General features: G+C 64.1%; 54 protein-coding genes, 1 tRNA gene and 1 riboswitch (1 of these 56 only partly in view). Of the genes, 29 read left to right on the top strand and 26 right to left on the bottom strand.

The window, feature by feature from the left end:
* Positions 1-19 precede the first annotated feature (19 nt).
* Positions 20-1,198 carry a porin gene (locus L0V05_RS10010; protein ID WP_234870014.1) on the top strand — a complete coding sequence of 393 codons (1,179 nt, stop codon included), beginning with the start codon at positions 20-22 and terminating at the stop codon, positions 1,196-1,198.
* 12 nt (positions 1,199-1,210) lie between these two features.
* Here L0V05_RS10010 and L0V05_RS10005 read toward each other — a convergent pair whose 3' ends face one another.
* From L0V05_RS10005 to cobU, 3 genes are all read right to left on the bottom strand, one after another.
* Positions 1,211-2,086, bottom strand: a complete 876-nt coding sequence (locus L0V05_RS10005) for a glutathione S-transferase (protein ID WP_234870012.1) — start codon at positions 2,084-2,086, stop codon at positions 1,211-1,213.
* Between the two features lie 84 nt (positions 2,087-2,170).
* On the bottom strand, positions 2,171-2,749 hold the full coding sequence (locus L0V05_RS10000) for a histidine phosphatase family protein (protein WP_234870010.1): 579 nt from the start codon (positions 2,747-2,749) through the stop codon (positions 2,171-2,173).
* Positions 2,746-3,303 carry a bifunctional adenosylcobinamide kinase/adenosylcobinamide-phosphate guanylyltransferase gene (gene cobU, locus L0V05_RS09995; RefSeq protein ID WP_234870008.1) on the bottom strand — a complete coding sequence of 186 codons (558 nt, stop codon included), beginning with the start codon at positions 3,301-3,303 and terminating at the stop codon, positions 2,746-2,748. The genes L0V05_RS10000 and cobU overlap by 4 nt, the downstream gene beginning before the upstream one ends.
* A gap of 52 nt (positions 3,304-3,355) precedes the next feature.
* Between cobU and L0V05_RS09990 the strand changes: the two genes are divergently transcribed.
* The 7 genes from L0V05_RS09990 (at position 3,356) to L0V05_RS09960 (ending at position 10,884) form a co-directional block, all read left to right on the top strand.
* On the top strand, positions 3,356-4,234 hold the full coding sequence (locus L0V05_RS09990; RefSeq protein ID WP_234870006.1) for an RNA polymerase factor sigma-32: 879 nt from the start codon (positions 3,356-3,358) through the stop codon (positions 4,232-4,234).
* Positions 4,235-4,306: 72 nt separating this feature from the next.
* Positions 4,307-5,500: a bifunctional phosphopantothenoylcysteine decarboxylase/phosphopantothenate--cysteine ligase CoaBC gene (gene coaBC / locus L0V05_RS09985; RefSeq protein WP_234870004.1), complete on the top strand. Its 1,194-nt coding sequence runs from the start codon at positions 4,307-4,309 to the stop codon at positions 5,498-5,500.
* A 79-nt stretch (positions 5,501-5,579) separates the two neighbouring features.
* Entirely contained in the window at positions 5,580-6,047 is a 468-nt protein-coding gene (gene dut, locus L0V05_RS09980) for a dUTP diphosphatase (protein ID WP_234870002.1), read from the top strand.
* 3 nt (positions 6,048-6,050) lie between these two features.
* Complete coding sequence (locus L0V05_RS09975) at positions 6,051-7,133, top strand: HesA/MoeB/ThiF family protein (RefSeq protein ID WP_234870000.1); 1,083 nt, start codon at positions 6,051-6,053, stop codon at positions 7,131-7,133.
* 41 nt (positions 7,134-7,174) lie between these two features.
* Positions 7,175-7,966 (top strand): transporter substrate-binding domain-containing protein, encoded by a 792-nt coding sequence (locus L0V05_RS09970; RefSeq protein WP_234869998.1) that lies wholly within the window; start codon positions 7,175-7,177, stop codon positions 7,964-7,966.
* 44 nt (positions 7,967-8,010) lie between these two features.
* A complete protein-coding gene (locus tag L0V05_RS09965) occupies positions 8,011-8,811 on the top strand; it encodes an amino acid ABC transporter permease (protein WP_234869996.1) in 801 nt (266 codons plus the stop codon).
* A gap of 54 nt (positions 8,812-8,865) precedes the next feature.
* Entirely contained in the window at positions 8,866-10,884 is a 2,019-nt protein-coding gene (locus L0V05_RS09960; RefSeq protein ID WP_234869994.1) for a M3 family metallopeptidase, read from the top strand.
* A 15-nt stretch (positions 10,885-10,899) separates the two neighbouring features.
* Here L0V05_RS09960 and L0V05_RS09955 read toward each other — a convergent pair whose 3' ends face one another.
* Positions 10,900-11,553 carry an SH3 domain-containing protein gene (locus L0V05_RS09955; protein WP_234869992.1) on the bottom strand — a complete coding sequence of 218 codons (654 nt, stop codon included), beginning with the start codon at positions 11,551-11,553 and terminating at the stop codon, positions 10,900-10,902.
* A 139-nt stretch (positions 11,554-11,692) separates the two neighbouring features.
* On the opposite strand from L0V05_RS09955, the gene L0V05_RS09950 reads away from it, so the two are divergent.
* Positions 11,693-12,679 carry a 2-hydroxyacid dehydrogenase gene (locus tag L0V05_RS09950; RefSeq protein WP_234869990.1) on the top strand — a complete coding sequence of 329 codons (987 nt, stop codon included), beginning with the start codon at positions 11,693-11,695 and terminating at the stop codon, positions 12,677-12,679.
* Between the two features lie 4 nt (positions 12,680-12,683).
* Here L0V05_RS09950 and L0V05_RS09945 read toward each other — a convergent pair whose 3' ends face one another.
* Complete coding sequence (locus L0V05_RS09945) at positions 12,684-13,271, bottom strand: hypothetical protein (RefSeq protein WP_234869988.1); 588 nt, start codon at positions 13,269-13,271, stop codon at positions 12,684-12,686.
* 114 nt (positions 13,272-13,385) lie between these two features.
* Entirely contained in the window at positions 13,386-13,952 is a 567-nt protein-coding gene (gene efp / locus L0V05_RS09940) for an elongation factor P (protein ID WP_234869986.1), read from the bottom strand.
* Positions 13,953-14,060: 108 nt separating this feature from the next.
* Here efp and epmA point away from each other — a divergent pair, with 108 nt between their 5' ends.
* On the top strand, positions 14,061-15,116 hold the full coding sequence (gene epmA / locus L0V05_RS09935; RefSeq protein ID WP_234869984.1) for an EF-P lysine aminoacylase EpmA: 1,056 nt from the start codon (positions 14,061-14,063) through the stop codon (positions 15,114-15,116).
* Between the two features lie 64 nt (positions 15,117-15,180).
* Here epmA and L0V05_RS09930 read toward each other — a convergent pair whose 3' ends face one another.
* Complete coding sequence (locus L0V05_RS09930) at positions 15,181-16,212, bottom strand: aromatic ring-hydroxylating oxygenase subunit alpha (protein WP_234869982.1); 1,032 nt, start codon at positions 16,210-16,212, stop codon at positions 15,181-15,183.
* A gap of 189 nt (positions 16,213-16,401) precedes the next feature.
* Between L0V05_RS09930 and L0V05_RS09925 the strand changes: the two genes are divergently transcribed.
* The gene (locus L0V05_RS09925; protein ID WP_234869980.1) at positions 16,402-17,517 is read left to right on the top strand and encodes an aminotransferase; all 1,116 of its coding nucleotides are present in this window, start codon (positions 16,402-16,404) and stop codon (positions 17,515-17,517) included.
* Between the two features lie 25 nt (positions 17,518-17,542).
* Complete coding sequence (locus L0V05_RS09920) at positions 17,543-18,244, top strand: creatininase family protein (protein WP_234869978.1); 702 nt, start codon at positions 17,543-17,545, stop codon at positions 18,242-18,244.
* Between the two features lie 6 nt (positions 18,245-18,250).
* Here L0V05_RS09920 and L0V05_RS09915 read toward each other — a convergent pair whose 3' ends face one another.
* From L0V05_RS09915 to L0V05_RS09865, 11 genes are all read right to left on the bottom strand, one after another.
* On the bottom strand, positions 18,251-19,255 hold the full coding sequence (locus tag L0V05_RS09915) for an NAD-dependent epimerase/dehydratase family protein (protein WP_234869976.1): 1,005 nt from the start codon (positions 19,253-19,255) through the stop codon (positions 18,251-18,253).
* Between the two features lie 85 nt (positions 19,256-19,340).
* Positions 19,341-20,486: an iron-containing alcohol dehydrogenase gene (locus L0V05_RS09910; RefSeq protein ID WP_234869974.1), complete on the bottom strand. Its 1,146-nt coding sequence runs from the start codon at positions 20,484-20,486 to the stop codon at positions 19,341-19,343.
* Entirely contained in the window at positions 20,483-21,871 is a 1,389-nt protein-coding gene (locus L0V05_RS09905; protein ID WP_234869972.1) for an aldehyde dehydrogenase family protein, read from the bottom strand. Before L0V05_RS09905 ends, L0V05_RS09910 begins: the two co-directional genes overlap by 4 nt.
* Positions 21,872-21,949: 78 nt before the next feature.
* Entirely contained in the window at positions 21,950-23,317 is a 1,368-nt protein-coding gene (locus L0V05_RS09900; protein WP_234869970.1) for a glutamine synthetase family protein, read from the bottom strand.
* 280 nt (positions 23,318-23,597) lie between these two features.
* Positions 23,598-24,479, bottom strand: a complete 882-nt coding sequence (locus L0V05_RS09895) for a DMT family transporter (RefSeq protein ID WP_234869968.1) — start codon at positions 24,477-24,479, stop codon at positions 23,598-23,600.
* Positions 24,480-24,563: 84 nt separating this feature from the next.
* Positions 24,564-25,502: a 2-hydroxyacid dehydrogenase gene (locus L0V05_RS09890; RefSeq protein WP_234869966.1), complete on the bottom strand. Its 939-nt coding sequence runs from the start codon at positions 25,500-25,502 to the stop codon at positions 24,564-24,566.
* A 5-nt stretch (positions 25,503-25,507) separates the two neighbouring features.
* Entirely contained in the window at positions 25,508-26,647 is a 1,140-nt protein-coding gene (gene rodA, locus L0V05_RS09885) for a rod shape-determining protein RodA (RefSeq protein ID WP_234869964.1), read from the bottom strand.
* 6 nt (positions 26,648-26,653) lie between these two features.
* Positions 26,654-28,597 (bottom strand): penicillin-binding protein 2, encoded by a 1,944-nt coding sequence (gene mrdA, locus L0V05_RS09880; RefSeq protein ID WP_234869963.1) that lies wholly within the window; start codon positions 28,595-28,597, stop codon positions 26,654-26,656.
* The gene (locus tag L0V05_RS09875) at positions 28,594-29,133 is read right to left on the bottom strand and encodes a rod shape-determining protein MreD (protein WP_234869961.1); all 540 of its coding nucleotides are present in this window, start codon (positions 29,131-29,133) and stop codon (positions 28,594-28,596) included. Before L0V05_RS09875 ends, mrdA begins: the two co-directional genes overlap by 4 nt.
* On the bottom strand, positions 29,126-30,058 hold the full coding sequence (mreC, locus tag L0V05_RS09870; RefSeq protein WP_234869959.1) for a rod shape-determining protein MreC: 933 nt from the start codon (positions 30,056-30,058) through the stop codon (positions 29,126-29,128). The genes L0V05_RS09875 and mreC overlap by 8 nt, the downstream gene beginning before the upstream one ends.
* Positions 30,059-30,111: 53 nt before the next feature.
* Positions 30,112-31,146 (bottom strand): rod shape-determining protein, encoded by a 1,035-nt coding sequence (locus L0V05_RS09865; protein WP_234869957.1) that lies wholly within the window; start codon positions 31,144-31,146, stop codon positions 30,112-30,114.
* Positions 31,147-31,347: 201 nt separating this feature from the next.
* Here L0V05_RS09865 and L0V05_RS09860 point away from each other — a divergent pair, with 201 nt between their 5' ends.
* Together L0V05_RS09860 and L0V05_RS09855 are read left to right on the top strand one after the other, a co-directional pair.
* Entirely contained in the window at positions 31,348-32,043 is a 696-nt protein-coding gene (locus L0V05_RS09860; RefSeq protein ID WP_234869955.1) for a YoaK family protein, read from the top strand.
* A 79-nt stretch (positions 32,044-32,122) separates the two neighbouring features.
* Positions 32,123-33,118, top strand: coding sequence for an acyltransferase (locus L0V05_RS09855; RefSeq protein ID WP_234869954.1), 996 nt, complete (start codon positions 32,123-32,125; stop codon positions 33,116-33,118).
* A 5-nt stretch (positions 33,119-33,123) separates the two neighbouring features.
* Here L0V05_RS09855 and L0V05_RS09850 read toward each other — a convergent pair whose 3' ends face one another.
* On the bottom strand, positions 33,124-34,698 hold the full coding sequence (locus L0V05_RS09850) for a 2-isopropylmalate synthase (RefSeq protein WP_234869952.1): 1,575 nt from the start codon (positions 34,696-34,698) through the stop codon (positions 33,124-33,126).
* 282 nt (positions 34,699-34,980) lie between these two features.
* Here L0V05_RS09850 and L0V05_RS09845 point away from each other — a divergent pair, with 282 nt between their 5' ends.
* Together L0V05_RS09845 and L0V05_RS09840 are read left to right on the top strand one after the other, a co-directional pair.
* Positions 34,981-35,646 (top strand): SDR family NAD(P)-dependent oxidoreductase, encoded by a 666-nt coding sequence (locus L0V05_RS09845; RefSeq protein ID WP_234869950.1) that lies wholly within the window; start codon positions 34,981-34,983, stop codon positions 35,644-35,646.
* Positions 35,643-37,172, top strand: a complete 1,530-nt coding sequence (locus L0V05_RS09840) for a cryptochrome/photolyase family protein (RefSeq protein WP_234869948.1) — start codon at positions 35,643-35,645, stop codon at positions 37,170-37,172. Before L0V05_RS09845 ends, L0V05_RS09840 begins: the two co-directional genes overlap by 4 nt.
* Positions 37,173-37,176: 4 nt before the next feature.
* On the opposite strand, the gene L0V05_RS09835 is transcribed toward L0V05_RS09840, so the two are convergent.
* Positions 37,177-38,631, bottom strand: coding sequence for an MORN repeat-containing protein (locus L0V05_RS09835; RefSeq protein WP_406565971.1), 1,455 nt, complete (start codon positions 38,629-38,631; stop codon positions 37,177-37,179).
* A 215-nt stretch (positions 38,632-38,846) separates the two neighbouring features.
* On the opposite strand from L0V05_RS09835, the gene L0V05_RS09830 reads away from it, so the two are divergent.
* Together L0V05_RS09830 and L0V05_RS09825 are read left to right on the top strand one after the other, a co-directional pair.
* Positions 38,847-40,505 carry an NAD+ synthase gene (locus tag L0V05_RS09830; RefSeq protein WP_234869946.1) on the top strand — a complete coding sequence of 553 codons (1,659 nt, stop codon included), beginning with the start codon at positions 38,847-38,849 and terminating at the stop codon, positions 40,503-40,505.
* A gap of 72 nt (positions 40,506-40,577) precedes the next feature.
* Complete coding sequence (locus L0V05_RS09825; protein WP_234869944.1) at positions 40,578-41,537, top strand: endonuclease/exonuclease/phosphatase family protein; 960 nt, start codon at positions 40,578-40,580, stop codon at positions 41,535-41,537.
* 4 nt (positions 41,538-41,541) lie between these two features.
* On the opposite strand, the gene L0V05_RS09820 is transcribed toward L0V05_RS09825, so the two are convergent.
* The 3 genes from L0V05_RS09820 to L0V05_RS09810 form a co-directional block, all read right to left on the bottom strand.
* On the bottom strand, positions 41,542-42,501 hold the full coding sequence (locus L0V05_RS09820; RefSeq protein ID WP_234869942.1) for a 1-phosphofructokinase family hexose kinase: 960 nt from the start codon (positions 42,499-42,501) through the stop codon (positions 41,542-41,544).
* 71 nt (positions 42,502-42,572) lie between these two features.
* Positions 42,573-43,505, bottom strand: a complete 933-nt coding sequence (locus tag L0V05_RS09815) for an MBL fold metallo-hydrolase (protein ID WP_234869940.1) — start codon at positions 43,503-43,505, stop codon at positions 42,573-42,575.
* A gap of 93 nt (positions 43,506-43,598) precedes the next feature.
* Complete coding sequence (locus L0V05_RS09810) at positions 43,599-44,009, bottom strand: metallopeptidase family protein (RefSeq protein ID WP_234869938.1); 411 nt, start codon at positions 44,007-44,009, stop codon at positions 43,599-43,601.
* Between the two features lie 155 nt (positions 44,010-44,164).
* Here L0V05_RS09810 and gltX point away from each other — a divergent pair, with 155 nt between their 5' ends.
* The 5 genes from gltX to gcvP all read left to right on the top strand — a co-directional run bounded on the left by gltX (position 44,165) and on the right by gcvP (position 50,743).
* Positions 44,165-45,493: a glutamate--tRNA ligase gene (gene gltX / locus L0V05_RS09805; RefSeq protein ID WP_234869936.1), complete on the top strand. Its 1,329-nt coding sequence runs from the start codon at positions 44,165-44,167 to the stop codon at positions 45,491-45,493.
* Between the two features lie 253 nt (positions 45,494-45,746).
* Positions 45,747-45,825, top strand: a riboswitch (glycine riboswitch).
* Positions 45,826-45,894: 69 nt separating this feature from the next.
* Positions 45,895-47,028 carry a glycine cleavage system aminomethyltransferase GcvT gene (gene gcvT, locus L0V05_RS09800; protein WP_234869934.1) on the top strand — a complete coding sequence of 378 codons (1,134 nt, stop codon included), beginning with the start codon at positions 45,895-45,897 and terminating at the stop codon, positions 47,026-47,028.
* Between the two features lie 7 nt (positions 47,029-47,035).
* Entirely contained in the window at positions 47,036-47,395 is a 360-nt protein-coding gene (gcvH, locus tag L0V05_RS09795; RefSeq protein WP_234869933.1) for a glycine cleavage system protein GcvH, read from the top strand.
* 10 nt (positions 47,396-47,405) lie between these two features.
* Positions 47,406-47,906, top strand: a complete 501-nt coding sequence (locus L0V05_RS09790) for an SRPBCC domain-containing protein (RefSeq protein ID WP_234869931.1) — start codon at positions 47,406-47,408, stop codon at positions 47,904-47,906.
* Positions 47,903-50,743: an aminomethyl-transferring glycine dehydrogenase gene (gene gcvP, locus L0V05_RS09785; RefSeq protein WP_234869929.1), complete on the top strand. Its 2,841-nt coding sequence runs from the start codon at positions 47,903-47,905 to the stop codon at positions 50,741-50,743. The genes L0V05_RS09790 and gcvP overlap by 4 nt, the downstream gene beginning before the upstream one ends.
* Positions 50,744-50,762: 19 nt before the next feature.
* Here gcvP and L0V05_RS09780 read toward each other — a convergent pair whose 3' ends face one another.
* Positions 50,763-51,227 (bottom strand): DUF995 domain-containing protein, encoded by a 465-nt coding sequence (locus L0V05_RS09780; RefSeq protein WP_234869927.1) that lies wholly within the window; start codon positions 51,225-51,227, stop codon positions 50,763-50,765.
* 172 nt (positions 51,228-51,399) lie between these two features.
* Between L0V05_RS09780 and trxC the strand changes: the two genes are divergently transcribed.
* The 4 genes from trxC to L0V05_RS09760 all read left to right on the top strand — a co-directional run bounded on the left by trxC (position 51,400) and on the right by L0V05_RS09760 (position 52,734).
* Positions 51,400-51,846 (top strand): thioredoxin TrxC, encoded by a 447-nt coding sequence (trxC, locus tag L0V05_RS09775; RefSeq protein WP_234869925.1) that lies wholly within the window; start codon positions 51,400-51,402, stop codon positions 51,844-51,846.
* Positions 51,847-51,903: 57 nt separating this feature from the next.
* Positions 51,904-51,979 (top strand) — tRNA-Ala (locus L0V05_RS09770).
* A 94-nt stretch (positions 51,980-52,073) separates the two neighbouring features.
* Positions 52,074-52,364, top strand: a complete 291-nt coding sequence (locus L0V05_RS09765; protein ID WP_234869923.1) for an alkylphosphonate utilization protein — start codon at positions 52,074-52,076, stop codon at positions 52,362-52,364.
* 13 nt (positions 52,365-52,377) lie between these two features.
* Positions 52,378-52,734, top strand: a complete 357-nt coding sequence (locus tag L0V05_RS09760; protein ID WP_234869921.1) for a YigZ family protein — start codon at positions 52,378-52,380, stop codon at positions 52,732-52,734.
* 74 nt (positions 52,735-52,808) lie between these two features.
* On the opposite strand, the gene L0V05_RS09755 is transcribed toward L0V05_RS09760, so the two are convergent.
* Together L0V05_RS09755 and L0V05_RS09750 are read right to left on the bottom strand one after the other, a co-directional pair.
* On the bottom strand, positions 52,809-53,861 hold the full coding sequence (locus tag L0V05_RS09755; protein WP_234869919.1) for an AI-2E family transporter: 1,053 nt from the start codon (positions 53,859-53,861) through the stop codon (positions 52,809-52,811).
* A gap of 21 nt (positions 53,862-53,882) precedes the next feature.
* Positions 53,883-54,401 carry an HdeD family acid-resistance protein gene (locus tag L0V05_RS09750; protein ID WP_234869917.1) on the bottom strand — a complete coding sequence of 173 codons (519 nt, stop codon included), beginning with the start codon at positions 54,399-54,401 and terminating at the stop codon, positions 53,883-53,885.
* A gap of 171 nt (positions 54,402-54,572) precedes the next feature.
* On the opposite strand from L0V05_RS09750, the gene L0V05_RS09745 reads away from it, so the two are divergent.
* Positions 54,573-55,694, top strand: a complete 1,122-nt coding sequence (locus L0V05_RS09745; RefSeq protein WP_234869915.1) for an efflux RND transporter periplasmic adaptor subunit — start codon at positions 54,573-54,575, stop codon at positions 55,692-55,694.
* A 3-nt stretch (positions 55,695-55,697) separates the two neighbouring features.
* On the top strand, positions 55,698-56,475 hold the start of the coding sequence (locus L0V05_RS09740; RefSeq protein ID WP_234869913.1) for an efflux RND transporter permease subunit. The gene runs 2,366 nt beyond the window's last position; only the first 778 of its 3,144 coding nucleotides appear in the window; it begins with the start codon at positions 55,698-55,700; the stop codon falls past the right edge of the window.

Genomic DNA, 56,475 nt, shown 5'->3' with positions numbered 1-56,475 from the left:
GGTTCCAAGAGGCAAGACCATGAGCAATCAGAAGATGAAGTTGGTCGCTGCATTCACGGTGGTGATGGCGGGCGGCGGCCTGATTATGGGCGGTGCTGCCCATGCCGAACCAAAGCCGTTGCCAAAGGTCGAGCTCAAGTTCCCCAACGACAGCGTGCTGCGCTTCTACGGCCAGATCAACAAGGGCGTGCTGAGCTATGACGACGGGCTTGTGAGCGAATCCTATGGCCTGATCGACAACAACAACTCTAACACCCGCGTCGGCCTGACCTACAACGCCAAGATCGGCGACAGTTGGAAATATCTGGGCACACTCGAACTTCAGTATGCGCCGTTCTCGACCTCTACGGCCAACATCCTGCAACCGTCGCCACCTTCCGACGCCTACATGTTCACCAATGCCAACATCCGCCAGATCGACAACAAGCTGACGAACGAAACCTACGGTTCGTTCTATCTTGGTCAGGGCAACATGGCGTCCAACGATACTGCGAAGGTCGATCTTTCCGGCACAACCGTGACGCAAGGCGTCGCCGTACAGGATCTGGCGGGCGGGCAGCTCCTGCGGCTCGAAGATGGAACGCTGTCCAAGGTGAAGATCAAGGATGCGTTCAAGGATTACAATGGTTTGGGCCGGAAGGTCCGCGTGCGCTACGATACGCCTTCCGTCAATGGCTTCACCTTCCGCACGTCCTATGGTCAAGATCAACTGTCATCCGTTCAGGCCGTACAGAATGATCCGCTCTATGACGTTGCGGTCGCTTACGAGGGTGAAGCGGGCGACTTCAAATACGCCGCTCAGGCTGCCTATTCTTGGGCCGTCGGCGACAGTGCGACCGTGACCACCCTCGATGGCTCAGCCTCCGTCCTGCACAAACCAACCGGGCTGAACCTGACCTTGGCAGCGGCGAGTTCGGACAACGAGGTTCGGACCGGCACCTATTGGTATGTCAAAGCCGGCTGGCTTGCCGATCTCGTGAGCTGGGGCAAGACGGCATTTGCGATCGACTACTATCAGGGCAACGACATCTTCGCGGCGGGTGCTGACAGCAACTCGGCTTCGATTTCGGTCGTTCAGAGCGTCGTCAGCTGGAACACCGAGATCTATGCGGCATACCGGACCTATTCGGCCTCGACCGCGACGGTCGCCTATGATGACTCGAACGCCTTCTTCTTCGGTGCCCGCTTCAAGTGGTAGTTGCCGCGGGCATCAGGCCGCTGCCAGCATTGACATGAACTTCGGCCACGCTTCCGGATCGGCTGCCGTCTTGTCGCGGCAGAAGGGGTTGCAGAACCCCCAGAGCCGCCCGTTCAGTTCCAGCACATCGGTCACCGGCTTGCCCGAATAGGGGCAGTCGGCATTCACCGAAGGCCGGAAGTCGACGGCTTTCGCTTGCAGCGGCGCCGGGCCGGGCCAGGGCCGGCGCGGATAGTCGCGGCGGTAGAACTCCTGGTCTGCCCCGTCGATCATCCCCATGGCCCGCCAGCGCCGGAACGAGGGATGCGCCAGATGTGCCACGACGTAGGCCTGCGCCTCTGGCCCAACGGGAAGGTTGTAGGTCGCGATCCGGGTCGCGACCGGAGCGTAGAACGCGTCGGCGGCGCTGTAGGCGCCGCAAAGCCACGGACCGGCCGAGCCGGTCTCGCGGCGGGCCCAGGACCAGATCTCTTTCAGCCGCGCAATGTCGGCCAGCACCGCGTCGGTGGGCTGGCAATCGGTGTAGCTCACACGCAGGTTCATCGGACAGTGATTGCGCAGCGCAACAAAGCCCGCGTGCATCTCGGCCGCAAGAACCCGGGCGACGGCCCGGCGCTTGGGGTCCGACGGCCAGAGGCCAGCATCGGGGTGGCGGCTGGCAAGTTCCTCGGCGATGGCGAGGCTCTCTGTCACCACGGTGCCGTCGGGCATCCGGGTGGCCGGAACGGTCTTTGCCGGGAAGTAGTCGACCAGAAGGCGGGAAAACTCATCCGTGTAGAGGCGAGCCGAGTGCATGCGGACCGGAATGCCGAAGGCGTCGAACAGCAGCCAGCCCCTCAGGCTCCAGCTGGAATAGGCACGGTCGCCAATGGCAAGGTCATAGGTCATGCGGCTGTCTCCGGTCGCTCTTTGGTCGTCAGAAGCTAGACAGGCCTTAGCGATCAGAAAAACGAATTCTATTGAAGTTCCGCATCAAGGACGGTGATTGATCCGCCCGACTGTCCATCGGCCTTGTTCGTAGGCAAGTTCAGTGACCGACAGCGGATCGATACGCTGGCTGAAGACCTCGACAGCCGTGACCCCCTGCGCCCGCTGGAGGGCTGCCAGTATCGCGCCGAAATGGGCCACGACGACGAGATCTCCGTCGGGGTACGCGCCAATCAGCCGGTCGACGCCCCGGCTGACCCGCGCTGCAAGCTGGTTCCATCCTTCCCCACCCGGCGGGCAGATGTCCCCTGGCCTTTCCCAGAAATCCCTGGCGAGCGCCTCGTCCTCGGCGGCGATTTCGGCATGGCTGCGCAACTCCCATGCGCCGAAATGGATTTCGCGCAGGTCGGGTTCGTGAGGCAGGCGATCTGGCCCCTGCTGCACGGCATCTGCCGTGGCGACAGCCCGCGACAGGTCCGACGAGATGACGGCGGCAGCGGCCGGCAGATAGTCGCGCAGCCGCCCGATCGCCGCCCCGTCAGACAGGTCGGCGGGCAGGTCCGACCAGCCCACCATGGTTCGGGCATGGGTCGGGCCATGCCGCACCCACCAGAAGCGGGTCATGCCAGCCCCTCGGGAAGCCGGCCCTTGAGCGCGAATGGCAGGCCGGCCATGACTCCGATGACAAGACCGGCCCGGGCGGCGACGGTCTGGTTGAGCCTGCCTTGCGCATCGCGGAAGCGACGGGCAAGGGCGTTTTCCGGCACGATGCTAAGCCCAACTTCATTCGTGACCAACACCACGGGGGCGGCACAGGCGTCGAGCGCCGCCATCAATCTGGACGTTTCGGCGGCAAGGTCGTTCTCGGCCAGAAGGTGATTGGTCAGCCACAAGGTCAGGCAATCTACCAGCACGACCTCTTGCGGCTGCGCATCCGCCAATGCCCCCGCGAGGTCCAGCGGTGCCTCGACCGTCAGCCAGTCATCCCCGCGCTGCTTGCGATGATCGGCAATGCGCTGGCGCATTTCATCGTCCCAGGCTTCTGCGGTTGCGATGTAGCGGCGGCGGGAGTTTGCCTCTTTCGTGAGCTTTTCGGCGACAAAAGACTTACCCGACCGTGCCCCGCCGATGACGAGAGCAAAATTCCATGTCCGGGATGTAGGAATTGATCCGAACATTCCCCACCTTCGTAAAGCTAGTTGATCATATTTCGAGAAACGAGGGTCTGCCATGGCATTGGATGGATATAACGACCAATACATGTCGCGCCAAGCGATGCGCGCCGAGCTTCTTGATGCCGAAACCGAACTTAAGCTTGCCTATGCCTGGCGCGACCAGCGCGACGAGCAGGCCCTGCACCGGCTGGTGACGGCCTATATGCGTCTGGCCATATCCATGGCGGCAAAGTTCAGGCGTTACGGCGCGCCAATGAATGATCTGATCCAGGAAGCGAGCCTTGGCCTGATGAAGGCTGCCGACAAGTTCGACCCTGATCGCGGTGTGCGCTTTTCGACTTATGCCGTCTGGTGGATCAAGGCCTCGATCCAGGACTACGTGATGCGCAACTGGTCGATGGTGCGGACGGGTTCGACCTCGAACCAGAAGTCGCTGTTCTTCAACCTTCGGCGCGTGCAGGCGAAGCTGGAGCGGGAGGCCGCGCAGCGGGGCGAAAAGCTCGACACCCACCAGTTGCGCGAACTCGTGGCCCGCGAGGTGGGCGTTCCGCTCGCCGATGTCGAGATGATGGAGGGCCGACTGGCGGGCAGTGATTTCTCGCTGAATGCGACCCAATCTTCCGACGAAGACGGACGGGAGTGGATCGAATCGCTTGAGGATGACAGCGACCAGGCGGAAGCTCGGGTCGAGCGCACACATGATGTGGCCCGGTTGCGCGAATGGCTGGTAACGGCCATGCAGGGGCTGAACCGGCGCGAGCGGTTCATCGTGGCCGAACGCAAGCTGCGCGACGATCCGCGGACGCTGGAGAGCCTTGGCGAGGAGCTGGGCCTGTCGAAGGAGCGGGTCAGGCAGCTTGAAGCCGCGGCGTTCAGCAAGCTGCGCAGGTCGCTGACAACCCAGTCGCCCGAAATCCGCGCCTTGCTCGGCTAGGGCGTTGCCGATTGAGTTCGTGCGCCCGGCACCCTATTGCTTGGGACGACAGTCCCGGGTCAGAGGGCCAGCATGCTCGGCAAACGAATTCTCCTGATCATCGGCGGTGGGATCGCGGCTTACAAGACGCTTGACCTGATCCGCCGTCTGACCGAGCGCGGCGCCGCCGTCACACCGGTCCTGACCAAGGCCGGGGCAGAGTTCGTGACCCCGCTTTCCGTTTCGGCGCTGGCTGGGGCAAAGGTCCATACCGATCTTTTCGATCTGACCGACGAGGCTGAGATGGGCCATATCCAGTTGAGCCGGGTCGCGGATCTGATCGTGGTCGCGCCTGCGACCGCTGACCTTATGGCCAAGATGGCCTCAGGCCGAGCCGACGATCTGGCCTCGACCCTGCTGCTGGCGACCGACACCCGGGTTCTGCTGGCGCCGGCCATGAATGTCCGGATGTGGAACCACCCGGCCACACAGCGCAATCTGGTCACGCTGCACAGCGACGGCGCACTGGTCGTCGGTCCGAACGAGGGCGCGATGGCCTGTGGTGAATTCGGTCCCGGTCGAATGGCCGAGCCGCTGGAGATCGTCGCGGCCATCGAGGCGGCCATTGGCAGCGGGCCACTGGCAGACCGGCACGTGCTGGTGACATCGGGTCCGACACATGAGCCGATCGACCCCGTGCGCTATATCGCCAACCGCTCCTCCGGGGCGCAGGGCACGGCGCTGGCGGCGGCGCTCGCAGCGCTCGGCGCGCGGGTCACTTTCGTCACCGGCCCCGCAACGGTGCTTCCGCCGGATGGCGTGAAGGTTGTTCGGGTCGAGACAGCGCGCGAGATGCTTGCTGCCGTTCAGGCGGCACTTCCTGCCGACGCGGCTGTCTTTGCTGCCGCAGTGGCCGATTGGCGGGTAGCAAATGCGGCGGGTTCAAAGATGAAGAAGGACGGTACCGGCAGACCGCCCGCGCTCGAATTCACTGAGAACCCCGACATACTGGCCACGATCGCCCAGATGACAGCTGGCCGTCCGCGCCTTGTGGTCGGCTTCGCGGCCGAAACAGACGATGTGATCGACCATGCGACGGCAAAGCGCGCGCGGAAGGGCTGCGACTGGATCGTGGCGAACGATGTTCGGCCCGAGACCGGTATCATGGGCGGAGCCGAGAATGCGGTGACGGTGATTTCCGCCGATGGTGCAGAGAGCTGGCCGCGCATGTCGAAGGATCAGGTTGCCCGCAAGCTCGCCGCCCGGATCGCCGAGGCTCTCGCATGAGCGCTGAAAGATTGTTTGGAGAAATCCGTCAGGGATTTTCAGAAGGTCGTCCTACCCCGTTTCCGCCCGGTGCATTCCAATGACACCGGTCCTTCGCCTTGTGTGGGAAGATTGGGCCGATCAGAGCCTCCCCTTGCCATCCTATGAAACTGCGGGTGCTGCCGGGGCAGATTTGCGTGCCAATCTGAAGCCCGAGGATCGCATAACGGGCTTCATCCTTGACCCTATGCGCCGCGCCATCGTGCCGACGGGACTGCGTGTCGAGATTCCGCATGGCTTTGAGATGCAGATCCGGCCGCGATCGGGCCTCGCCTTCAAGCATGGCATCAGCTTACCGAACACGCCGGGGACCATCGACAGCGACTACCGCGGTCCGCTTGGTGTCCTGCTCATCAACCTGGGATCGGAACCCTATACGATCCACCACGGCGACCGTATCGCCCAGGCGATCATCGCGCCAGTCATGCAAGCGCGCTTCGAGCTGGTCACGCAACTTGGAGAGACAGAGCGGGGCGAGGGCGGCTTCGGCTCCACCGGTCGGCGCTGATCCATGCTGCTTGTTTTGATCCTGGTCGCGGTGATCTGGGCTATCGGTTGGCTCATGAACGCCCCGGTGCGCCTGCGGCTCGGCATGATCGGCATTCTATGGATCGGGCTGATTCTCGAACATCTGGCGCTGCCGGACGGCCATCCGCTCCGCCTGGCCACGGGTGGGGATGCAAAGGTTTGGCTGGTCCTGGGCGGGGCCGCGCTTACGGTGCTTGCCTACCGCCTCGGTCTGAGCCGCCTGCGCGCGCGCGCCGCTGTGCCGGTCGCCGTCGAGCCTGCCGGACCTTTTCGCCCGGCGGAACTTGAACGCTACGCCCGCCACATCACCCTGCGCGAGATCGGCGGCATGGGGCAGCGGCAACTGAAACAGGCGCGTGTCCTGGTGATCGGGGCAGGGGGGCTCGGTTCGCCCGCGCTACTCTACCTTGCCGCCGCCGGTGTGGGGACGATCACGGTCATCGACGACGATACGGTCGAGGCGTCGAACCTGCAGCGGCAGATCATCCACCCAGATGCAAGCCTCGGGCAGCCCAAGGCGGAATCCGCCGCAGCGGCGATGAGTGCGCTCAATCCATTCGTCACGGTCAGGCCCGTGATCGCACGGCTGACTGCCGAAAATGCCGCTGACCTCTTCCGCGAGCAGGACCTGATCCTTGACGGATCAGACAATTTCGACACCCGCTATCTGGCAAACGAGGTGGCCGCAAAGCAGGGCATACCGCTGCTTGCGGCGGCGATCACCCAGTGGGAGGGGCAGATCAGCCTTTACGATCCGGCTCGCGGTGCGCCCTGCTATGCTTGCATCTTCCCCGAACGCCCCGCCCCTGGCACGGTTCCGACCTGCGCCGAAGCCGGAGTTGCCGCGCCGCTTCCCGGCGTGCTTGGCAGCCTGATGGCGCTGGAGGCGGTGAAGACGTTCACCGGCGCCGGAGATACGTTGCGCGGGCGGCTGATGATCTTTGACGGTCTTCATGGAGAAAACCGGATCATCCGCATCGCCCGGCGCAAGGATTGTCCTGTTTGCGGCCATGTCCATGCGCCTGCAAGTGCCGGTGGCTGGACAGTCCCCTCGCCCTCGCCATAACCTGCGCGCCGACAAGAAACCAAACCGTCAGGGAGCCCCCCATGAAACTGACCGCCGCTGTTGCAGGCCTTGGCCTTGCCTTCGTCGCCACGATCGCTTCTGCCGCCGATCTGCCCGATCTGGGCGGGAAAGAGATCACCGTGGTGACAGAGAATGCCTACCCGCCGCTGCAATTCGTCGACCAGAAGACCGGCAAGGCGATCGGCTGGGAATACGACGCGATGGAAGCGCTGTCGAAAAAGCTGAACTTCAAGGTGAAATACGAGAACATCAGCTGGGATGCGATGATCCCCGCCGTTTCGGAAGGCCAGTATGACATCGGCATGACCGGGATAACGATCCGCGACGACCGCAAGGAAAAGGTCGACTTCTCGGAACCCTACATGCGGTCCGAAATGGTCATGCTGGTGCGGGGCGATGAAACGCGCTTCACCGATGCCAAGAGCTTTGCCGCAGACCAGGCCCTGCTGATCGCCGCCCAACCCGGCACGACGCCCTTCTACACCTCTGTGTACGAGATCCTGGACGGCAACGAGGCGAACCCGCGCATCAAGCTGTTCGAGACTTTCGGTGCGACCGTGCAGGCGCTTCGGGCGGGCGATGTCGACCTGGTTCTGACCGATGGAACGGCGGGCGCGGGCTATGTCGCCGCCTCGGGCGGTGCGCTGAAGATCGTCGGCGAAAAGCTCGGGGTCGAGGATTTCGGCTTCATCTTCCCGAAGGGCTCTGACCTTGTCGCGCCGATCAATGCCGGGATCGAAGCTCTGAAGGCCGATGGCACGCTCGATGCCCTGAACAAGAAATGGTTCCTCGACTACAAGATGGGCGAATGATGGCTTGGCCGGCCCGCCTTTGAGCGGCGGGCCGGTGCTTCCCGATGAACCGCCCGCCCAATCCGACAAAAGAAGACTTTCCCTGGTGGCTCCTCGTCCTTGTGGCGACGGGGCTCTGCTTGTTCTGGCAGGTCGCGACAGACGAGATTTATTCCCAGGTCTTGACGACTCTGGCGAAGGGAATCTGGATCACGATCTTCGTCACGGTCATCGGCTTTTCGATGGCCTGTGTTCTCGGTCTAGGCCTTGCCGTTGCGTCGCAATCGCGTCTGCAGGTCCTGCGCCAGATCGCGCGGCTTTATGTCGAGGTCGTGCGCGGTATCCCGATCATCGTCTTGTTGCTCTACGTGGCCTTCGTCGTGGCGCCGGCTGTCGTCTATGCTTGGAACTGGCTTACCGCACCCCTTGGCCTTGGCGCGTGGCAGACCCGCGACTTTCCGCTGATCTGGCGGGCGATAATCGCGCTGACCATCGCCTATTCCGCTTTCCTGTCCGAGATATTCCGCGCTGGCCTGCTGTCGGTCGAGAAGGGTCAGATCGAGGCGGCGATGTCACTTGGACTGAACCGCTGGCAGCGCTTCCGGCTTGTCGTGTTTCCGCAGGCTTTCCGCACGATCCTGCCGCCTCTCGGCAACGATTTCGTTGCGATGGTGAAAGACTCCTCGCTGGTCTCGGTGCTGGGGGTGAGCGACATCACCCAGCTTGGCAAGGTAACCGCCGCCGGAAACTTCCGCTATTTCGAGACCTACAACGTCGTGGCACTGATCTACCTGACCATGACCATCACGCTGTCGCTGCTTCTGCGCCGTCTGGAGCATCGCTTGCGGAGCAAGTCCGAGGGTTGACGGGCTGGACCTTTCCGGCGGCTGTTCCTAGCTTTACCGGAAAGGAGACGCGCCATGACAAATGCCCTGCTTGCGCCTTGGACCACCCCGTTCGAGCTGCCGCCCTTCGCCCAGATCCGCGATGAGGATTTCGATCCGGCCTTCGAGGTGGCGCTTGCCGAAGCGCGCACGGCGATCGCAGCCATCGCCGACAATCCCGAATCTCCGACCTTCGCCAATACCGTCGAGGCGATGGAACTGGCCGAGGCGACGCTGGATCGGGTGGCGGGCGTCTTCTTCAACCTGAGCGGCGCGGATTCCAATCCCGCTCGTGAAGCGCTGCAGCGCGACCTTGCGCCGAAGCTGTCGGCCTTCTCGTCGGAAATCACCAACAATCGCAAGCTCTTCACGCGGATCGAGGCGCTCTGGAACGCTCGCGAGACGCTCCGTCTGACGCCAGAGCAGGACCGTGTCCTGATGCTTTACCGCCGCATGTTCGTTCGGGCGGGGGCGCAGCTTGACGGGGTCAAGGCAGACCGGATGACCGAAGTGAAGTCGCGGCTGGCCGTGCTGGGGACTGAATTCACCCAGAACCTTCTCGCCGACGAACGCGAATGGTTCATGGAACTTGCCGACGCTGATCTTGAGGGGCTGCCAGACTTCGTGGTGGCCAGCGCCAAGGCGGCCGCCGAGGAGCGCGGTCTGCCTGGCCATGTCGTTACCCTGAACCGTTCGCTCATCGTCCCATTCCTGCAGTTTTCCCCACGCCGCGACCTTCGGCGAAAGGCTTATCTGGCCTGGGTCGCCCGTGGTGCGAACGGCAATGCCCATGACAACCGCGCGATCGCGGCCGAGATCCTGAAGCTGCGGCAAGAGCGGGCCCAACTGCTCGGCTACAGGAATTTCGCGAGTTACAAGCTGGAAACCGAGATGGCGGGCACACCGGCTGCGGTACGCGACTTGCTGACCCAAGTCTGGCAACCAGCCCGCGCCAAGGCCGAGGCCGATGCGGCGATCCTCGCGGGTATGATGCAGCACGATGGGATCAACGGCGATCTGGAACCCTGGGATTGGCGCTACTACTCCGAGAAACGTCGCAAGGCCGAGCACGATCTCGATGAATCTGCGCTGAAGCCCTATCTTTCGCTCGACGCGATGATCGCCGCCTGCTTCGATGTGGCGCACCGCTTGTTCGGGCTGGAGTTCCGCCCGCTCGACTTGCCCATGTATCACCCCGATGTCCGTGCCTGGGACGTCACGCGGAACGGTCGCCACGTTGCGGTCTTCATAGGCGACTATTTCGCGCGCGGCTCCAAGCGGTCCGGTGCGTGGTGCTCTGCCATCCGTAGCCAACGCAAGCTGGGCGGGGCGGTCGCGCCGGTCGTCGTCAATGTCTGCAACTTTGCCAAGGGCAATCCGGCGCTGCTGTCCTATGACGACGCGCGCACTCTCTTTCACGAATTTGGCCATGCCCTGCATCAGATGCTGTCGGATGTGACCTACGGCTTCATTTCCGGAACATCGGTGGCCCGCGACTTCGTCGAACTGCCGAGCCAGCTTTACGAACACTGGCTGGAAGTACCCGAGGTTCTGGCCAAGCACGCCAGGCACTGGAAGACGGGCGAACCCATGCCCAAGGACATGCTCGATCGCCTGCTCGCAGCCGGAACCTACGATCAGGGTTTCGCCACGGTCGAATATGTGGCTTCGGCGCTGGTCGACCTTGCATTCCACGAGGGCGAGCCGCCTGCCGATCCAATGGCAAGGGAAGCAGAGGTTCTGGGCGATATCGGGATGCCCCATGCGATCCGCACCCGCCACGCCACGCCGCATTTCGCCCATGTCTTCGCGGGGGATGGCTATTCTTCCGGCTACTACAGCTACATGTGGTCCGAGGTCATGGATGCCGATGCCTTCGCCGCCTTCGAAGAGGCCGGTGATGCCTTCGATCCAGCCACTGCCGAGAAGCTGGAGCGCTTCATCCTTTCGGCCGGCGGCTCGCGCGAGGCCGACGAGCTGTATACCGAGTTCCGCGGTCGGATGCCGGGGGTCGAGCCGCTCTTGAAAGGCAGGGGGTTGCTCGAGCCGGTCTGAGACCAAATGGCGGGATCAGTCGATGATCTCGCCGGGGTCTACCCCCCAAAGAGCGGTCTTCTGCACCCAGCCGCGGTTGCCTTCGGCCGAGATGCGGCACCAGTCGGGCTCGCATTTGAGGATCTTGCCGATCACGCCCTGCTCGGCCTGAAACACCACAGGGGCATTCGCGTCGGGCATGCTGCGGAACTCGGCCATGTCGAGCGTCACGATTGCTGTCCGCACGCCCGACAGAAGCGAATACTGGACCCAGCCGCCGATCCCGTCCGGGTCTTCGACGCGGCGCCAGTGCTCGAATTCGGCAGTGATGCGCAGGGGCATGCCGGCGCGGGTGAAGACCCAGTCTATCCTGTGTGTCAGGCCCGGGCCCCGGCGAGCGTTGCCCTGGTTCGTCTTGAGCGACACGTAGCGCGGGATCGGCAGGTTGGTGACACTGCCGAGATGGGTGTCGCGCTCCTTTTCCAGGCTCGATTGCGGCGTCGGGCTCTGCGCTGCGGGGGCCGGTGCATCGGTTTCGTTTTCAGGCGGGACGACGGGCTCTGGCCGAGGCATGGGCCTCTGCTCTGCCAGTTCCTCGAGCGTTGGTTGCTGGTTTTCGGCAAGCGCCGCTGGCGCCAATGTCATCAGCGCCATCGTGGCGGCCAGAGCCAGCCGAACCGATGCTTTCATCCTAACCGCCTGTCTCGCGGCGCGCCCTCCCGAAGGAAACCTGCGGCCGTCTGCTGCATCCTCCGGGGCTTGTGCCGCGCCCCGCTTGGCTGCACTTTGCCATTGGAAGACTTGATTTGGAAGAGATGGGAGAATCCGGATGCCTGCAGCGCGCCTGAGTGTTGTCGTGACGCGACGCCTGCCCGAGGTTGTCGAGACCCGGATGAAGGAACTCTTCGACGTCGAGTTGCGTGATCCCGACACGCTCATGACGCGCGAGGAACTGGTCGCAGCCATGCGCCGGGCCGACGTGCTGGTTCCCTCGCTCAATGACCATATCGACGCGCCGCTTCTGGCGCAGGCAGGCGATCGCCTGAAACTGATCGCCAACTACGGCGCTGGTGTCGATCACATCGACGTGGCCACCGCTCGGCAACGCGGCATTCTGGTGTCGAACACGCCCGGCGTGGTCACCGAAGACACTGCGGATATGGTGATGGCGCTGATCCTCGGGGTGACCCGCCGTATTCCCGAAGGCCTTGCCGAGATGCAGGCCGGCAAGTGGCAGGGCTGGTCGCCGATGTCGCATCTCGGCGGTCGGATCGGCGGGCGCCGGCTGGGTATCCTCGGGATGGGACGGATCGGTCAGGCCGTGGCGCGCCGCGCCCAGTCCTTCGGCATGCAGATTCACTATCACAACCGCAAACGCCTGCGGCCCGAGGTCGAGCAGGAGGTCGAGGCAACCTGGTGGGAAAGCCTGGATCAGATGCTGGCCCGCGTCGATATCCTGTCGATCAACTGCCCGCATACCCCTTCGACATTTCACCTGCTGAATGCGCGGCGCCTTAAGCTGATGAAGCCCACTGCCGTCATCGTGAACACCTCTCGCGGTGAGGTCATCGACGAGAACGCCCTCACTCGCGGCCTGCGCGCGGGGGAATTGGCAGGGGCAGGCCTCGACGTGTTCGAGCATGGGCACGAGATCAATCCGCGCCTGCGCGAATTGCCGAATGTCGTGCTCTTGCCGCATATGGGGTCGGCCACGCTCGAGGGCCGGATCGAGATGGGCGAGAAGGTGATCCTGAACATCAAGACATTCGCTGACGGCCATCGGCCGCCCGATCAGGTCGTGCCGGGAATGCTCTGACCGGTCAGTTGAACGGATCGCTGTCCGTGCTGGCACCTGAATTGAACGGATCCTCCGCCTGGGCCGGGGCGGCGGCACCTGCCTCGTTCACCTCGGTCTGGCAGTTGATCACTTCCTGCATCGCCGCATTGGTTCCGCTAAGGGTCAGACGGGCGATTTCCTTGTTCTCGTAGGTCACTGCGACGCTGGTCATGCGGCGGAACTCGTCGATGAAGGTCGCGGCCTTGTTCTTTTCGAAGCCGACGTCGACGGTCAGCGTCGGCAACTCCCCGAGCCGCCCGCCCTCGGCGTCGCCCGTCCAGGGATCGCGGTTCCCGAAGGCGATGCCGACAGTGTAGAGCTTACCCTGTTCGATCGAGTTCCAGGCCTCATCCCCGATAATGAACTGGAACGTATCGGCCGAGGGGTTGAACTGGACGCGCAGGTAGGTACCCGCTTCGTAGGCGGCGGTCATGAAGCAACCGTTGCCGATCGAGGTGTCGACGCCGATGTACCAGCCGCCAACGTCATCCTTCCAGGTGATCGGGCCATCTTCGGCCAGCGCCGGGCTTGCGGCCGCAAGTACCAAAGCCGTCCACTTCAGCATGCGCATCCTGAAATCTCCTTTCGCCAACGCAGCCCGCGCGGGAAACAATAACCCCGCGACCGAACGATAACAGCCGCGGGGCGAAAAAATGAAGGAGAAAGCAGGGCCTTTGCGTGGCGATCAGTCTTTCGCACGCTCGACGTAAGAGTTGTCGTCGGTGTTGATGATGATCCGCGTGCCGGCACCGATATGCGGCGGCACCATCACCCGCAGGCCGTTGTCGGTCATCGCCGGCTTGTAGGACGACGACGCGGTCTGACCTTTCACCACCGGCTCGGTTTCGGTGATCTCGACGGTGATCTTCTGCGGGAATTCGATGGCGATGCAGACACCTTCGAAGGTCTTGAGCCAGCAGCGCATGCCTTCCTGAAGATAGACCTTGCCGTCGCCCACGACATCGGGCGAAACGGCGATCTGGTCGTAGCTGATCGGTTCCATGAAGTGGAAGCCTTCGCCATCCTCGTAGAGGAAGTCGTATTCGCGCTCGTCCACGGTGGCCTTCTCGACCTGTTCGGTCGTGCGCCACCGTTCCGAGACCTTTACGCCATCCGAGATGCGGCGCATGTCGATCTGGGTGGTCGGCGTACCCTTGCCGGGGTGGAAGTTGGTGGCGGTGAGAACGACATAGAGCTTGCCGTCCATCTCGACGACATTGCCCTTGCGCAGGCTCGAGGCGATGACTTTCACGAAGGTCTTCCTTGTGGTTTTGAAACCCGCAGCCTAATCAGCGCGAGCGATTGCGCTCGCCTCTAGCGCATCTTTTCCCGTTTCGCCAGTCGAAAGCCGCCCGAACCCATGCCCGCCGACCGTTCCGACGCCTCGCCCTGGTGGTCCGCCAGCCGCCACGCCGACCGCCGCCCTGTGCTTCTCGCCCGCAATCGCATCCAGTCGGCGATCCGCGGCTGGCTGGCCGACCGCGACTTCATCGAGGTCGATCCGGCGGCGCTGGCGGTCAGCCCGGGCAACGAGGCGCATCTGCACGCCTTTGCCACGACCGCGATCGGCAATGACGGCGATGGGCGGACACTCTACCTCCACACCTCGCCGGAATTCGCGATGAAGAAACTTCTCGCGGCGGGGGAAGAGCGGATTTTCTCCTTCGCCCATGTCTGGCGCAACCGCGAGCGCGGGGCGCTCCACAGCCCGGAATTCACCATGCTGGAATGGTACCGGGTGGGCGAGGATTATGCGGTCTTGATGGACGACTGCATGTTTTTCCTCCGCCTCGCCGCCCAGGCGGCTGGCGCGATGCAGCTGCGCTACCGCGACCGGACCTGCGATCCGTTCCTGCCCTATGAACGGCTCAGCGTCGCCGAGGCGTTCGCGCGCTATGCGGGGATCGACCTGCTGGCGACGATCCGGGCCGATGGCTCGACCGATGCCGCCGCGCTCCGCACCCAGATGCTCGCGGTCGGCCTGCGGGCGACCGAGGATGATACCTGGTCGGACCTTCTGTCGCGCGCTCTGGTCGCGAAGGTGGAGCCGAAGCTCGGGATGGAGCGGATGACGGTCCTTGACCGCTATCCGGCCGCAGAGGCGGCGCTGGCCCGGCCGGCGGCCGATGACCCGCGCGTCGCGGAACGGTTCGAAGTCTATGCCTGCGGGGTGGAACTCGCCAACGGCTTCGGCGAACTCACCAACCCTGCCGAACAGCGCCGCCGCTTCGGGCTGGAGATGGACGAGAAGGTCCGCGTCTATGGCGAGCGCTACCCGGTGGACGAGGATTTCCTTGCGGCCCTCTCCCATATGCCGCCCGCCAGCGGCATCGCGCTCGGCTTCGACCGGCTGGTGATGCTGGCGACCGGCGCACCGCGCATCGACGAGGTGATCTGGGCGCCGGTGGTTGACTAAGCCAACGAATTTTCTACGAAAATTCGGGGCACTCTGGTTCTGAATTCTCGTAGAGAATTCGCACCTAGACCCCAAGCGCTGCCGCCACCCGCTCCTGAAAGTACTGCACGCCCTTTTCATGCCGCCCCGAAAGCGGACCCGACGTATAGGCCCCCGCCGCATAGTTACGGTGCGTCTCGACGCAGACTTGGTAATCCTCGCGCACCACGGCCAGAGTGCCGTTTACCGATTTCGCCCGCGCCTCGGCCCCGGCTTCGGAGGTGTCGGCGAAGAAGAAATGGTAGTGCTGGTCGGTGTGATGAGGGCTGGTCGGGTTGATCCGGCTGACATTCATGCCGCCTTCGAACAGCGACAGCGTCCAGTTCGGCCACATCCACAGCCACTTGCCGCGATAGAACAACCCCTCGCGCGGCGGCGCGGTCATCCGCACATAGCCCCGATGCGCCGTGGTCTCGAACGCCTCGAAGTCGATCGCGGCATAGAACGAGGGATGGGTTCCGGGGATATGGTAACCCTCGACAAAGTTGTCGGTATAGACCTTCCAGTTGGCATCGAAGCTGACCGTCGCGCTGTCGGTCGCCGTGTAGCGTTCCATCGGTTCGTCGGCGAGTTCCTGGGGCAGGTCGCCCAACTGCTCGATCAGCGGCATCTCAGGGTCAAGTGATGCGAAGAGAAGCCCGCGCCATTCGGCGAGCGCCACCTCTTGCAGCGGCCAATCCTCGGGGATGATCGCGGGGTCCTTGCCATACCACGGCGCCTGCACAAGCCGCCCGGTGTCGGCGAAGCTCCACTTGTGATAGGGGCAGACGATCAGCCCGCATTGGCCTGTCCCATCCGCCAGCAGCTTCGCGCCACGGTGGCGGCAGACGTTCTTGAACCCCCGCAAGGCCCCATCCCGCCCGCGGATCGCAAAAACCGGGATGCCGGCAATGTCGATGGCGAGGTACCGCCCCGCCCCGGCCACAGCCGAGACCGGCCCCATGAATTGCCATGTCCGGGCGAAGATCTTGTGCCGTTCGGCGTGCCACACATCCTCCCGCACATAGAACGAGGGGTCGAGGTTCAGATACTGGACCGACGGGGTATCGAGCGTCATGTGCGGCACCTCCTGATCGCACCATGCTGACCGACCCTGGCTGTTGAATGCAACCATGTCGGCGACATTGAGCGCCGCAAACATCTGGGTTGCTAACGGCTTGGGCGGCCGATGGCTAATGGTTCCCGCATTCCCTTTCCCGGTGAAGCCGTGTCAGAACAAGGGGGCAAGCCAGAGGGAGCAGACCACATGAAGATCCGCGAATTCGGTGTCGAGATCTGGATGAACGCCCATGAGAATGACGCGCTCTACAACCTCGCCGAGACCTGCGTCGACTCGATCACCGTGGCCGAACTTCTGGCCCTGGCCGGCCGCAACGACGCCGCCCTGTCCGAGCTGCTGCCGATGCGGATGGGCTATGGCGCGATCGAGGGGTCCGACCGGCTGAAGGCCGCGATCTGTGCGCTTTACGACCGGCAGTCACCGCAGAACGTCATCGTCACCCACGGCACAATTGGCGCGAACCACCTCGTCCACTCCGCGCTGGTCGGTCCGGGCGATGTCGTCGTCTCGATCGTGCCGACATACCAGCAGCATTACTCGATCCCTGAAAGCTGCGGCGCCGAGGTCCGGTTGGTCTGGCTGAAGCCCGAGAACGGCTTCCTGCCCGATCTCGCCGAGCTGGAGGCCGCGGCCAAGGGCGCGAAGCTCATCGCGCTCACCAACCCCAACAATCCGACCGGTGCGCTGATCGAGCGGGCGGGGCTCGAGGCCATCGCCGCGATCGCTCGCGCCAACGACGCCTGGGTGCTGTGTGACGAGGTCTATCGCGGCATCGACCAGCAGGGAGATGGCTTCACCCCGTCTATGGCTGACCTCTACGAGAAGGGTATCTCGACCTGCGGCATGTCCAAGGCCTTTTCGCTGGCAGGTCTGCGCCTGGGCTGGATCGCCGCGCCAGAAGAGGTGATCCATGCCGTCTCGATCCACCGCGACTACACGACGATCAGCGTCGGCCGGCTCGACGACCACTTCGCCGCCATCGCACTGGAATCCGCGGACCGGATCCTTGAGCGCAGCCGCCGCATCACCCGCACCAATCTCGCGATCCTCGACGACTGGATCGCGCGAGAACCCAGGATCGACTATGTGCGGCCCCGCTCCGGCACCACCGCTCTTCTGCGCTGCGACCTCGAGATGTCCTCTGCCGACCTTTGCCGCGCCCTGCAGACCGAGACGGGCGTGATGCTCCTGCCGGGCTCGGCGCTCGACATGGAGGGGTGGCTCCGGATCGGCTATGCCTGCGATACCGAGGTTCTCAGACAGGGATTGGCCCTGTTCTCCGAATTCCTCGCCCGCCAGTGATCGGGCCAGACCAGAGGGGGCATTCATGCGCATTCAGGACATGCATTGGGCCGAGGTCGAGGCGCTGGTGAAGACAGAGGATCGCTGCGTCCTGCCGCTCGGCTGTGTCGAGCAGCATGCCTTCCTCAGTCTTGCGACGGACATGATCCTGGCCGAGCGGGTGGCCGTGGAAGCGGCCGAGCCTCTTGGCGTGCCGGTCTTTCCCTGCCTGCCCTATGGGATGACGCCCGGTTTCGTGGCCTATCCCGGCACGGTCAGCCTGTCGATGCGCACCTATATCGGCCTGATCGAGGACCTGCTGGACGGCCTCCACCGCTCCGGCTTCCGCCGTATCCTTCTGGTCAACGGGCACGGTGGCAACTCGCCGATTTCGGTAGTTCTGGCTGAATGGCTGAACCGCCATCCCGACAGCTCGGTCAAGCTGCACGACTGGTGGCGGGCGCCGCGGACCTGGGCCAAGGTGCAGGAAATCGACCCGGCGGCGTCGCATGCCAGCTGGATGGAGAACTTCCCCTGGACGCGCCTGCCCAATGCGCCGGTGCCGGCCGAGGCGAAGCCCAGGCTCGACTATCCTGCGGTCGAGCGCGTCGATGCGGTCCGCAAGCGCGAGCGGATGGGCGAGGGGAACTACTACGGGCACTTCCAGCGTCCAGACAGCGACATGCTGGCGCTCTGGGAGGTCGCAGTGGAGGAGACCCGCGCGCAGATCGAGGGCGGCTGGCACTAGCCCCAGTCAGACCCGGTAGAAGTCCCGATACCAGTCGACAAAGCGGCGCACGCCATCGCGAATGTCGGTGCGGGGCAGGGCACCCGCCAGCGCCTCAATCAGCGTCGCATCGGCCCAGGTCGCGGGCACATCACCCGGCTGCATCGGTCGCATGATCTTTTCTGCCTGCCTGCCGGTCGCTGCCTCGATCGCCTCAACGAAATCTAGCAGCTTCACCGGCTGTCCATTGCCGATGTTGACCACCCGCCACGGCGCGACGGGCGACAGGCTGTCCGCTGTCCCGACCGGTTCCCTTCCCGGCACCGCCTGCGACAGGCGGACGATCCCCTCGACCAGATCGTCGATATAGGTGAAGTCGCGCATCATGTCGCCGTGGTTGTAGACCTCGATCGGCTCGCCCTTCAGCACCGCGCTCGTGAACTTGAACAGCGCCATGTCGGGCCGGCCCCAGGGCCCGTAAACGGTGAAGAAGCGGAACATCGTCGTCGGCAGACCGTAGAGATGGGCATAGGACTGCGCCATCGCCTCGTTGGCCTTTTTCGTCGCCGCGTAGAAGGACATCTGCGTATCGGCCTTGTCCGTCTCGCGATAGGGCATGGACGTGTTCGCCCCGTAGACGGACGAGGTCGAAGCCATCATCAGGTGCTTCGGCGGATGCGCCCGCGCGGCTTCCAGGAGTTCAAAGGTCCCGACGAGGTTCGCCTCGACATAGGATCGCGGCGCCTCGATCGAATAGCGCACCCCTGCCTGCGCGGCAAGGTGGACGACCAGTTCCGGCTTTTCCCGGCCCATAAGTTCACGGAGAAGGTCCGGGGTCTCGACGCGCCCGCGAAGCTCGGTAAAGCCAGCCTCTTCCCGCAGCCGGTCCAGGCGCGCCTCTTTCAGCGCAACGTCATAATAGGGCGTGACGGCATCAAGCCCCGTGACCTGCCATCCTTCGGCAAGCAAACGACGGCACAGGTGGAACCCGATGAAACCGGCCGAGCCAGTGACCAGTGCGCGCTTTGACATCCCGGTAACCGACCCTGCTGCTTCTTCTGTTTCCAAATATCCTCGGGGGTGCGGGGGCAGACAGCCCCCGCTTCCGCCCTTTCCGCTACATGCAGGCGTCGAACAGCGCGCGGGTATTCTCGCGCGTCATCTCCACAGGGTTGCCGCCACAGGACGGATCCTCCAACGCCATTTCGGTCAGCATGTCGAGATCGGCGAATTGCACGCCCATGGCCGACAGGTTGGCCGGGATGTTCAGCTTGGCGCGCAGTTCCATGATCTGGTCGTGGAACCCGGCAAAGCCGCCCTTGAAGCCGAGATAGGCCGCCGCGCGCTCGATCAGGGTCTCGATCTTCGGGCGGTTGAACTCCAGCACCATCGGCATGACCACGGCGTTGGTGGTGCCGTGATGGGTGCCGTAGACCGCGCCGACCGGGTGGCTCAGCGAGTGGATCGCGCCCAGGCCCTTCTGGAAGGCGACCGCGCCCATGGCCGCCGCGCTCATCATGTTGGCGCGGGCATCGAGGTCATCAGGCACGTCATAGACGCGCGGCAGGTTCTCGAACACCAGCCGCATCCCTTCCAGCGCGATGCCCTGGCTCATCGGGTGGTAGAAGGGCGAGGAATAGGCTTCGAGGCAATGCGCCAAGGCGTCCATCCCGGTGCCGGCGGTGATGAAGCGCGGCATCCCGACCGTCAGTTCCGGGTCGCAGATTGTGACCGAGGGCAGAAGCTTCGGATGGAAGATGATCTTCTTCTTGTGGGTCGCGGTGTTGGTCAGAACGCCCGCGCGGCCCACTTCCGATCCCGTGCCTGCAGTCGTCGGCACGGCGATGATTGGTGCGATCTTGGAGGCATCGGCGCGGGTCCACCAATCGCCGATATCCTCCAGATCCCAGACCGACACCTTCTGATCGACCATTAGCGCGATCATCTTGCCAAGGTCCAGCGCCGAGCCGCCGCCGAAGCAGACGACGCCGTCATGCTTGCCTGCGCGATAGACGGCGAGGCCCGCCTCCATGTTCTTCTCGTTCGGGTTCGGGTCCACCTCCGAGAAAACCGCCCGGCCAAGCCCGGCGTTTTCCAGGATATCCAGCGCCTGCTTGGTGATCGGCAGCGAGGCGAGCGCCTTGTCCGTCACCAGGAGCGGCTTGGTGATGCCCACGGCCTCGCATTGAGCCGCGAGTTCCGAGATGCGGCCCGCGCCGAACTTGACGGCGGTGGGGTAGGACCAGTTTGCGCGGGGGCTCATTTCGTCACCTTCTTCAGATGGTAGGATTTCGGACGGGTCACCGACATGTAGCCAAGCGCCGACAGGCTCGTGCCGCGACCGGTGTCCTTGACCCCGGTCCAGGTCAGCGCCGGGTCGAGGTAGTCGCAGCGGTTCATGAACACCGTGCCGGTCTCGATCTGCGCGCCCATTGCCGCGGCATGGCCCGCATCCCTGGTCCAGATCGAGGCGGTCAGGCCATAGGGCGAGTCATTGGCCAGCGCGATCGCCTCGGCCTCGGTCTTGAACGGCATGATGCCGACCACGGGGCCGAAGCTTTCCTCCTTCATCACCCGCATGGAGTGATCGACATTGACGAGGATCTGCGGGGCCAGATAGGCGCCACCATCGTCGGCGGGGTGCTTCTTCGGGTCGATCAGCCCCTTGGCCCCTGCGGCCAAAGCTTCGGCGGTCTGCGCGCGCACGGTTTGCGCAAAGCGCTTGTTGGCCATCGGGCCGAGGGTGGTCGAGGCGTCGAACGGATTGCCGAGCTTCAACTGCCCGACCCAGGCCACGGATTTCTCGACGAAATCGTTGTAGAGGCTCTCGTGGACATAGATGCGCTCGATGCCACAGCAGCACTGGCCGGCATTGTACATCGCGCCGTCCATCAGCGTATCGACCGCCGCGTCGAGGTCGGCATCGGGCAGCACGATGCCCGGATCCTTGCCGCCCAGTTCCAGCCCGAGCGGCGTGAAGGTGCCCGCCGCCGCGCGCTCGATGGCAGCACCGCCGCCGACCGAGCCGGTGAAGTTGATGAAGCCGAAGGACCGGGCGCGGATCAGCGCCTCGGTCGTGTCATGGTCGAGGACGACATTCTGGAACACGTCCTCGGGCACGCCCGCCGCGTGTAAGGCTTCCGCCATGCGTTCCCCGACCTTCAGCGTCTGGGTCGCGTGCTTGAGGACCACGGTATTGCCGGCGATCAGCGCAGGGACGAGCGTGTTGATCGTGGTCAGGTAGGGATAGTTCCAGGGCGCGATGATGAAGACGACGCCGACCGGCTCGCGCTCGATCCGCCGCTCGAAACGGTCCGAGGCCTCGGCCACCATCGGCGCAAGGGCCGAGGCGGCGATTTCGGACATGTACTTGGTCCGGTCGTTGACGCCGCCGAATTCGCCGCCGTAGCGGGTCGGGCGGCCCATTTGCCAGGCGAGTTCCTCGACGATGACCTCTTTCATCGTGTTGAGCCTGGCGACGGCAGCGTTCACCAGCGCGATGCGGTCGGCAAGCGGCTTGGCCGCCCAGCCCTTCTGCGCGGCCTTGGCACGGGCGGCGACGGCCTGCGCTGCGGCGAGCGACAGGGCGGGGCGCTCCAGATAGACCTGCCCGTCGACGGGCGAGATCAGTTGAATGGTCTTCGTCATGATGTCCTCATCAGAAGGCGCATGCACCGATACGCCGGAAATTGTGGTTGGGTGCGGGGCAGGCCCGCACCCGGCGCCTCAGGCGCGTTCAAGCAGCCGCTGGACCTCGAAATCGGTCACGACGCGGTCGGTTTCCGAGATCTCCCATTCGGCGGCATGGTGGTAGTGGTCCACCACGTCATTTCCGAAAGCCGCCCGCAGCATGTAGGAGCCATGAGCCAGTTCTGCGGCCTCGCGCAGCGTCTTCGGAATCTCGCGCACGCCTTCCGCCCGATACATGTCGCCGGACATCTCCGGTTCCAGGTCCATCTTCTTGTCGATCCCGTCGAGCCCTGCAGCCAGAAGGGCCGCCATCGTCAGATAGGGGTTTATGTCGGAACCCGGAATGCGGCATTCCACCCGCACTGCCTTGGTATGCTCGCCGCAGACGCGGAAGCCCGCGGTGCGGTTGTCCGACGACCAGACGGCCTTGGTGGGGGCGAACATGCCGATGCAGAATCGCTTGTAGCTGTTGACGTAGGGCGCCAGGAACAGCGTGATCTCGCGCGCATGGGCAAGCTGGCCGGCGAGATAGTGCTTCATGGTCTGCGACATGCCATGCTTGTCCGAGGGATCGGCGAAAGCCGGCTTGCCGTCCAGCGTCCAGAGCGACTGGTGGACATGGGCCGAAGACCCGGCGCGGCGATGGTCGTACTTCGCCATGAAGGTCACCGACTTGCCCTTGGACCAGGCGATTTCCTTGATGGCGTTCTTGATGATCGAGTGGTTGTCGGCGGTGTCGAGCGCGTCGGAATACTTGTAGTTGACCTCTTCCTGACCGGCCTCGGCCTCGCCCTTGGAGTTCTCGACCGGGATACCCGCAGCGTAAAGCCCGTTGCGGACGGCGCGCATCACGTCCTCTTCCTTGGTGGTCTGGAAGATGTGGTAGTCTTCGTTATAGGCGCTGACCGGCTTCAGACCGGTGAAGTTGCTGTCGCGCAGCGCCTCGTAGCTGTTCTCGAAGATGTAGAATTCGAGTTCCGAAGCCATCATCGGCTCGAACCCCATTTCGCGGGCCCGGGCCACCTGCTTCTTCAGGATGGCGCGAGGCGAATGCTCGACTTCCTCATGGGTGTGATGGTCGAGAAGGTCGGCCAGCACCAGCGCCGTTCCCGCTAGCCACGGGACAAGCCGCAGGGTCTTCAGGTCCGGCTTCATGATGTAGTCGCCATAACCCGTGGACCAGTTCGAGGACTTGTAGCCCTGAACTGTGTTCATCTCCATGTCGACGGCCAGAAGATAGTTGCAGCTGTGGGTTTCCTTATAGCCGCCGTCGACGAAGAACTGGGCATGGAAGCGTTTGCCCATGAGGCGGCCCTGCATGTCGATTCCGGCTACCAGAACGGTGTCGATCTCGCCTTTCGCGACGAGGTCCTTGAGTTGGTCGAGGGTCAGATTACCCGGCATGTCTTGATCTCTTTTCTAGGGAAGGGCCCGCCGCAACGGCGGGCAAGGAATGGGTTCGACGGGGGCGGCGGATCAGCCGCGCCCTCGGGCTCCGTCAAACTCGGGCTTCCTTGTCTCGAACGGCGTCCGATGCACCGTCTGCCCTTCCATCCTTGGTCCACGGGACCGGTCTGGAAATTGCATGTCTATCTCCCCGTCAGGCGTTCTCTGCGCCTTGAACGCCGTGACGTTAATGCGAGCAGGGCGGAGATGGAACCCCCTGCGCCTGTTTCAGAATGCGTCAGGTAATTGGCGGAGTGGCGGGCCGTCGTGCGCCGGACAAGGCGTTGCCAACGATGGCGACCAGAAGGATCGCGCCTCCGACGAAAGTGTTGGCGGTGGCAGTTTCGCCCAGAAAGAGCCAGACCCAGACCGGCGCGAGCATGACCTCGACCATCGACAGGAGCGTGAGTTCAGCGGCCGGAACGACGCGCGCGCCTATCGTATAAAGGATCAACCCGGTCCCGAGCAGGCAGGCGCCTAGCGCCACCGCGATCAGGATGTCTGGCAGGGGCGCCGCCAGCGTCTCGCTCTGAAGCGGCAACATGACAATCGCGATCAGCATCGAGAACAGCCCGGCAATCACGATCGACGGTGTTGTGTCTTCGGCCCGGCTCCAGCGCAGGGCGACCGTGAAGGCAGCAAAACCGAGCGCTGACAGGATTGCGGCGATGTTGCCTGTCACCGCACCCGTCGCAAGACCTTCGCGGACCATGACGAACATGCCCAGGCCAGCCACAGCGATGCTGGCCCAGGTCGCACCGCGTACCTTCTCGCCCAGAACCAGCCAGCCCAGCACGGCTGCCAGCATGGGAGATGCAGCGAACAGGAAGACGGCATTGGCCACGGTCGTGTTCTGCAAGGCGAAGATCGCGCCCGCAAAGGCAAAAGCCAGCCCGATGCCTCCGACGACGCCGGGCCAGCCGACCTTGCGCAGGCTGTCCAGCAGATGCCCCCCCGACCGCCAGGCGATGAAGCACAGAAGCACCGGCACCAGACCGACTGACCGCCAGAACAGCACGGCCCAGGTGCCAGCCTCGTGGATATTGCGGATGGCTAGCCCGGTGAAGGACCACATAACCGAGGCCAGAACCACCAGAGCCGCCCCCGTCCCGTACTGCATCCGACCCTCCCGTTTCCGGGCAGTGTTCCTGTCCTGCAGGTCGCGGGCTGTTCCGATACCGACGCCGCCAAGCCGTTTCCGCAGTCAGTAGCCGCGCTGGCGGTCGACCAGATGCAGAAGCGGCTCGCCGGCCTCGGCGCGGCGGATATTCTCGACCACCACCCGGCTCGCCGTATCGGGGCGGGTCTGGGCGGCGATATGTGGGGTGACGGTGACCTTGGGGTGGTGCCAGAACGGATGGTCGGATGGCAGCGGCTCGACCCGGAACACGTCGAGCGTGGCATGGGCAAGCTGGCCGCCATCAAGCGCCGCCACAAGCGCATCGTCGTCGATCAGCGGGCCGCGGCCCGGGTTGATGACGAAGGCGCCGGGAGCCAGAAGTGCCAGCCGTTCGGCATTCAGCGTGTTGGCGGTGTCGGGGGTGTTGGGCATCAGGAGGATGACCACCTGTGCGCCGGTCAAGACGCGCGCCAGCCCCTCGGCCCCGTGGTCGGTGGCGACGCCCGGCACCTCGCGCGGGGTACGGCTCCAGCCCCGGACGGGGAAGTTCAGCGCCAGCAGCGCGCGGGCGACCGCCTGGCCAAGCTCGCCCATGCCGAGGATGGCTACGGGACGCTCGCGGGCAAGTGGCGGGATGGCGCCGTGCCGCCAGACGCCGTCCTGGTGGAGGATATGCTCGTCCATCCCCAGATGGTGGCGCAGGACATGGCCCACCACATACTCCACCATCGTTTCGGTCATGGCCGGATCGACCATGCGACAAAGCGGCTGCGTCAGCGTCTGGTTGCCGACGATCCGCTCGACCCCGGCCCAGAGGTTCAGCACCGCCTTGGTGTTCACGTAGGGGCCGAAGTCGCGGATCGTGCCGCCGGGCGAGAAGACGATGTAATCCACCGAAGCCGGGTCTGGTGCCGTATCCGACAGGATCGCGTCGATCCCGGCCTCTTTCAGCGCCTGGGTCAGCGCGGGCTGATAGTCGGGCCAGTCCGCCGGATCGGCGGCAAACAGGATACGGATCGGCATCTGGATCACCTCGGACGATGGACGATGGCGCTTTGCACCGCGCCGAAGGCGAGCATCAGCACGAGCGTCGCCGAACCGCCATAGGACAGGAAAGGCAGCGGCACACCCACCACCGGCGCCATGCCCATCACCATCGACAGGTTCACCGCGAGGTAGAAGAAGAAGGTGCAGCCGATCCCGATCAGCAGGAGCTGCGAGAATCGGTCCTTGTTCTGAAGCGCGGCGGCGAAGCAGAAGAAGATGATGAGGCCATAAAGGAGGAGCAGCGAGAAGGCCCCGACAAAGCCGAATTCCTCGGCCAGCGTCGTAAAGATGAAGTCGGTGTGCTTCTCGGGCAGGAAGTTCAGCCGCGACTGCGTGCCCTGCATGAAGCCCTTGCCCGACCAGCCGCCGGAGCCAAGTGCGATCTGCGCCTGGATGATGTTGTATCCGGCGCCAAGCGGGTCCGAGGTCGGGTCCAGGAAGGTGTCGATCCGGGTGTACTGGTAGTCATGCAGGAACTGCCAGGGCGTGCCCCGCGTCATGAACACCCCGGCCACGGCGCCGACGCCCAGACCGATGACGACGGCGAAATACCAGAAGCTGACACCCGCCGCGAACATCACCGCTGCCCCGCCCATCAACAGCATGAGCGATGTACCGAGGTTCGGCTGCATCAGCACGAGGACGGTCGGCGAGACTATCAACAGGACTGGCAGCAGCACCCAGAGCGGACGCGAGACCTTCTTGGGGTCAAGCCAGTCGTAATAGGCCGCCAGCATCATCACCAGCGCAACCTTCATCAGTTCGGAGGGCTGTATCACGATTGGTCCGACCTCGAGCCAGCGCTGCGCGCCCTTGCCCACCTGGCCAAAGAACTCCACGGCCAGCAACAGCAGCATGGACAGGCCATAGGCTACGCCCGCCATGTTCCGGATGAACCAGATCGGGATGAAGGCGATCACCAGCATCACCAGAAGGCCGACGGCGAAGCGCTTGATCTGCGGTTCGGCCCACGGTTCCATGCTGCCGCCCGCGATGGAATAGAGCATCAGGAAGCCCATCGACGCGACAGCGATCAGAACCAGAACGAGGCCCCAGTTCAGGTAGAACAGCTTGCGGATGCCGGTCGGGACGGTCTTGACCTGATACTCAAGAAAACTCATGGCGGATCAGGCCCTTGTGCTGACGACAGTGTCGTCGTCCGCAGGACGCAGCTTGAGGTTTTTCTGCTGCTCCTCGATCTTGTTCCTCTGCCCGGCAGGATAGGCATCGAGCGGCGGCAATTCCCCTGTCAGCACCCGCAGGATGACATCCCGTGCAATCGGGGCGGCGACCATCGAACCGCCGCCGCCGTGTTCGACGATCACCGACACCGCGATCTTTGGATTGTCGGCCGGCGCATAGGCCACGAACAGCGCATGGTCGCGGCGCTTCCACGGAAGCTGATCGTTCTTGATGACCCCGGCCGCCCGTTCGGACGCCGAGATGTTGCGCACCTGACTGGTCCCTGTCTTGCCGGCCATGAGCATCGTCTCGTAGGTGATGCGCGAGGCACCGGCGGTACCACCCGGCGCGTTGACGACGGCGAACATGCCCTTGCGGACAGCGTCGAGGCTTTGGGGCGAGATATCGAGAGGCGGCGCTTCTGGAATAGGCTGCTCGGCATCGCCGATCGCCAGGACGAGGCGCGGCGAAACAGCCTTGCCCGAGGCGACCCGGGCGGTCATCACGGCAAGCTGTAGCGGGGTCGCCAGGACGTAGCCCTGACCGATCGAGGCGTTGATGGTATCGCCGATGCGCCAGTCTTCCTTGTGCCGAGCCTGCTTCCACTCCTTGTCGGGCATCACCCCTTCGGCGATCGCCGACATCGGCAGGTCGTGGCGCTGGCCAAGGCCAAGCTTGCGGCCCATCGCGGCAATTGCGTCGATCCCCGCTTTCTGGGCCACCTCGTAATAATAGACGTCGCAGCTTTCCTTCAGCGATTTGGTCAGGTCGACTTGGCCGTGACCGCCGTGTTTCCAGCAGTGGAACTTGCGCCCGCCGAATTCCAGGTAGCCGGGGCAGTAGACCGAGGAGTTGGGCGTGATCGATCCTGCTTCCAGCGCGGCGAGTCCAGTGACGATCTTGAACGTGGAACCGGGCGGATAAGCCCCCTGCACGCTCTTGTTGGCGAGCGGCCGATGGTCGTTCTCCATCAGCAACGTGTAATCCGCATGGCTGATGCCGCGCACGAACAGGTTCGGATCAAACGAGGGGGCCGAGGCCATCGCAAGCAGATCACCTGTCTGAACGTCCATCACCACGACCGCGGCGCTTTCGCCGTCGAGCCGGGCCTGAACGTAGTTCTGCACATCGGCATCGATGGTGAGCCTGATATCAGAGCCTGCCTCGCCTTCCTGGCGATCAAGCTCTCGCATTACCCGCCCGACCGAATTGACCTCGATCTGGGTGGTGCCGGCCTTGCCGCGCAGGTCCTGTTCCATCCACTTCTCGACCCCGATCTTGCCGATCTGGAACTTGGGGATCTGCAACAGCGGATCAGGATCCTCAAGCGCAGCCAGGTCGGCGTCGCTGACCGGGCCGACATAGCCCACGACATGGGCCATGTCGCCAAAACGGGGGTAATGGCGGCTCAGGCCAACTTCGGGGTTTACGCCCGGCAGGGCAGGCGTATTGACCGCCACAGCCGACAGGTCCTGCCAGCGCAGCCAGTCGGCCACCACGATCGGCACGAACGAGCTTCGCCTTTCAATCTCCTTCTTGGTCTTGTCGATGTCGTCGGGGGTCAGTGGGATGACCTCGGACAGTCGCGTCAGCACCAGATCGACATCCCCGGCCTCTTCGCGGGTAATGACGACGCGGTAGTTCTGTTCGTTTCCGGCGATGAGCTTGCCGTTCCGGTCAAGGATCAGCCCGCGTGCCGGGGGGATCAGGCGGATGTTGATGCGGTTTTCTTCCGCCAGTAGCTGGTATTCGCCGGCCTTCTCGACCTGCATGTAGCGCATCCGCGCACCCAGGACCGCGACGAATGCCAGCTGCGCACCGCCAAGGATCAGCGCGCGGCGGCTGACCTTCTTTGCACTCGCCTCGGTATCCTTCTGCGTCCGTCTCACAGCCGCCTCCCATAGGCGTCGACCTCGCCGGTAGCCGGTTTTCGCACCCCGAGAGCCAGCCGCGACACGGCAACGACAACGGGATAGCTCAGGATGGTCAGCACCAGCTGGATCAGGCTTTGCCCAAGGCTGACCTGCGGCAGCATCACCAACGACAGGAAAAGGCGATAGGCCAACACGGATGCGGCCATCACGACACCGACGATCAGCCATTCAATGATGAAGCTGACCTCGCGCGTAAGGTTGGCGCGTCCTCGCAGGAACTCGGCTGCCACCACGACGATCGCGGCCCAAAGGCCCGGCGGGCGCATCGTCAGCATGTCTTCCAGCAGGATGACGACAGCGATCAAGAGCGCAGGCACGTAGTCCGGCCGACGCAGGACCCAGGCGAAAGTCATAGCCAGAAGCAGGTTCGGCCCCGGCCAGCTTCCGGCTTCGGAGCCAAGCGGAAGCAGCCGCAGGAACAGCAGCATCGCGGCGATCAGCACATAGAGCCCGCGATAGCCCCAGACGGTCGAGGGGAGGCTTTCAGCCACCGGCACCTCCCGTGGTCGGCGGAGATGCGTCCGCCTCTGGCATTGGTCCGGAGACCATGGGGGCAACGGGCGGGGGGATCAGAGCGCCGGTCTCATGGATGGTTTCGCTTTCATGGCTGCGCAAGACGCGGAGGAATTCGAGCCGCTCGTAATCGGCGGCAAGGCGCACCCGCAGCCGCCCGTCCACACCGAGCGCCACCTGTCCGACGAGGAGTCCGGCCGGAAAGACACCGCCGTCTCCCGAGCTGATGACCCGGTCGCCAGGACGGACAAGATCCTGTTTTTCAAGGAATTCAAGTGGCGGCGCCGAGGTATTGTCGCCCGAAAGGAGCGCCTTTTGCCCGGATGGCTGAACGGTTACAGGGATCCGGCTGTTGCTGTCAGTCAGCAGGATCACGCGGCTCGTGGTCTGGCCGACGCCAGAGATTCGGCCGACCAGCCCGATACCGTCCATCGTGGCCCAGCCGTCGCGGATGCCGTCCCGAGCACCGACGTTCAGTAGGACGGATTGCCGGAACGGAGATCCTGAGTCCGCCAGCACGACCCCGGTCACATGCGTGAGTTTCGGATCCAGCCGCACCTGGTTCAGGTCCAGAAGCCGCGCGTTCTTCTGTTCAAGCTGCAGCGCCGCTTCGCGCCAGGCTTTCATCTGCTGAAGCTCGCGGCGCAGTTCCTGGTTCTGCTCGTAGATCCGGGTGTAGGACTGGAAGTTCTCGACCATTTCCGCCGCCTTGGTGATCGGCAGCATGGCCCAGGCAAAAGACGGCACGACGCGGTCGACCAGGGCAGCGCGGAACCGTTCGACCCTGGGGCTGTCGATCCGCCAAAGCAGGAACAGGGCAAGCAACAGAAACACAAGTCCGCCGACGAGGATCCGTCGCAGCGGGCGCGTGTATTCTTCCGGCGATGTCCGGTCCCTGGCCAAGGTTCATTGGTCTCCGGCGCGAGAGCCTGCCCCGCGCGAAACGGGGCCTGAAATCAGCTGTCGTAGTCAATCACATGGCGGAGTTGCTTTTCGTACTCCAGCGCCTTCCCGGTGCCGAGCGCAACACAATTGAGTGACTCGTTGGCAACCGAGATCGAAAGCCCGGTCTGTTCGCGCAAGGACAGGTCAAGATCCCCAAGAAGCGCGCCGCCACCGGTCAGCATCACGCCGCGGTCGACGATGTCTGCGGCAAGGTCAGGCGGAGTGGCTTCCAGCGCTTGCATGACCGCGTCGCAGATCTGCTGCACGGGTTCGGCCAGCGCCTCGGCCACCTGGGCCTGGTTGATCTCGGTTTCCTTCGGCACACCATTCAGAAGGTCGCGGCCCCGGATCTGCATCGACTGGCCGCGCCCATCGTCGGGCATCCGCGCCGTGCCGATCGAGGTCTTGATGCGCTCTGCGGTGGACTCGCCGATCAGCAGGTTCTGGTGGCGGCGCAGGTAGCTGATGATGGCCTCGTCCATCCTGTCGCCTCCGACGCGGACCGAACGGGCATAGACGATGTCGCCAAGGCTAAGCACCGCGACCTCGGTCGTGCCGCCGCCGATATCGACGACCATGCTGCCGGTCGGATCGGTGATCGGCATGCCCGCGCCGATGGCGGCCGCGATCGGCTCGGCGATCAGGCCGGCACGGCGGGCGCCGGCGGACAGGACCGACTGGCGGATCGCCCGCTTTTCGACCGGGGTCGCGCCATAAGGCACGCAGACGATGATCTTCGGCTTCGAGAAGGTCGTGCGCTTGTGCACCTTGCGGATGAAATGCTTGATCATCTCTTCCGCCACGTCGAAGTCGGCGATGACGCCGTCGCGCATCGGGCGGATCGCCTCGATGCTGCCAGGGGTGCGGCCCAGCATCAGCTTGGCATCCTCGCCCACGGCCAGGACCTGCTTCTTGCCGTCCTTTACATGATAGGCGACGACCGAAGGCTCATTCAGGATGATGCCGCGTCCCTTGACGTAGACCAGCGTATTCGCCGTTCCGAGGTCGATCGCCATGTCCGACGAGAAAAGGCCTGCAAATGCCATCCTGGGGTGTTCCTGTGCCGCAGTATAACTGAAGTACCCGCGACTCGGGCTCGAGGCAGGCGCATCCTTATAGAAAGGGGTCCGGCCAAGGGAAAGGGGCATTGCCCCGCGCCGTCGGCACCAATCCGCCCGACCTTGCACGCGCAGTTCTGGGCGGTCTAGCCTGCCGTCAATGGGCTTGATGGTTCGGGGGGCAGGCGAGTGAGCACTGAGCATGTCGATCTGCCAGGCCGCGGATCCGCCGGTAGCGATGCCGACCGCGCCCTTCTTGCCCCAGCAGGACTTGCAATCCTTGCCACATTCCTTGCCGGCATGCTCGACGCCATAGGGTTCTTTCAGTTGAATGGCCTCTTCGTTTCCTTCATGAGCGGCAACAGCACCCATCTCGGCATGACTTTGGCCGAGGGCGACTGGTCGAGTGCCGGCGTGATCCTCGGCCTCGTCGCTTCCTTCGTCCTTGGGGCGATGTCTGGGGCCCTGCTGTTCGACGCGGTGTCGCCCGGCAGACGCATGCGCACTATCCTTGGGGGCGAATTCCTGCTGGTTTTGCTGGCCTTGGCGCTTGTTGCAGGCGGCCGGGCTGGCTTCGGGCTTGGGCTCGTCTCATTCGCGATGGGCTGGCAGAACCTGGTCCACCGGGCCGTTGCCGGGGCCGACATCGGGCGGAGTTTCATTACCGGGGCCCTGTTCGGCTTGGGCCACTCGATTGCACGGGCACTCCGCGGAACGGGTCCCATTGCGGCGGCGCTGGCCTTTGGCGCTGCATGGTTTGCCTTCATCGCCGGAGCAACGGGCGGCGGCCTTCTGGTTCTACATCTCGGCCTGACCCTATCCCTGATCGTGGCGGCTCTAGTTCTCGGCGGGATGGTCTTCTGGGCGGTCGTCGCGCGGATCTAGGGTTGCTGCTTGCCCATCAGAGGCTGTTAACGATTCATTAACTTCGCGCTGCCACCCCTCGTTCATAGCCGGGTGGCCAATGAGCACTTCACGGGGTTTTGAACTCTATCGCGGGACGGAGGCCGCTGACACGAGCCGCACGGTCGGGCTGGACCTGCTGCGGATCTGCATGGCCTTGATGGTTGTCGGGCTGCACGGCCACTTCCTGTCTGACGTGGACCAGCGCGCGAGCTACTTGCTTGTCGAGGGGCTGTTCCGGGTCGCAGTGCCGGTCTTCTTCCTCATAAGCGGCTACTATTTGCAGCGCATGGATCGGCGGGGCTTCGGACGATGGGTCCGCCACGTCCTTTGGCTCTACGTGCTCTGGATGGCGATCTACGTCTTTCAATGGTGGCCGACGACGCAACCGACTTTGGCAGGTCTCTGCGGGCGCCTTGCATTCGGCTACTACCATCTGTGGTTCCTGATCGCGCTCGCGTTGGCGGGGGCGATGCTCTTTGCCGTTCGCGCCTGGTCTACGGCCCAACTTCTGGCGGTGGTCCTGCCGTTCGTGCTGCTTGGCCTGGCAATTCAGTATGCCGGTAACTACCACCTGCTGGGTGACGACATGGACCGTCGGCTGAACCAACTCCTGGTCTATCGGAACTTTCTGCTCTTTGGTTTTCCGTTCCTCACCATCGGCTTTCTCCTGGCTCGGCACGAGATGGGGTTGCGGATTTCCACGTGGACGCTTGTCGGCGCCCTCAGCTTCGGGTTTGCCTCGCTATCAGTCGAAGCCGCCTTGAACCTGCGTCTTGCCGGCGCGCGCGAAACCTTCGACCTGCTCTTCTCGCTTTACCTTGTGGCGCCAGCCCTGTTGCTTTGGGCGATGCGCCTGAACGTGCCCGTGCAGATCCCTGGCAAGGATCTGGCCCAGTTCGCGACAGGCCTCTATCTGGTTCACGTGCTGGTTCTTAAAGCGCTTGGTGCCCATGCCGGGCTTTCCGCCACGCCGAAGGTGATCTGCTGTCTGGTCGTGTCGGCTGCGCTGGCGGCGGTCCTTGTGCGGATGAACCGCCGCCTGCCGGTGCTCTAGCCGCCTCAGGCGTCGCGGTAGTTGATCGATTTAACGTCGCTGTCGGGCGCAGACTTGGTCCGCCGCACGATCAGCCGGTTCAGCGCGTTCACATAGGCCTTCACACTCGCCACGATGGTATCGGTGTCCGCAGACTGGCCCGTGGCGATGCGCCCGTCTTCCTCGATCCGCACCGAAACGGTTGCCTGCGCATCCGTGCCTTCGGTCACCGCATGGACCTGGTAGAGCTGCAGCCGCGCGCGGTGGGGATAGAGCATCTTGACCGCGTTGAAGGCCGCGTCCACCGGGCCATCGCCGGTCGCGTCGATGGAATGGTCCACCCCGTCGATCGACAGCGTAAGCTCGGCCTCCTGCGGGCCGTCGGTGCCGCAGATGACCCGCAGGCGCTTGACCTGCAGGGTGTCGTGGGTCTCGTGCGTCTCGGAATCTGCGACCAGCGCGAGCAGGTCGTCGTCGTAGATTTCCTTCTTGCGGTCGGCGAGAGCCTTGAACCGCACGAAGAGGTCATTCAGCTGGTTGTCGGCCAGATCGACGCCCAGTTCCTTCATCTTCGAGCGCAACGCAGCTCGGCCCGAATGCTTGCCCATGGCGATGTTCTTCGCCGTCAGCCCGATATCCTCGGGGCGCATGATCTCGAAGGTCTCGACGTTCTTCAGCACGCCGTCCTGATGGATGCCGCTTTCATGCAGGAAGGCGTTCTTGCCGACGATCGCCTTGTTGAACTGCACCGGGAAGCCCGAGACGGTCGAGACACGACGCGAGATGTTCATGATCTTGGTGGTGTCGATGCCGGTGCGGAAGGGCAGGATGTCGTTGCGGACCTTCAGCGCCATGACCACTTCTTCCAGCGCGGTGTTGCCGGCACGTTCGCCAAGACCATTGATCGTGCATTCGATCTGCCGCGCCCCGGCTTCGACAGCTGCCAGCGCGTTCGCCGTCGCCATGCCAAGGTCATTGTGGCAATGGGTCGCGAAGATGATGTCGTCGGCGCCCGGCACCCGCTCTTTCAACATGGCGATGATCTTCGCGCTTTCGCGCGGATAGGTGTATCCGACCGTATCGGGGATGTTGATCGTCGTGGCGCCCGCCTTGATCGCGATCTCGACCACCCGGCAGAGGTAGTCCGCTTCCGTCCGCGTTGCGTCCATCGGCGACCACTGCACATTGTCGCAGAGGTTGCGCGCATGGGTCACGGTGTCGTGGATCCGCTCGGCCATCTGGTCCATGTCGAGATTCGGAATGGCGCGGTGGAGCGGCGAGGTGCCAATGAAGGTGTGGATGCGCGGCGATCTTGCGTGGCGCACCGCCTCCCAGCAGCGGTCGATGTCCTTGTAGTTGGCGCGTGCCAGACCGCAGATCGTGGCGTTCTTTGCCAGCTTGGCGATCTCGCTCACAGCGGCGAAATCGCCCTCCGAGGCGATGGGAAAGCCCGCCTCGATGATGTCGACGCCCATCTCGTCGAGGAGTTGGGCGATCTCCAGCTTTTCCTCATGGGTCATGGTCGCGCCCGGCGACTGTTCCCCGTCGCGCAGCGTGGTGTCGAAAATCAGGACGCGGTCTTGCGTGCTCTTGTCGGTCATCTCGGAAAGTCCTTCTTCCTCAGCTTCTGTCCCGGGCGCTGGTCACCTCCGAGCGGTCGCGCCCAAGGGCACGCTCAGAGGCTGCTAAGGAGAAGAAGCGCACGGGGGAGGGCCGCGCGACGCGCGTCCATGGCGGTGAGGATGTGCCGATCCCGTTTCATGGCGCCGGACTATACGGAGGCAAACGCGAAAGGGAAGGCTCTTTCGCAAGTTTTTTCCGGCGCTTCACTGGTCATTGGGGGAGCATGGTCTAGCTCGACCCGCAGCTTTGCAGGAGGGTGCATGAAGCGGGCCTTGGTGATCGGCGCATCGGGAGGCATTGGCGCTGCCTTGGCGGCAGACCTGTCTGCACGGGGATGGAATGTAACTGGGCTTTCGCGCCGCGATGACGGTCTTGACGTTACAGACGAGGCCGGCATCGTCCGGCTGCTGCAGCCCTTGGCCGCGCCCTTTGACCGGATCGTCGTGGCGACCGGCGCGCTGGAGATCGACGGTGCCGGACCGGAGAAGACCCTGAAGGCCATAGATCCCGGGGTTTTCGCCGCCCAGATCGCGTTGAATGCGCTTGGCCCCGTGCTGATCTTAAAGCACACGCTCCGCCTTCTGCCGCGTGACCGTCCTGCACAGTTCGCGGCGCTGTCCGCGCGGGTCGGCTCGATCGGCGACAACAGGCTGGGGGGCTGGTACTCCTACCGGGCCGCCAAGGCCGCGTTGAACCAGCTGTTCCACACCGCCGCGATCGAGGTGGCTCGGACCCACCCGCAGGCGACGGTGGCGGTTCTGCATCCGGGCACGGTGGCCACAGACTTCGGTGTGGTCCAGCGCGGCAAGCATCCGGCGGTGTCGCCGCAAGAGGCGGCCATGAACCTCAACCGGGTGATGGACGGGCTGACACCCGCCCAGACCGGCGGCTTTTTCGACTATGCCGGGCAGGAGATCGCGTGGTGAATCCTCGCCTTGTCCTTGTTCTTGGCGACCAACTGACGCCACGGATCGCTGCGCTCCGCTCCGCCGATCCGGCCCGCGACATCGTCGTCATGGCCGAGGTGGCGGCCGAGGCGGAGTCAGTTCGCCATCACCCCCAGAAGATCGCGCTGATCTTCACAGCCATGCGCAAGCATGCCGCGCGGCTGGAAAAGCACGGCTGGCGCGTTCTCTACTCGCGTCTGGACGACGCCCGGAACTCGCAAAGCCTTGTCGGCGAGCTCCTGCGCCGGGCCGCCGAAACCGGGGCACAGGAGGTAATCGCCACGCGACCGGGTGAATGGCGGGTCATCCACGATCTCGAGGCCGCGCCTTTGCCGGTCTCGCTGCTCGCCGACGACCGTTTCATCTGTTCCGAGGCCGAGTTTGCGGTATGGGCCGAGGGGCGGACACAGCTGCGCATGGAGCATTTCTATCGCGAGATGCGGCGCCGGACCGGGCTTCTGATGGAGGGCACCAAGCCGGCAGGCGGTCACTGGAACTTCGATGCGGAAAACCGCAAGCCTGCCCAGCCCGACCTGTTCCGCGCCGCGCCCCTGCGCTTCCCGCCAGATGCCGTGACGGAGGAGGTGCTGGAGGCCGTCGAGCACCGATTTCCGCGGCACTTCGGCAGCCTTCGCCCGTTCGGCTGGGCGACCGATCCCGACCAGGCGGAACAGGCACTGGCCCATTTCCTGCGCCAGTCGCTGCCGCGATTTGGCGACGAGCAGGACGCGATGCTGAGCGGCGATCCGACACTGTCACATGCATTGATCTCTCCCAGCCTGAACCTCGGTCTTCTCGATCCGATGGAGGTCTGCCGCCGGGCCGAGGCGGAGTGGCGGGCGGGTCGGGCGCCCCTGAACGCGGTCGAGGGCTTCATCCGCCAGATCCTTGGCTGGCGCGAATTCATCCGCGGAATCTGGTCGCTTGCCGGACCGGGCTATCCGGCGAGCAATGCACTCGACCATCACCGCCCTCTGCCACCGCTCTATTGGGGAAGCGAGACGCGGATGCGGTGCCTTTCGCAGGTCGTCGCGCAGACTCGCGACATGGCCTATGCGCATCATATTCAGCGTCTGATGGTCACCGGAAACTTCGCGCTTCTGGCCGGGCTCGACCCGGCCGACGTGCATGACTGGTATCTGTCTGTCTACGCGGATGCTCTGGAATGGGTCGAGGCTCCGAACACCATCGGGATGAGCCAGTTTGCTGATGGCGGCATGGTCGGGTCCAAGCCCTATGCCGCATCCGGCGCCTATATCAACCGCATGTCGGACTACTGCGGGGGCTGCGCCTATGACGTGACCGATCGCAGCAGCCCGAATGCCTGCCCGTTCAATCCCTTGTACTGGCACTTCCTGTCGCGTCACCGCGAGAGGTTTGCCAGAAATCCGCGAATGACTCCGATCTATCGCAACTGGGACCGGATGGATGCAGGCCAACGGACCGCGATCCTTGACCGGGCCGGGGACATCCTGGCCCGGCTGGAGGTGGGGGAGACGGTCTGAGCCGTCAGTTGCCGGTCGCCTGACCTTCAGTGGTGGCGCCCTCGGTCGCAGCGGGAGCCGGGGCGGTCAAGGCGCCGTCCTTCCATTCGCCCCCGGTTTCCTGGCCTGTCTTGTAGCGCATGACACCCTGACCCTGACGCTTGCCTGCGCGGAACGTGCCCTCATAGACGTCGCCATTCGGGTAGGTGGCAATTCCCTTGCCATCGATTTCGCCCGCCTTCCACTCGCCGACATATTTGAAGCCGTCGGCCATGGTGATCTCGCCCTGGCCCTCGCGCTGGCCGGCGACGAAGGACCCCTTGTAGACCGTACCATCGGCATAGGTCGCCGTGCCCTGTCCCTGCCGCTGGCCGTCGACCCACTGGCCTTCGTATTTGTAGCCGTCGGGATAGGTCATCGTGCCTGTCCCGTCGATCTTGGCGTCCTTGAAATCGCCGACATAGACGAGCCCGTTGGCATAGGTGGCCTTCCCCTTGCCGTCGGGGACGCCCGCCTTCCACTCGCCCTCGTAGGTGGCGCCGTCGGCATAGGTGATCTTTCCCTGACCTTCGGCCTGGTCTGCGACGAAACCGCCGACATAGGTCGAGCCGTCTGGATAGGTTACCTTGGCTTGGCCCGCGCGCTCGCCGTCCTTCCAGTCACCGTCATAGAGATAGCCATCGGCCCCCTTGAAGATGCCTTTGCCCTCGGGCTTGTCCGCGGCGAAATCGCCCTCGTAGACGTCGCCATTGGCATAGGTGATCTTGCCCTTGCCTTGCCGCTGCCCGTCAACCAGCGGGCCCTCGTAGACATCCCCGTTGGGCTGCGTCAGCTTGCCTGTGCCGTTCATCTGGCCATTGGCCCACTGGCCGACATAGGTCAGCCCGTCGGGCATCTTCAGCGTGCCCTCGCCGGCGCGCTGGCCCTTATCGAGACCCCCTTCGTACACGGCGCCGTCGGCATAGGTGATCTTGCCTTTGCCCTGCTTGACGCCATTCACCCAGTCGCCGTCATAGGTATAGCCGTCCGGGCTTTTCATCACGCCCTTTCCATCGTGGACGGCGTCCTTGAACTGGCCGGTATAGGTCACACCATTGGCGTAAAGGGCCGTGCCCTGACCGGTCATCTTGCCGTCGACCCAGTCACCTTCGTAGGTGCCGCCATCGGTGAAGGTGATCTTGCCCTTGCCCTCGGGCTTCCCGGCGGCGAACTGGCCCACATAGACCGATCCGTTGGGGAAGCGCGCCGTGCCCTGGCCCTTGATCTCGCCGTTCACCCACTCGCCGGTATATTCATAGCCGTTGGGCAGCCGGTAGGTGCCGGTTCCGTCCTGTTTGCCGTCCTTGAATGTGCCTTCATAGACGCTGCCGTCGGAATACTGCTTGGAGATGACGTCGCCCTCTGACTGGGCAAGCACCGTCTGAGGTGCTGCAATCAGCCCCGCAACGATGAGGGCCCGGACCTGTTTGCCGCCCGAAATTGCCGTCACGTCGCGCCTCCTGCCTGGGATCGGAAAAACAAACACCCACAGCGGCGGAATCCGTTCCGACGCTGACTTTTGCGGCAAGTTACCGGCAGCCACCCGGTGTGACAAGGGAAGGACGGCAGCCGCGCGCCTGCTTCGGCTTTTCCTCGCGCGTCAGTCTGCTAGAACGCGAACACGATGCCGCGAGCGGGCGGCGCAAGGAGTTTCCGATGGCCAAGACCTTCCGTCTGACGCTGGCGCAGCTGAACCCGGTCCTTGGCGATTTCGCTGCCAATGCCACGAAGGCCAAGTCCGTCTGGCAGACGGCAAAGGAGGCGGGCGCCGACATGGTCGGGTTCACCGAGATGTTCCTGACCGGCTACCAGACCCAGGACCTCGTGATGAAGCCGGCCTTCGTCGATGCGGCCCGCGCCACGATCGAAGCTCTGGCCCGCGACTGCGCGGATGGTCCGGCGATCGGGATTGGCGCCCCGCATCGCGAGGCGAGCCGCCTCTACAACGCCTATTACATCCTGCAGGGCGGCCGGATTGCTGCGACCATCCTGAAGCACCACCTGCCCAATTCCGATGTCTTCGACGAAAAGCGCGTGTTCGTCTCGGCCGATGTTTCGGGGCCTGTCCGGATCGGAGGGGTCCGCGTCGGCATCCCGATCTGCGAGGACGCCTGGCACCCCGATGTCTGCGAGACGCTGGCCGAGACCGGGGCCGAGATCCTGTTCGTGCCGAACGGTTCGCCCTACCATCGCGGCAAGCCCAATGTCCGGATGAACCTGATGGTTGCCCGTGTGGTCGAGACCGGTCTGCCGCTCGTCTACCTTAACATGGTCGGCGGACAGGACGATCAGGTCTTCGACGGCACGACCTTCGTGCTCAACCCCGGCGGGCGGATGGCGCTGCAACTGCCGCAGTTCGACGAAGCGGTCGCCCATGTCGATTTCGAGCGGACCGAGGATGGCTGGCGGGCCCGTCAGGGCGAGCTTGCCACCCTGCCGACGGGCCATGAGGCCGATTACCATGCGATGGTTCTGGGCCTGCGCGACTACCTCGCCAAGTCCGGGTTCAAGAAGGTGCTGCTCGGCCTCTCCGGCGGCATCGACAGCGCCATCGTCGCCACCATCGCCGCCGACGCGATCGGTCCGGAGAATGTGCGCTGCGTGATGCTGCCCTCGGCCTATACCTCGGAGCATTCCCTTCAGGACGCAGGCGAGGTCGCGCGCAATCTCGGCTGCCGGCTGGACACCGTGCCGATCTCGGGCGCGCAGGCGGCGGTTGGCGAGGCGCTGGCGCCGCTGTTCGCGGGAACTCAAGCTGGCATCACCGAGGAGAACGTCCAGTCCCGTCTGCGCGGCCTTCTGCTGATGGCCTTGTCGAACAAGTTCGGCGAGATGCTTCTGACCACCGGCAATAAGTCCGAGGTCGCGGTCGGCTACTGCACGATCTACGGCGACATGAACGGTGGCTACAACCCGATCAAGGACCTGTACAAGACCCGGGTCTTTTCCATGTGCCGCTGGCGGAACGAGAACCACCGCCCGTGGATGATGGCCCCGGCGGGCGAGATGATTCCGCCCCGCGTCATCGACAAGCCGCCCTCAGCCGAACTGCGCCCCGACCAGAAAGACGAGGACAGCCTGCCGCCCTATCCGGTGCTGGACGGCATCCTCGAAGGGCTGGTGGACCGCGAGGAGTCGGTGTCCGAACTCGTCGCCAAGGGCTACGACCGCGCGACGGTGAAGAAGGTCGAGCACCTGCTTTACATCAGCGAATACAAGCGCTTCCAGTCCGCCCCCGGCGTCCGCCTGACCCAACGTGCCTTCTGGCTCGACCGCCGCTATCCGATCGTGAACCGGTGGCGGGATGAGGGATAGGCGCGAACGTCATGGATTCGTGATGGCAGATCGCTAATCATCGGGCCATCCAATCCTCGGGGGAGCTTTGCCATGAATGCCCTGCGCGTCGCGCGTCTTGTCCTGCCTGCCTTGCTTCTCTCGGCCCTTCCGGTCTCGGCCGAGACCACACTGCGGGTGATGTCCTACAACATCTGGGGCGGGGGCGCGAACGAGGGGAAGGGGGTCGAGGAAACCGTCGCGGCGATCAAGGCCGCCGGTGCCGATATCGTCGGAGTCCAGGAAACGAAGGTCGAGCCCGATCCCTGCACGGCGACCGATTGCGTGGCGACGGGGCCGAGCGTAGCCGCCGAGATCGCAAAGGCGCTCGGCTGGCACTACTACGACCAGTCGCAGCAGAATGTTGCGCTCTGGGCGAATGCGGTGATCTCGCGCTATCCGATCGGGCCGGCCACGCCGCATGACCTGGGGATGCCGATTGACGTGGATGGCAAGACTGTCTGGATGTTCAACATCCACCACGACGACGAGCCTTATCAGCCCTACCAGCTGCTGGGCATCGAATACGGTCCCGCGCCCTTCATCAAGACCGAGGCAGAGGCGATCAAGTTCGCCGAGGAGACCCGTGGCCCGGCGATGGATCTGCTGGCAGAGGACATGAAATCGGTCAAGGATGCGGCGGCGATCATCGTCACCGGCGATTTCAACGAACCCTCTGGTCTCGACTGGACCGACGCGGCCGTTGCCGCCGGCCAGCAACCGGTGAAGGTCGACTGGCCGACGACCCGCCGCCTGACCTCACAGGGCTTCATCGACGCCTATCGCGCGATCTGGCCCGATCCGGTGGCCAAGCCTGCCTTCACCTGGACGCCGCGCTATGACGAGAAGGCGGCTGACGACCATCCCGACCGCATCGACTTCATCCTGGTGAAGGGCGACGGCCTGACCGTCACCGATGCCGCGATCGTGGGCGAAGATGGCCCCCGCAGCGACATCAAGGTGATGCCCTGGCCCTCGGACCACCGCGCGGTCGTTGCCGAACTGAAGTTCTGAGCCTTCAGACGAACTCTGTCTCGCAGCCGCGGAAAATCTCTTCGGCATCCTCGCGGCGGCAAAGCTCTGTCCCCTCGGTCATCACGGCGGCCGCGGCGGCAGAGACGCCGCGGGCCAGAGCTTCCGCGGGCGAGGCCCCCCGCGCTTCCGCCAGGACAAATCCTGCCACGAAACTGTCGCCGGCTCCGACCTTGCTGCGCACCTCGACCTTCGGCGGCCTGACCGACACCCGCAGGCCGGGGCCGACCAGGACCGACCCGTCTGCCCCGCGGGCCACGATCACGCGCCGGGCAGACCCGCGCGCAATCAGACCCTCCGCGAAGTCGGCGGTCTGGCCCGCCGTGATCAGCTTGTGGCCCGTCAACTCCTCTGCTTCCTCCTGATCCATGCGCAGAAGGTCGATTCCTGTCGGCGGACCGTTGGCGATATGGGCCAGCGATGCGCCGGATGTGTCGGTCACAAGCCTGGCCTTGCTGTCTGAACGCGCGTCCAGATCGGCGGCAAGGCGCGCGGCAAAGTCAATGGGCAGGCCGGGTGGCTGACTGCCGCTGATCACGATGGTTCCGGTCAGCGGTGCTGCGTCAGACAGGGCGCGTTCCGCCGCCTCGATCCGCGAGGCGTCCCAAGGCGTGCCAGGCAGCATGAAGCGGTACTGCAGGCCGGTCTTGTCCTCGTTCACCGTCAGGCTCTGCCGCGTTTCGCCGGGGCCAGGGAAAGTGACGATGGTGATCCCTTCGCCATGCAGGAATTCCGCAACCTGCGCGCCGGTGCCGCCCGCAAGTGCGACGAAGCACAGGCTCGATCCGCCCAGCCTGCGGATGGCCCGGCTGACATTGATGCCCCCGCCGCCGGGATCAAGCCGTGGCGCGGTGCAGCGCAGCTTGTGGCCGGGAATGACATCGCCAACATGCGTTGCGAGGTCGAGCGCAGGGTTCAGCGTGACGGTAAGGATCGGGGTGGTCATGGGCGCGCCTTTCACTCAACGCGACCAGCCTGCCAGAGGCCGGAGGCATCGGCAATGCGCGCCCGCCTCGATCAGCCGGCCAACATCATCTGATAGCTGACAGGAACGTAGCGGAAGCCGTTCCCATCCGCCTCGACAAACCCCATGGCCGGGAAGGGCATGTGATAGCCGATGAACGGAATACGATCCGCTGCCAGCATGCCGAACACGGCCCTGCGGCTTTCGGCGGCCTTGGCCTTGTCGGCGTCAAAACGAACTTCCCAGTCGGGATGGGCCAGCGACCAGACATAGTGGTTGGCCGTATCGGCAGTGATGGCCAGCGTTTGGCCGTTGCTTTCGATCAGATAGACCATGTGCCCGGGCGTGTGGCCGGCAGCCAGCTTCGAGGTGATCCCGCCGGCCACGCTGCCGCCATCGTCTAGGAAGGTGATCTTGTCGTTCAGGGGAACGACATTGGCTGTGAAAGCCTCGCTCGGTTTGCCGGACCAGAAATTGTGCTCGGCGCTGCCGGTCACGTAGCGCGCATTCGTGAAGGTAGGGGTGCCATTCGCCATCAGCCCGCCGATATGGTCGGGGTGCATGTGGGTGAGCACGACGATATCGACCTGATCAGGCGTGTAACCTGCGGCGGCAAGGGCTGCCGTCACGCCCTCGGACGCAACGCCTGTATCGAAAAGGACGAGTTCCTTGCCGGTGTTGACCAGCGTCGGTGTGAAGAAGGATTGCGCCTTGTCAGTCGGCAGAAACGCGGCTGCCGAAACCGCCGCGAATTCTTCCGCCGGAACGTTCAGGCCGAAAGTCTCGTTCGGCTTCTCGATCGTGCGGGTCCCGGCCAGAAGTGCCGTCACCTCCATGTCGCCCAGCTTGAAGCGATTGAAGGTTGGCGCGGCGCTACCCTTCATCTCGGCCGCGGCGCGGGCAGGAGCCGGACGAAAGGTTGCGGCGATCGGCAGGGCGGCGGCGGCAACCAGGGCGCTGCGGCGGGACAACCTCGTGATGGGCATCTGTGCACTCCTTTTGCTGGACTGGGGCAAAGGCTAGTGCGTCGTCTGGGTCCCGCCAGTCACGGATACGTCATCGCGCGCGATATCGCCGGATCATTCCCACCACGGATCAATGGCCGCGATCTGCTCGTCGCTCCAGCCGAAGTGATGGGCAAATTCGTGCACCGTCACATGCGCCACCAGATCGCCAAGCGCGACATCACCGCGTTCGCACCATTCATCGAGGATCGGTCGGCGGAAGAGCCAGATCGTGTCGGGTCGCGTCGGCTGGTCCATGACTGATTTCTCGGTCATCGGAATTCCGTCATAGAGGCCTGTCAGTTCGAAGGGGTCGCTCAGACCCATCTCCTCGAGGATGTCATCGGGGGCAAAGTCGACGACGCGCAGGCCGACCTCTCGCGCCGCGGCGACGAAGGGTTCGGGCAACTGGTCGATGGCAGCCCGGGCCAATGACTCGATCTGGTCGAGGTCGGGGGCCGTCAGGTCATGAGGGTCAAGGGTCATGGAACGCAGGATAGGCGTCTGGCGCAGGGGCCGCAATGACCGCCAGTCCCCGCTCCGGACAGCCGTGCCGGTCTGTCCTGCTCGGGATGCATGGCGGCACACAACTGGACAAAACGCCTCCCTTGTGGAAAAGCAGGCGGGTTCAGGAGAGACCCATGACCACCGTCACCCGCTTCGCCCCGTCGCCCACCGGCTATATTCACGTCGGAAACCTGCGCACCGCGCTGATGAACTGGATGATCGCCCGCAAGGCCGGCGGCACCTTCATCCTGCGTCTGGACGACACCGATCAGGAACGCTCGAAGCAGGAATATGCCGATGGGATCATGGAGGATCTCGAATGGCTCGGCCTGACCTGGGACCGGATCGAGAAGCAGTCGCTGCGCTTTGACCGTTACCGCGAGGCGGCCGACCAACTGCGCGCTGCGGGCCGGTTCTATGAATGCTTCGAGACGCCGGTCGAGCTGGATCTCAAGCGCAAGAAGCTTTTGAACATGGGCAAGCCGCCGGTCTATGACCGTGCCGCGCTGAACCTCAGCGAAACCGACAAGGCGCATTTCCGCGAAGAGGGGCGTCAGGGCTACTGGCGGTTCCTGCTGAACCAGACCCGCATCGAATGGAACGATGGCATTCTCGGCCCGATCTCGATCGACGCGGCCTCGGTCTCGGACCCGGTGCTGATCCGCGCCGACGGTCAGATTCTTTATACCTTCGCCTCCTCGGTCGATGACATCGACATGGGCGTGACCTCGATCGTGCGCGGTGCAGACCATGTGACGAATACCGCGACCCAGATCCAGATCATGGAGGCCCTGGGCGGCACGCCGCCGGCCTTTGCCCACCATTCGCTGCTGACCGGGGCCAAGGGCGAGGAGCTCTCCAAGCGGCTTGGCACACTGTCGCTTCGCGACCTGCGTGCGGCCGGGGTGGAGCCGATGGCGCTCCTGTCGCTGATGGCGCGGCTCGGATCGTCGAAACCGGTTGAATTGGCCCGCTCGCATCAGGACCTGATCGACGGGTTCGACCTGTCGTCGTTCGGCGCCTCGCCGACCAAGTTCGACGCCGAGGACCTTTTCCCTCTGACGCATCATCATCTTCAGACCCGGACCCATGCCGACATGGCCGGGACGATCCGCGCGCTCGGCGTGCCGGACGACATCGCACCTGCCTTCTGGGCCGTCGCCAAGGACAACATCACCACCCGCGCCGATCTTGCCGGCTGGTGGGACCTGATCGCCAACGGTGCCGAGCCGCTGGTCGATGCCGAGGATGCGGACTTTGTGAAACAGGCGCTGTCGATGTTGCCGCCGAAGCCGTGGACCGCTGCCACCTGGGGCGAATGGACCAATGTGGTGAAGGACGCGACGGGACGCAAGGGCAAGGGCCTTTACCGTCCGCTGCGCCGGGCGCTGACCGGCCGTGATGCCGGGCCCGAGATGGCAGACCTGATGCCGCTTCTGCAGAAAGTACGCCTGCCGGCGTAAGGGAGGGGGCTGTCTGCCCCCTCTGCACGCTGGCGCGTTCATTTACCCCCGGGGTATTTTCCAACAGAAGAAGCCTTGACGCTTTCGTCTGCGAAAGCGTCGCGCTTCGCTTTCCCCTTGCCAGCCGCCGTGTGGCCGCGCTACCCAAGAAGCGTCAGGATCGGGAGAATCTGCGGGCAGTGGGAAACCAATGCGCGTGGTGCCGAAGGAGCAACCGCCCCGGTAAACTCTCAGGCGCAAGGGACCGACCGGACGACGACACTCTGGAGAGACCCCGGCAACGGGGCGCCGAAGGGATAACGATCTCAGGCGCAAGGGACAGAGGGGGCATCGCGGGACGGGGATTGGCCTGTCCGGACGATGCCGGAACGAGGAGCCGGCACGGAGCAAGGGGGTGGCGATTGGCCGACCTTGAAACGACCGACCTGAAGCGCCTCGCGCTCCATGATCTTCATGTTTCGCTCGGCGCCAGGATGGTGCCCTTTGCCGGTTACGAGATGCCGGTTCAGTATCCCATGGGCGTGCTGAAGGAGCATCTCCATACCCGATCCGCAGCAGGTCTCTTCGACGTCAGCCACATGGGGCAGGTGGTGCTCTGGCCCAAGGCCGGGATGCAGTCGCTGATGCTGGGCTTCGAAGCGCTGATGCCGGTCGACGTGCTGGGTCTGCAAGAGGGGCGGCAGCGCTATGGCCTTCTGACCAGCGCCACCGGCGGAATTCTCGACGATCTGATGTTTGCCAACCGGGGCGACCATCTGTTCGTCGTCGTCAATGCCGCCTGCAAGGCCGAGGACATCGCACATCTCAAGGCGCATCTGTCCCCCGTGGCCGAGGTGATGCCGATCGCGGATCGCGGTCTTCTCGCGCTGCAAGGTCCAGATGCCGAAGGGGCGCTGTCGCGGCTGTTGCCGGGCATAGAGACGATGCGCTTCATGGATGTCGCGACCCGCGACTGGACCGGGGCGGAACTCTGGATCTCGAGGTCCGGCTATACCGGCGAGGACGGGTTCGAGATCTCGGTGCCCAACGCTCATCTTCGGCGGTTCGCCGATACGCTTCTGGCCGAACCCGGCGTGGCCCCGATCGGCCTTGGCGCGCGGGACAGCCTGAGGCTCGAGGCGGGGCTGTGCCTTTACGGCCATGACATCGACACGACCACCTCGCCTATCGAGGCCGGGCTGGCCTGGGCGATCCAGAAGAGCCGCCGCACCTGTGGCGCGCGGTCGGGCGGGTTCCCTGGCGCCGAGCGGATCCTCACCGAACTGGCCGACGGGCCGGATCGCTGCCGGGTCGGCCTGCGGCCCGAGGGCCGCGCGCCGATGCGCGACGGTACCGTCCTTTACAACGGTGACACGGAAATCGGCATCATCACCTCTGGCGGCTTCGGTCCCTCGGTCGAGGCACCGATCGCCATGGGCTACGTCCCTGCTGCCCTTTCTGCGTCCGGCACGCGGCTTGAGGGCGAGGTGCGCGGCAAGCGCCTGCCGGTGACCGTCTGCGATCTTCCTTTCCGACCCTCCACCTACAAACGCTGAGGACCCGATGAAATACACCAAGGAACACGAATGGTTGCGCGTTGATGGCGATCTCGTCACCGTCGGCATCACCGAACACGCGGCGACGCAGCTCGGGGACGTGGTCTTCGTCGAACTTCCGGAACCCGAGACGATGGTTGCCGAGGGCGACGAGGTCGTCGTGATCGAAAGCGTCAAGGCCGCGTCCGACATCCTTGCGCCTGTCGATGGCGAGATCGTCGCGGTCAACGAGAAGCTGCCCGACAATCCCGGCCTCGTGAACGAAGATCCGCTTGGCGCGGGCTGGTTCTTCAAGATGAAGCTCGACGACCTCTCCGTGCTCGACGACTTCATGGACGAGGACGAGTACAACGAGCTGATCGGCTGACGGATATTCCATGAACCGACGCACCGACCAGGCGTCACGCGTGATCCGCGCATCCGCCGAAAGGCTCTGGCAGGCCTGGTTCGATCCGGATCAGTTGGTGCGCTGGCTTCCCCCGGGCGGGATGACGGGCGAGGTCATCGCCCTTGATCCCCGGCCCGGCGGGGCCTTTGAGATGGTGCTGGCCTATACGGATGCCGGCGCGGGCAGCGGCAAGAGCGGCGCGGGCCAGGACCGGATTGGCGGCCGTTTCGTCGAGCTCGACCGGCCGCGGTTCTTTTCGCACGAGGCGTCGTTCAAGTCTGACGATCCCGCCTTTCTGGGCGTCATGCGGCTGGAATGGCGGTTCGATCCGGCGCGCGACGGCACCAAGGTGACCTGCACGGCGCGAAACGTGCCGCCCGGAATCCGTGCCGAAGATCATGAGGCGGGGCTATTGGCCTCGCTCGCCCAGCTTGCTGCCCATGTCGAAGGGCGGCAGGCGGGTCAGAATTGGGAGAGAGATGAGCGATGACCTTCACACCCACAGCCTACAACCCGTATGACTTCGCCAACCGCCGCCATATCGGCCCTTCTCCGGAAGAGATGGCGGATATGCTCAAGGCGGTGGGCGTGCCCTCGCTCGACGCTCTGATCGCCGAGACGGTGCCGGCCTCGATCCGGCAGAAGGACCCGCTCGACTGGGCACCGCTCGCCGAGCACGAGCTTCTGGCGAAAATGCGCGAGGTGGCGGCGAAGAACCGGGTGATGACCAGCCTGATCGGTCAGGGCTACTATGGCACCGTCACACCGCCCGCGATCCAGCGCAATATCCTTGAGAACCCGGCCTGGTATACAGCCTACACGCCCTACCAGCCCGAAATCGCTCAGGGCCGCCTTGAGGCGCTCCTGAACTATCAGACGATGGTCGCCGACCTGACCGGGTTGCCCGTTGCAAATGCCTCACTTCTGGATGAGGCGACGGCGGCGGCCGAGGCGATGGCGATGGCAGAGCGCAGCGCGAAGTCCAAGGCGCGGGCCTTCTTCGTCGATCGGTTCTGCCATCCGCAAACCATCGAGGTGATCCGCACCCGTGCCTTGCCGCTAGGCATCGAGATCATCGAGGACATGGTCGAGAACCTCGATCCGTCGAAGGTGTTCGGCGCGATCTTCCAGTATCCCGGCAGCTACGGGCATGTCCGGGACTTCACCGATCAGATTGCGGCGCTGCACGCCGCCAATGCCATCGCTGTCGTCGCGACCGACCTTCTGGCCCTGTGCCTTCTGAAGGAACCGGGCGCGATGGGGGCCGATATCGCCGTTGGTTCCAGCCAGCGCTTCGGCGTGCCGATGGGATACGGCGGCCCACATGCCGCGTTTATGTCGTGCCGCGACGACCTGAAGCGGGCCATGCCTGGCCGCATCGTCGGCGTTTCGATCGACTCGCGTGGCGGTCGGGCCTACCGACTGTCGCTCCAGACGCGCGAGCAGCATATCCGGCGCGAGAAGGCGACCTCGAACGTCTGCACGGCGCAGGCGCTGCTGGCGGTGATGGCGAGCTTCTACGCGGTGTTCCACGGCCCAAAGGGCCTGCGCGCGATTGCCGAGCGGGTGCATTTCCTGACCAACCGTCTCGCGCGGGCACTGAAGGCGGCGGGGGCGAAAGTCAGCCCGAAGGATTTCTTCGATACGGTGACGGTCGAGGTCGGTGTCGGGCAGGCCGGCATCCTCGCCGCTGCGCGCCACGAGGGGCTGAACTTCCGCAAGATCGGCAATGACCGGGTGGGCATCAGCCTTGACGAGACGACCGACGAGAAGGTTCTGATCCGCGTGCTGCGCGCTTTCGGGATTGATGGTGTGCCGCCCCACCGGGCGATGCTCAGCTTCCCCGAGACTATGCTGCGGACGACCGACTACCTGACCCATCCGGTGTTCCACATGAACCGGGCAGAGTCGGAGATGATGCGCTACATGCGCCGCCTGTCCGACCGCGACCTGGCGCTTGACCGGGCGATGATCCCTCTCGGCTCCTGCACGATGAAGCTCAATGCCGCGGCCGAGATGATGCCGATCACCTGGCCCGAGTTCAATTCGCTGCATCCCTTCGCCCCGCGCGATCAGGCGCAGGGCTATGCCGAGGCGATCAAGGACCTGTCGGAAAAACTCTGCACCATCACCGGATATGACGCCTTCTCGATGCAGCCGAACTCCGGCGCGCAGGGGGAATATGCCGGGCTCCTGACCATCCAAGCCTATCACCGGGCACGGGGCGAAGGGCATCGGAACATCTGCCTGATCCCGGTTTCGGCCCATGGCACCAACCCCGCCTCTGCCCAGATGGCAGGGATGAAAGTGGTAGTGGTGAAATCCGCCCCGAACGGCGATGTCGACATCGATGATTTCCGCGACAAGGCGCGCGATGCCGGCGGCAACCTTGCCGCCTGCATGATCACCTATCCCTCGACCCATGGCGTGTTCGAGGAGGCGGTGCGAGAGGTCTGCAAGATCACCCATGCCCATGGCGGGCAGGTCTATATCGACGGCGCCAACATGAACGCGATGGTCGGGCTGGTGAAACCGGGCGAGATCGGCGGCGACGTCAGCCACCTGAACCTGCACAAGACCTTCGCCATCCCGCATGGCGGCGGCGGCCCCGGCATGGGGCCGATCGGGGTCAAGTCCCACCTCGCGCCGCATTTGCCGGGGCATCCCGAAACCGGCGGCAGCGAAGGGCCGGTATCCGCGGCACCCTACGGATCGGCCTCGATCCTGCTCATCAGCTGGGCGTATTGCCTGATGATGGGCGGCCAGGGGCTCACACAGGCGACCAAGGTCGCGATCCTGAACGCCAACTACATCGCCGCTCGGCTGAAGGGGTCTTACGAGGTCCTGTTCATGGGCAACAAGGGCCGGGTCGCGCATGAATGCATCCTCGACACCCGCTCCTTCGCCGAGGCCGGCGTGACCGTGGACGACATCGCCAAGCGCCTGATCGACAACGGCTTCCACGCCCCGACGATGAGCTGGCCGGTGGCGGGCACCCTGATGGTCGAGCCGACGGAAAGCGAGACCAAGGCCGAGATCGACCGCTTCATCCTGGCGCTCCAATCGATCCGCGAAGAGATCCGCGCGATCGAACAGGGCGAGATCGATCGGGAGAACAACCCCCTGAAGCACGCTCCCCACACGGTCAACGACCTCGTGGCGGAATGGGACCGCCCCTACAGCCGCGAGCAGGGCTGCTTCCCGCCGGCGAGTTTCCGGGTGGACAAGTACTGGCCGCCAGTCGGTCGTGTCGACAACGTCTATGGCGACCGCAACCTGATCTGCATCTGCCCGCCGGTCGAAAGCTATATGGAGGCGGCGGAGTAACTCCGCCGCCTACTCGCAATCACGACCGATATTTAGCAAATGTCTTCGAGACCACGTCGCCCTTGCGCAAATTGCTGAGTTCGCCCTCGCTGTAATCGTCGTTCGGCCCCCGGCCTTCTTCGAAATCGTTGTAATAGGATGTCAGGACTCGATCGCCGTCTGTGAAGAACGTCCAGCAGTCGGTGTAGGTCTTCTTGCTTGCCTCGCCAGTTTTGATGTTGACCGGCGAGTTCGTCATGCAGAGCTTGTTTTTTGTGATTTTCCATTTGCCGGTGTAGGTTGCACTCGGGGGCTTGCCGAAAACGCCCTTTGTTGTCTTGTCCGGCGCGAAATACACCATCGATCTGTCCCAGACCGCGCTGTTCCCGCTGTACAGCTTTTCAATTTGTTTCGAGCTCAGCGGCTTGGCGTTCGGCGGCAAGGGGTCGGCTGCGACAGGTAGGGCAATCAAGGCGAGAAAGGCTGCGATTTTTCCGTAGCTCATGGCATTCCCTCCAACTAGTTATGCAAGTGGAATTGACGCTGCGGCAACTTATCCGGAAGTGTCAACGATTCTGAATATTGGCATTCATTGTTTCCGCAGTGAGAGAGGCAGCGCTTGGTTCTCGCGCGGCCGGTCCCTACATTTGAGAAAATGTATCAAAAGGACTCTCCCCATGTCCGACAGCGCCCGGATTACCTGCACCACCTGCGGTCAAGCAAACCGCGTCCCCGTCGCCCGGCTTGCCGACAACCCGAAATGCGGTTCCTGCGGTGACCCGCTCGTCAGCGGCAAGGTTGCCGAACTTGATCCTGCGACCCATGACAAGGCGATCCGCACGGACGACCTGCCGCTGCTGATCGACTATTGGGCACCTTGGTGCGGCCCCTGCCGGATGATGGCCCCGGAATTCGCCAAGGCCGCCAAGGCTGTGGCGCCCAACGCCCGGTTCGCCAAGATCAACACCGAGGATCACCCCCAGATCTCGCAGCGATTGGGCATCCGCGGCATTCCGCTCCTGATCCTGTGGCACAGGGGGCGCGAAGTGGCCCGCCTGCCCGGCGCTCGTCCGGCGGCCGAGATCGCCGCCTTTGTCCGTCAGCATGTGCCGGCGATGGCCTGAAGACGGCGCGGCGTCGCTTGACATTGGCCTGCGCCTTCGCCAAATAGCGCGTCGAACGGGGCAGTAGCTCAGTTGGGAGAGCGTATCGTTCGCAATGATAAGGTCAGGGGTTCGATCCCCCTCTGCTCCACCAAGATCGTGACTGACTTTCGAAACCGGGCCGCCTGCGCGGCCCTTTTCATTTTCGCCGGGCCGGTTCGCCTGCGGGCACAGGGGGGGAGACGCGCATGTCCGACGAGGACTATGTCTATGACGAGGCCAGCGGGGAATGGCGGCCGGCCTCGGAAATCGCGGCGGCCAGCCGGCGCATTGTGCGCGATGCCTCAGGCAACGAATTGGCCGACGGCGATGCGGTGGTGCTGGTCAAGGACCTGAAGGTCAAGGGCACCAGCACGGTGCTGAAGCAGGGTACCGTCATCCGCTCGATCCGGCTGACGGACAATGAGGAAGAAATCGACTGCCGCCACGACACGATCAAGGGCCTTGTCCTGCGCACCGAGTTCGTTCGCAAGCGATAAGGGCAGAGCGGCGTTGCTCATCCTTGACAACATCATCAGTGACCGCGGCTCGAAATACGCGGTCTCCGGCGGCCTCTGCGCCTCGGAAGATGCTGCGCGAGCCTTCCTGAAGGAGTTGAAGCGCAACAAGCGTTTCGCCAAGGCAACCCACAACAGCTGGGCGCTTGTCTCTGCAGACGGCCCGATCAAGAACGATGACGGCGAGGCCGGGGCTGGTATGGTGATCCTGCGGATGCTCGAACGTGAAGGGCTGAACGACCATATCGTGGTCGTCACCCGCTGGTTCGGGGGCAAGCATCTGGGAGGCGACCGGTTTCGCCACGTGCAGGATGCCGTGCGGATCTATCTGGAGGCGCTGCTGCCTCGATAGTCGCGTCAGCATCAGCAGCCTTGCGGGTTTCTCGCCAGACCCGTGTCAGGTGGGACCAGTTCCCGCAGCCAGGGTCATGCCTCGTCCGCGATCTTTTCAGAGAGCAGAACCGCGACAAATCGGGTCGGTTCGAAGGCGGCGCAGACGATCGCGATGATCGAGGTCATCGGCACGGCCAAGATGGCACCCGGAAGCCCCCAGAGCGCCGCCCACACCGCCAGTGCGACCATGACCACGAAGGGGCTCAGATTGACCTGCTTGCCAACCAGTTTGGGGTCGAGGATCGTGCCGATCAGCGTTTGCGCCAGCGTCAGCAGGACGGCGAGCAGGATCGTCTTGAGCGGATCCCCCCATTGGGCCAGTGACAGGATCACGGGCGGCGCTACGCCAATCACCCCGCCCAGGTAGGGGATGTAGTTGAAAAGCCCGATCAGGACTGCCCAGAACAGGGCGAAGTCCACGCCCATCCACCACATGATCGCAAAGGAGACCGCTCCGAGGATCATGTTGATCAGAGTCTTGACCGCAAGGTAGTCGCCGATCCGGGTGTTGATCTGGGCGATGATGCGACCGGTGACCTCGGCCTGATCGCCAAGTGGCAGGGCAGCGGCCAGCTTGCGACCGAAATCCCGCCGCTCACCCAGCAGGAAGGCGGCGTAGAGCGCGACGAGGAATGCGCTCAGCCCGAAGCTGGTAAGTCCGCCGAGAAGCCGGATGAACAAGGTTTGCAGGCTGATCTTCTCGAGCGTCGCGTCGAGCACTTCCTCAAGCGTCGGGTTGTCCTGGATCCAGCCGCTCTCGGCCAGCCGGTCGATCAGCGCCTGAAGGTTCGCCTGATAGCGGGGGAGTGCGGTGACCAGTTGGCTGATCGTGACCTGAACGACCAGTGCGAAGCCAAACAGCGCCGCGGTGAAGGCCAGAAGCACCGCAAGGTGCCGTGCAAAGACGGGCAGACGACCGAGAACCGGCAGGCGGCCGAGCGCCTCGGCTGCGGTGGTCAGCACATAGACGGCGATGATGGCCATCACGATGGGGAGGAAGATGTCCTTGCCGGCGACCAGCAGCCAGCCGGTCATCAGCGCCAGCGCCATCGCCAGCACGAGGTTGAGAAAGGGCGCGCCGCGCATATGTCGCGCCCTTCCGCCGGATCAGGCTTCGGCCTTCTTGGCGAACAGACCAAGCGCCACGAGAGAGACGCCGGACGAGATCAGGTCGATTGCAAGTAGGATGCCAAGGATAACCGCCGCCGACTGCGGGAAATCCGAAAGGATCATCACCGCCAGGATCACCGAAATCGCACCGGACAACAGGACAGCCCAGAAATACGACGTCCCGCGTGACGAGAACGCGAACATTACCTTCACGATGCCCTCGACGAGGAACAGGATCGCCACGGCCCAGGTGAGCGCAAGCGCGCCGAGGATCGGCTGGCCGAGAATGCCGAGCCCGACCAGAATGCCGAGAACCCCCAGAACCCCGGTCCAGAACCGGTGCTGGACGCCTGAATCGCTGATCGCCCCGACGATCAGCAGGATGCCCATGATGATGAAGAACCATGCGGCCAAGGTCGTCGCGAAGATGGTCGCGGCCAGCGGATTAAGCAGGGCGATTATGCCACCGATGATCGCGATGATCCCGGCGATCAGCACAAGAAGCCAGTGTTTCATGGAGAGCCCCCAACTATATCGTCCGACAAGTCTGCGGCAGAAACGAGCATTCGGCAAGAAAATACTTGAAAAGTATGTGGTTGGGCGGCGAAGCTCGAGTCCCCGGCAGCGGATGACAGGCGCGTCAATCCTGCTAGTCTGCTCCACGTGATACGAATTTCCGGGGGAATCATGTACGGTCGGGCAACCTCATTGCACCTGCGGAACAGCCTCGTCGCCCTGTGTCTTGGCCTTGGCCTTTCGGGGGTAGCGCTTGCCCAGACGCAGCCGCTTCCCGCGGTGACCGTCGAACCGGCGGCGTTGACACAGGTGGTGCAGGCGGCGGCATTCAATGGACGCGTGGTGGCCGAACAGAAGGTCGACATCCGCGCCCGGGTCAGCGGCTTTGTCTCCGAGATCGGCTTTACCGAAGGCAGCGTGGTCGCGAAGGATAGCCTGCTGTTTGCCATCGACCCGAAGGAATTCGAGGCCAGTCTTGCTCAGGCCGACGCAGCCCTTGCCGCCGCCAAGGCCAGCGAGACCCTCGCGATTCTCGAACGGAACCGGCAGCGCGAACTGGTGACGCGGCAGGCCTCGGCGCAGGCAACCCTCGACAAGGCCGAGGCAGAGGCGGCGCGGGCCAGCGCTGACGTGGAGCGCATGGCCGCCCAGCATGATGCGGCAGAACTGAACCTCTCCTACACCCAGATCAGAGCCCCGTTTCAGGGTAGGGTGGGGCTGTCGAGCGTCAGTGTCGGTGCGCTGATCGGACCGGAAAGCGGAACGCTTGTCACCCTGGTGACAACCGACCCGATGATGGTCGAGTTTCCCGTGCCGGAACGCATGTTTCTCCTGTTTCAGGAAAGCGTCCGTTCGGGGGCAGCCTCCGGTGCCGGCTCGGTCCGCCTGACACTGGCTGACGGATCAGCCTACGGCATCCCCGGCACCGTCAACTTTTCCGACATGCAGGTCAGCCAGTCGACCGATACCGTCATGATCCGCGCCGTCTTTCCCAACCCCGAGGGCCGGCTTCGGGATGGATCTCTTGTCACCGTCAACGTCGAGGAAGAGGCCACGAACAATGCGCTGACTGTTCCGCAGCAGGCTGTGCTGCGCGATATCACCGGAGCCTATGTCTTGCTGGTGGGTGATGATGGCACGGTCGAGCAGCGCCGCATCAACACGGGCGACTCTGCGAAGGGACGCGTCGTCGTGACCTCGGGCCTGACCGAAGGGGAGAAGGTCATCACCGAAGGCCTGAACAAGGCGCGGCCGGGCATCAAGGTCGATGCCGCCGTTGCCGGGGGCAACTGAGCGATGTTTGCCGACATCTTCATTGCCCGTCCGCGGCTGGCGGCGGTCATCTCGATCGTGCTGACCATTGCGGGCTTCATCGCCATGTCGGTCATGCCGATCGAGCAGTTCCCGAACATCGTGCCGCCGCAGGTTTCGGTGACCGCGTCTTATCCCGGCGCCAGCGCCGAGGTGACGGAGCAAACCGTCGCCCAGGTGATCGAGGACAAGGTCGTCGGCGTGGACGACTCCATTTACATGCGTTCGACCTCGGGTGCCGACGGGTCCTACACCCTTACCGTGTCCTTCGCCGTTGGCACCGATCCCGATATTGCGACGGTCAACGTCCAGAACCGTGTGTCGCTGGCAACGCCGCTTCTGCCGTCCGAAGTGCGTCAGACCGGGGTCAAGGTTGCGAAGAAGTCTTCGGCGCTGCTGATGGGCGTGGCGCTTCATTCTCCCGACGCAAGCCAGACAGCGGCAACGCTGACCAACTATGCCCGGATCAGCCTGCTCGATGCGCTGAAGCGGGTGCCGGGCGTCGGCGATGCCTCGATCTTTTCTTCGAACGAGTTCGCGATGCGGATCGTGCTCGACTCGAACCGGCTGGCCTCGTTCAGCCTTACGCCGTCCGATGTCTCGAACGCGCTGAAGACGCAGAACATCCAGGCCGCCATCGGCCGGGTGGGCGCCCAGCCGATGGTCAAGGATCCCGGACTGCAACTGAACGTGCAGACGCAAGGTCGCCTTTCGGACCCGGCCGAGTTCGCCAAGATCATCATCCGCGCAAACCCTGATGGAT

This window comes from Alitabrizicola rongguiensis, from assembly GCF_021491355.1.
Classification (GTDB): Bacteria; Pseudomonadota; Alphaproteobacteria; order Rhodobacterales; family Rhodobacteraceae; genus Aliitabrizicola; species Aliitabrizicola rongguiensis.
This window is presented reverse-complemented; position numbering and strand designations above follow the sequence as displayed.

Excerpts from the sequence above, each read along its gene's own strand:
- L0V05_RS09830 (WP_234869946.1), top strand. The coding sequence starts at position 38,847 with ATGGCCAAGACCTTCCGTCTGACGCTGGCGCAGCTGAACCCGGTCCTT.
- L0V05_RS09945 (WP_234869988.1), bottom strand. The coding sequence starts at position 13,271 with ATGCGCATGCTGAAGTGGACGGCTTTGGTACTTGCGGCCGCAAGCCCG.
- L0V05_RS10010 (WP_234870014.1), top strand. The coding sequence starts at position 20 with ATGAGCAATCAGAAGATGAAGTTGGTCGCTGCATTCACGGTGGTGATG.
- L0V05_RS09925 (WP_234869980.1), top strand. The coding sequence starts at position 16,402 with ATGAAGATCCGCGAATTCGGTGTCGAGATCTGGATGAACGCCCATGAG.
- L0V05_RS09970 (WP_234869998.1), top strand. The coding sequence starts at position 7,175 with ATGAAACTGACCGCCGCTGTTGCAGGCCTTGGCCTTGCCTTCGTCGCC.
- L0V05_RS09750 (WP_234869917.1), bottom strand. The coding sequence starts at position 54,401 with ATGAAACACTGGCTTCTTGTGCTGATCGCCGGGATCATCGCGATCATC.
- L0V05_RS09780 (WP_234869927.1), bottom strand. The coding sequence starts at position 51,227 with ATGAGCTACGGAAAAATCGCAGCCTTTCTCGCCTTGATTGCCCTACCT.
- L0V05_RS09815 (WP_234869940.1), bottom strand. The coding sequence starts at position 43,505 with ATGCCCATCACGAGGTTGTCCCGCCGCAGCGCCCTGGTTGCCGCCGCC.
- L0V05_RS09790 (WP_234869931.1), top strand. The coding sequence starts at position 47,406 with ATGAACCGACGCACCGACCAGGCGTCACGCGTGATCCGCGCATCCGCC.
- L0V05_RS09820 (WP_234869942.1), bottom strand. The coding sequence starts at position 42,501 with ATGACCACCCCGATCCTTACCGTCACGCTGAACCCTGCGCTCGACCTC.
- L0V05_RS09965 (WP_234869996.1), top strand. The coding sequence starts at position 8,011 with ATGAACCGCCCGCCCAATCCGACAAAAGAAGACTTTCCCTGGTGGCTC.
- L0V05_RS09990 (WP_234870006.1), top strand. The coding sequence starts at position 3,356 with ATGGCATTGGATGGATATAACGACCAATACATGTCGCGCCAAGCGATG.
- L0V05_RS09975 (WP_234870000.1), top strand. The coding sequence starts at position 6,051 with ATGCTGCTTGTTTTGATCCTGGTCGCGGTGATCTGGGCTATCGGTTGG.
- L0V05_RS09915 (WP_234869976.1), bottom strand. The coding sequence starts at position 19,255 with ATGTCAAAGCGCGCACTGGTCACTGGCTCGGCCGGTTTCATCGGGTTC.
- L0V05_RS09850 (WP_234869952.1), bottom strand. The coding sequence starts at position 34,698 with ATGACCGACAAGAGCACGCAAGACCGCGTCCTGATTTTCGACACCACG.
- L0V05_RS10005 (WP_234870012.1), bottom strand. The coding sequence starts at position 2,086 with ATGACCTATGACCTTGCCATTGGCGACCGTGCCTATTCCAGCTGGAGC.
- L0V05_RS09865 (WP_234869957.1), bottom strand. The coding sequence starts at position 31,146 with ATGGCATTTGCAGGCCTTTTCTCGTCGGACATGGCGATCGACCTCGGA.
- gcvH (WP_234869933.1), top strand. The coding sequence starts at position 47,036 with ATGAAATACACCAAGGAACACGAATGGTTGCGCGTTGATGGCGATCTC.
- L0V05_RS09930 (WP_234869982.1), bottom strand. The coding sequence starts at position 16,212 with ATGACGCTCGATACCCCGTCGGTCCAGTATCTGAACCTCGACCCCTCG.
- dut (WP_234870002.1), top strand. The coding sequence starts at position 5,580 with ATGACACCGGTCCTTCGCCTTGTGTGGGAAGATTGGGCCGATCAGAGC.
- L0V05_RS09845 (WP_234869950.1), top strand. The coding sequence starts at position 34,981 with ATGAAGCGGGCCTTGGTGATCGGCGCATCGGGAGGCATTGGCGCTGCC.
- trxC (WP_234869925.1), top strand. The coding sequence starts at position 51,400 with ATGTCCGACAGCGCCCGGATTACCTGCACCACCTGCGGTCAAGCAAAC.
- cobU (WP_234870008.1), bottom strand. The coding sequence starts at position 3,303 with ATGTTCGGATCAATTCCTACATCCCGGACATGGAATTTTGCTCTCGTC.
- L0V05_RS09810 (WP_234869938.1), bottom strand. The coding sequence starts at position 44,009 with ATGACCCTTGACCCTCATGACCTGACGGCCCCCGACCTCGACCAGATC.
- L0V05_RS09900 (WP_234869970.1), bottom strand. The coding sequence starts at position 23,317 with ATGCCGGGTAATCTGACCCTCGACCAACTCAAGGACCTCGTCGCGAAA.
- L0V05_RS09825 (WP_234869944.1), top strand. The coding sequence starts at position 40,578 with ATGAATGCCCTGCGCGTCGCGCGTCTTGTCCTGCCTGCCTTGCTTCTC.
- gcvP (WP_234869929.1), top strand. The coding sequence starts at position 47,903 with ATGACCTTCACACCCACAGCCTACAACCCGTATGACTTCGCCAACCGC.
- L0V05_RS09765 (WP_234869923.1), top strand. The coding sequence starts at position 52,074 with ATGTCCGACGAGGACTATGTCTATGACGAGGCCAGCGGGGAATGGCGG.
- epmA (WP_234869984.1), top strand. The coding sequence starts at position 14,061 with ATGCCCGCCGACCGTTCCGACGCCTCGCCCTGGTGGTCCGCCAGCCGC.
- L0V05_RS10000 (WP_234870010.1), bottom strand. The coding sequence starts at position 2,749 with ATGACCCGCTTCTGGTGGGTGCGGCATGGCCCGACCCATGCCCGAACC.
- L0V05_RS09955 (WP_234869992.1), bottom strand. The coding sequence starts at position 11,553 with ATGAAAGCATCGGTTCGGCTGGCTCTGGCCGCCACGATGGCGCTGATG.
- L0V05_RS09910 (WP_234869974.1), bottom strand. The coding sequence starts at position 20,486 with ATGAGCCCCCGCGCAAACTGGTCCTACCCCACCGCCGTCAAGTTCGGC.
- L0V05_RS09960 (WP_234869994.1), top strand. The coding sequence starts at position 8,866 with ATGACAAATGCCCTGCTTGCGCCTTGGACCACCCCGTTCGAGCTGCCG.
- gltX (WP_234869936.1), top strand. The coding sequence starts at position 44,165 with ATGACCACCGTCACCCGCTTCGCCCCGTCGCCCACCGGCTATATTCAC.
- L0V05_RS09905 (WP_234869972.1), bottom strand. The coding sequence starts at position 21,871 with ATGACGAAGACCATTCAACTGATCTCGCCCGTCGACGGGCAGGTCTAT.
- L0V05_RS09855 (WP_234869954.1), top strand. The coding sequence starts at position 32,123 with ATGAGCACTTCACGGGGTTTTGAACTCTATCGCGGGACGGAGGCCGCT.
- L0V05_RS09950 (WP_234869990.1), top strand. The coding sequence starts at position 11,693 with ATGCCTGCAGCGCGCCTGAGTGTTGTCGTGACGCGACGCCTGCCCGAG.
- L0V05_RS09920 (WP_234869978.1), top strand. The coding sequence starts at position 17,543 with ATGCGCATTCAGGACATGCATTGGGCCGAGGTCGAGGCGCTGGTGAAG.
- rodA (WP_234869964.1), bottom strand. The coding sequence starts at position 26,647 with ATGAGTTTTCTTGAGTATCAGGTCAAGACCGTCCCGACCGGCATCCGC.
- coaBC (WP_234870004.1), top strand. The coding sequence starts at position 4,307 with ATGCTCGGCAAACGAATTCTCCTGATCATCGGCGGTGGGATCGCGGCT.
- L0V05_RS09890 (WP_234869966.1), bottom strand. The coding sequence starts at position 25,502 with ATGCCGATCCGTATCCTGTTTGCCGCCGATCCGGCGGACTGGCCCGAC.
- L0V05_RS09745 (WP_234869915.1), top strand. The coding sequence starts at position 54,573 with ATGTACGGTCGGGCAACCTCATTGCACCTGCGGAACAGCCTCGTCGCC.
- L0V05_RS09895 (WP_234869968.1), bottom strand. The coding sequence starts at position 24,479 with ATGCAGTACGGGACGGGGGCGGCTCTGGTGGTTCTGGCCTCGGTTATG.
- L0V05_RS09755 (WP_234869919.1), bottom strand. The coding sequence starts at position 53,861 with ATGCGCGGCGCGCCCTTTCTCAACCTCGTGCTGGCGATGGCGCTGGCG.